Below are 57,671 nucleotides of genomic sequence, written 5' to 3'. Positions count from 1 at the left end.
CAGTAGAATGAAATAAGAAACACCCTCAAGATTTCACTCTTGAGGGTGTTTCTATGCTTTCTTAAGCAACAAATACATAAAGTAAGGAGCACCAATTAAAGCAACGACAATACCTGCTGGGATGCCATTAGGTTCAACGATGTTTCGTCCAATAGTGTCTGCTAATAGCAATAGCCATCCGCCGATTAAAACGGCGATAGGCATGAAGATTTGATGTCTTGGGCCTACTAAAGATTTCGCGATGTGAGGAGCCATTAGCCCGATAAAGCTAATTCCTCCTGTTACAGAAACAGCTGCAGCAGCAAGCGCAACTGCTGCAATTAATAAGTATCGGCGTTCTTTTTCAATTTCAATTCCAACGCCGATTGCGACTGGCTCGTTTAATGCTAGAATGTTTAATCGATTTGCTTTATAGAAAACGAACGGAATGAATACGATTAACCACGGGAGCATTGCGAAAACGAAGACCCAGTCATCTCCCCAAATGTTTCCGGCGATCCATTTGGCGATAAAGTCCACTTTCATACGATCAGCGGATGAAATAAGGACAATCATCATTCCAGATAGTGCAAATGAAAAACCAATACCAGTTAATGTTAAGCGGATTGGCTGAAGTCCAGTTGATTTGCTATATGAAAATACGTAAATTAGAACAGCTGTCAGAAATGCTCCGATAAATCCAACGACAGGTAGTAAGTAAAGAAATGAACCTACATCTATTGGAAAGTATAAAAAGAAAATAGCAACAGCAACACCGGCCCCAGAGTTGATTCCGAGAATACCAGGTTCAGCTAAATCGTTTCGTGTAATTCCTTGCAGAATAGCCCCTGATAAAGCGAGAGCCATACCAGCTAATAATGTAATGACAATTCTAGGTAGTCTTAAAGAGTATAAAACAAACTCCTCTTTAAAAGTCCCTTGTCCCATTAATGTTGGGAGTAGTCGATCATAAGATAAAGATGCTGAACCGAGTCCCATTCCAACTACAATGGTTGTGATGGTTAGTATAAGTAAAGCGAGTATAATAAGACGTTGTTTTCTTAGGATAGATTGCATCATGAGAATGTTTTTCCTCCTTTACGTACAATGAATAGGAAGAATGGTAACCCTACAATTGCGACAATAGCGGCAACTGGTGTTTCGTACGGAGCGTTAATCGTACGTCCGATTGTATCTGCAAGTAGCATAAAGGAAGCTCCAGCAATTGCTGACATCGGTATAACAAATCTATAATCTGGACCGACAATTGGGCGTACCATGTGAGGCACCATTAAGCCGATAAATGCCATATTTCCGACGAGCGCTACAGAAGCACCTGCAAGTAAGATAATAATGATAAATAGAATGGTTTTAATAACAATAATTTTTTGACCTAGTCCAATAGCCACCTCTTCACTGAAACTAAGAACTGTCAATTTTTTTGCTAGTAAGATAGCGATAAAGATACTAATTGAAATGACTGGAATAATAATTTTTAATTGGCCCCAAGTTGTTCCAATTACACCCCCAGCAGTCCAAAGTGATACCTCTTGTGAAATTTTAAAGTAAATGCCAACGCCTTCTGAAATTGCAAGCAGAAATGCTGAAACGGCAGCACCAGCTAATACAATTCTAAGAGGAGAGAGCCCACCCTTTTTCACCATGCCAATGCCAAATACCATAATTGCGCCAATTGCAGCACCGATAAAGCAAGCAAATGTTAAGTAAAGATAGCTGATGGAAGGGTTGAAGGCTATCGTTAACGCAAGTGCAGCATTTGCTCCACCAGATAATCCTAATAATCCAGGATCTGCAAGTGGATTTCGTGTTAACCCTTGCATAATTGCTCCAGACACAGCAAGTCCAGCTCCTACAAAAATAGCAGCTACTTCACGTGGTAAACGAATTTCGCGAATAATAGATAGTTTGTCCCCTTTAGCGGAGGAAGTGAGTGCTAACCATACATCTTTTATTGAAGTATCTGCAGCCCCTAATACCATTGCCACCATAAAAATAAGAAAGAATGCAATTATGCTCAAAATGAGTTTGTACGTAAAAGCTATAGAACGTGGATTATTGTGATCTTTTGTCATTCGTTTCACATCTTTTCTGTTCATAGAATAAAGGAAGAGGAATTCTTAAATTAAGAATTCCTCATGTTTGTATTATTTACCAAGAAAGCTCTTCTTGAAGAAGTCTAGTTGGAAATCTAATGTAAGTGGGTCATTGAAATAGAATTCCATCATGTTTGCTTCGTATACGCGATTATTTTTTACCGCTGGGATGTTTTTATATGATTCTGTCTCTTGGAATGAGTTATCAGTATCTTTGTTTTTACTTACGATTAAGTAATCACCAGCAAACTCAGGTAATACCTCAGTAGATAATGCGTAGTAACCTTCTTTCAATGCTTTTTCTTTTACTTTTTCAGGCATTTTTAATTTCATTTCTTGGTACAGAATTTCTGTTCCACGGCCCCAGTTTTCGCCGTATACATAAAGCTGTTTGTTGAAGTTTTCTACAACAGAAACTGTTGCATCTTCACCGATTTTTGCTTTAATTTCTTTACCAGCGTCTTGTGCACGTTTCTTGAAGTCATCAACCCAAGTTTTTGCTTCTTTTTCTTTGTTTAATAACTTACCGATTTCTAAATGCTGTGTTAAGTAATCAACTTTTCCGTAAGTGTATGTTACAGTAGGAGCGATTTTCTTTAACTTATCAACATTTTTAATATTTGATAAACCAATGATTAAATCTGGATTTAGTTCAGTGATTTTTTCAACATTTTCATCTGATACTTCAGCAACATCTTTCAGTTTGCTATCAAAACGTGGGTTTTGTTTAGACCATGAATCTACCCCAACAAGATTTACATCTAACGACATTACGTTACCAGCAAATGATGATAAAACAACAACGCGTTTTGGATTTGCAGGCACTTCTACTTTACCATTTTCAGATTGGTATGTAATTGTTTCTGATTTACTACCTTTTGCATCGTTCTTTTTGTCTGTAGAGCCATTGCTACAAGCACTCATAACAAGAACGAAAAGAACTGTTAGTGAAATAAATAACTTTTTCATCGTTTTTCTCCTTTAACATAGATGATATGTGTATACAATAATTTGTTTAACTGCAATCTTTTTGAAAGAGTAGTGGTAATGCAAAATATTTATTAAAAATCTTGAATGTGAGATTCTACAATATAGTATTAACCATATTAATAAAAGAAGATGTAATCTCAAATTTGCTAATTATTAACAAATTGATAATGATTATCACTATTGATTCATTAAATAATATAATTTTATATAGGTGTATTGTCAATAGTAATTTTGATTGTAAATTTTGCGGAAACAGGTTATATTTTATTGAGAATGATAATCAATGATTAGTAGCTGAGGAGTGAAGGTGGATGAATAGAGAAGAATTGTTTGATGTAACCGTGATAGGCGGGGGACCTGCAGGGCTTTATTCAGCTTTTTATAGTGGACTCAGAGAAATGAAAACGAAAATAATAGAATTTCAACCACAGTTAGGTGGAAAAATACATGTTTATCCGGAGAAAATGATTTGGGATATTGGCGGATTATTACCGGTTACTGGTGAAAAGTTAATTGAGCAACTTGTACAACAAGGGTTAACATTTCAGCCAGAAGTTGTATTGAATACAAAAATAGAATCAATTATTCGTAATAAAGATGGTATTTTTACGTTAAAAACAAGCAATGGAGAAGAACACTTTTCAAAAACAGTGATCGTTGCAACTGGAAGTGGTATATTGAATCCACAAAAATTATCAATTGAAGGTGCGGAGCGATTTGAAGTATCGAACTTAAATTATACAGTTAAATCGTTAAAACGTTTCAAAGATAAAACGGTCATTATTTCAGGCGGAGGTAACTCTGCAATTGATTGGGCAAACGAGTTAGAACCAATTGCGAAACAAGTTTATTTAACATATAGAAAAGAAGAATTATCTGGGCATGAGGCACAAGTTAAACAACTTATGAACAGTTCTGCAGAATGTTTCTTTAATACATCGATTACAACCTTAATTGCTGGCGATAACCATGAAGCGATTGAATATGTAGAATTAACAAATCACGAAACAGGAGAGGTTTCTCAGTTAGCTATCGATGAAGTTATTATTAATCATGGATATGAACGTGACATTACATTATTAGAAAATAGTGAGTTAGATGTTGCAATTATAGATAATTATTATATTGCTGGGAATGCCAATAGTGAGTCTTCAGTAGATGGATTATATGCTGCGGGAGATATTTTAAAGCATGATGGGAAATTACACTTAATTGCGGGAGCATTCCAAGATGCTGGGAATGCTGTAAATAAAGCGAAACAATTCATTCAACCAGATGCAAGTGAGTACGGAATGGTTTCTTCGCATAATGAAGTATTTAAGAAGAGAAATCGTGAATTGATCAAGCAGATGATGAAATAATAAAAAAACAAGTATACCCCCATTTACTTCTCTATTCGAATGACGAGAGAGGTAAATGGGGGTTTTCCTGTTTACTATATTATCAATCATTATAATGACACCGGTTTCATCAGTTCATGTGAAATGAACGTTTTATTTGTAAATCTTCCTATAAAACAATGAATCTATGTTTTGCTGACGCAGAACAGTCTTACATTACGCTGTTCCTTTAGCTCGTTCGTTAGGAAATGGCATATTTAATATAGAAGCAATGTACTGCTTTCCATGCATTCGAGCTAATGATTCTAATATTTGACGGACACGTTTTGTAAGATGTCCTTGTGCTTTTATAGCTTCACAATATGCGTCATAGAAAGCGTATTTAGCCCAAAGGAAATCATCTTGTTGGAATAAAAAATGATTTTTGTACCATTCCCCAATTGTATGGTAACAATTGTTTTCATGTATTGCTGCGCTTTGAGAAAGAATACGATCAGATAAAGATGTAGTTAAATGCGAAATTGTGTTTTCTGTTTCAACCTGTAATGTTTTTTCTAACATTGTAATGATGTGACGAGTAGCCATATGTTAACTCTCCTTTGTGTAAATGGGTAAGACCATTCTATATTTAAAAAATCCTTACTATATTATTATACAATATATGGAATGCATCCACCTTCTTTTTAAATTGCATTTACAAAATCTTTTTTATTTGTTTACAAAAATAAAGTAAGATACAGTATATAGGAAAAAATAATAAAGGAATGAACGCGTTGTATATAACAGTAGAAGAAGCTGCGGAGTATTTGAATTTACCAAAGTCGTATATTGAAGAGCTAATTCAGCAAAAGAAAGTTCGCGCACTATTTGATGGAGAGCAATATTTATTAAATAAAGAACAATTTAATACACATTTAGAACAAATGGAGAAATATAAGCAATTAGTGGAAGAAATATTAAACGAACCAATTCCAGAAGATATGGATGTTAAAGACGAAGATTAAACGATGGGAAATCCCGTATGAAGATATGCAGAAATGTATCTTCATACGGGATTTTTTTGTGAGAAGATGCCGAATTTAAAAGACATTGAGTATTCTGTGTGATTTTAATAGGTAGTAGTCTACCATGTTAAAAGCATATTTTTTTCTAGCTAGGACAAACATAGAGAACGTAACCTGTACAGATACATATACTATCAGTGCAAAAGCTTATAAATTAATGGAAGGGGTTTTCTCGTGAGTATATTTCATTGTGATTTTTTGAAAGACTTAATTGGATCTTTTGTGAGAGTAAACAGGGGTGGTCCAGAATCTCAAAAAGGAACAATAATATCAGTATGTCCGGACTACTTCGTATTGCAGAATGAAAAAGGTGAACTTTATTACTATCAACTTAATCATCTAAAAAGTATTACAAAAAATGCGAAAGACTGCGGATCAAGTAAGTGCGAGTGGGAAGATTGCGCATGTGCAGAAGACTTTGAAGCGCTACTTCAAAGCTTCAAATATTGCTGGGTGAAAATTAATCGCGGTGGTCCAGAGAAAGTGGAAGGCATTTTACAAGATGTTTCTTGTGACTTTGTGACATTAATTGCAAAAGAAGAAGTTATATTAATTGCAATAAAGCATATTAAAAGCGTTAACTATAATGCATTAGCATGCGGAGAGAGCGATGAGAGCGACGATAGCAGTAAGGAAAGCAGTAGCAATAATTCAGGTCGAGCTCGTGCACAAAGACAATCAAGTAGAGGAAGATAATAAGAAAGGGGGATACGAAATTGGAGAACGTATTATGCTGCGACCAAATTAAATGTTTAGTTGGTGAGACTGTAAAGGTAAACCTTCGTGGACCAGAAAGTCGAGTGGGTGAGCTCGTATCGTTAGGCAAAGATTATTTAACGTTACAATTACCTCATGGTGAATTAGTGTATTATCAGTTGAAACATGTGAAGAGTCTAGTGAAGAAAGTGAAAGAAAGTAAATGTGGCGATTGCTATAGTTCATGTTTCTGCTCTGATGAGGATACTTTTTTAGATATATTAAAAGACTTGAAGTATAAATGGGTAAAAATTAATCGTGGCGGTCCAGAATGTGTGGAAGGTTTATTAAGTGAGGTACATCATGGATGTATTACACTAGTAAACGGCGATGAAGTTATTTATGTAATTAAGTCTCACATTAAGAGTGTGAGTCAAGTAGTTAAATGCAAAAAGAATGAAGATGAATAATGTTTAATAAATAAGAGGGGCATTATGAGGGAAAGAGAAGAACAATTTCTTATTTCGATAGTATGAAAAGGAATTACTTACTATTAAGACAGAACTTTGCCCTGATTATTTTTTTAGAAATGGAAGACAGGAAAGAAGAAATTCATAGGAAGGAGGATATAGATGAATGAGTTAAACAAAAGTATTGGAGAAAATATATATGTTAAATTAATCGGCGAAAAAAGATTTAAAGGTGTATTAATAGACGTAGGAAATGATATCGTTGTTCTTTACAATGGACAAGACTACGTATATATATCGTTATACCATGTACAATATTATAAATTTTTAAGACCATTTGATGAAGAAATCTCAAAACCAGATGTAGATTCTGTAATTAAGAGAGAATCCCCTTCAATTTCTTTGAGGAAAGTATTAAGTACTTCTAAAGGGATTTTCACAGAAATTTATGTAGCTGGAAATGCTCCAATACATGGATATGTTACAAGTATAATGAACGATTATATTGTTTTTTATAGCCCAGTTTATAAAACAGTATATATATCTTTAAAACACTTGAAGTGGTTAATTCCGTATAAAGAAAACCAAGTGCCTTATGCCCTCAATAAAAACGAACTCCCCGTAAATCCATTAAATATTACGTTAGCTCGAACGTTTGAGGAACAACTTATTAAAATGGCTGGAAAGATCATGGTGTTCGATTTAGGTGAGGAATCTAATAAAATCGGAAAGATGGCGAAGATTGATGAAGGGCATATTGAAATATTAAAAGCGCGTGATGCGAAAATGTATGTAAATATTCAACATGTAAAATCTGTCCATTGTCCGTAAGCTAGTTGAAAGGGCTGGCTTTTTCTTTTATATGCAGAAGAAAAGGTCGAGCCTATTTGTTTAGCACGATTTGAATATGAGGGGAAAAATGAATTGAATATAAATAAGTTAGTGTGACCGTTGAAGAGGAGGTCTTGTGCAAAATTATAAAAAACATGTAAGAGCCATCTTTTCATATATTCAATTTATTTTTTTGAGGGAGAACTGCTTAACTAATATATTAAAGGGGTTTTGTTGGTGGAGCAGTTTCCGAATTCGTTATCGATTACATTACTTGGTAGTGCTGGTGGAGCAGCAAAAGCAGTTTTAGCAATTTTAAATCAGGCGATAGTAAATGAAAAAGATCCGATTTATGAAGCAATAAAGAACGTTACATTTCATTTAGTTGATATAAAACAAAAAGATAGGGCTTATTATGATGAGTTGTTTCCAAATTTGAAAGAGCAATTGTTTTTATCCGAAATAGACCTCCAAGATGTAGTGACATTTAAACAGCACTTAAAAGAAAGTGGTACGAGCGTTGTTATTGATGTTTCGGGAGCAGATACAATTAGAGTAGTAAGCTATTGTAATGAACTTGGAATTTGTTATATTAATTCAGCCTTGGAAAATGAGGCAGTAGATCAGGACGATAGTTTAATTGGTTTTCAGCTTACGGAAAGATATACGCGGTTTGAGAAGGAGAAAGAGAAATTTACAAATACAAAAGCAATTATAGGTTCAGGTATGAATCCAGGTGTTGTTCAATGGATGGTTGTCGAACTTATGAAGGAACGTCCAAATGAAAAGCCAAAAGCATGCTATATAGTAGAACATGACACGTCATTTTTACATGATGCATCACTTATAAAACCTCATACACTTTATGCTTCATGGGCAGTAGAACGATTTCTAGATGAAGCGATATGGAGTTATCCGATGTATATGAGTCATCATCGTCCCCTTTACTTTTATGAAGATGTATATGCTTCAGAGTATAAAGTGAAGTTAGGGGAGAAAGAGTTCTATGGTTGTTTAATGCCACATGAGGAAGTTTTAATTTTAGGGAAAAACTTTAACATGGAAGTTGGGTTTCTTTACCGAATTAACGAGTATACAACAAATATAATTAGACAGAATTTAGATAAGGTAGAAGATTTATGGACCTGGAATCGTAAAGTATTTAATCCAGCTGAGGAAGAGATTGCGGGCGAGGATCTAGTCGGTGTATTACTCGTTTATGAAAATAGCGAGACATATATGTATAACGTGATGAATAGTAGTCAAGTTTTTCATAAATATAAAACAAATGCGACTTACTTCCAAGTAGGGTGCGGAATTTATGCTGGCTTGTGTAGTTTACTGTTCGATAACTTTAAACAAGGTGCTTATTATGTAGAGGAATTATTATTAAATACAGAAAGTAAGTATGGTGAATATTTAAATCTATATATGAAGGATTTTGTAGTGGGCGAAAATGAATTTTCGGATGGATTGCTGCATGATCGGGTAAGGTGGATATAAGTTATAGTGAAAAGGAAGGGGGAAATCTCCTTCCTTTTCGTATGATAAGGTTACATATTGCCCTGAAAGCAATTTCATACTTATAATTTAATGAGATAGTATGTAGAGTTGCTGTATTGATCATGAGGAGATTTATATGAACAAATTTAAAAGCTTGATTTATGAGGAAAGAGAAGCTTTAAAGGTATTTGTATTATTATTCTATATTATATTTTTCTTATATGACGTTATTCATCATTTTGTGTATCCTGTTATGAATATTAATGAGGCAAGGATAGGATGGCCTGAAGGTGGAATGGGGATAGGTGTGTATATATTAGTAATAGCTTTATTTCCTATCTCGATATACTTTCAAAAACAAGGTTATGTATATTTCGTGAAATATTTGTTTTTAATTGGGTATATGCTTATTGATCTTATTAATAACTTAATGATTTATTTAAATAGTGATCGTGTTTTTGAAAGTGGGAATATGGTTGAAATATTATTAATTTTATTTTCACCGATATTTGTGAATAGAAAATATTTTTATTTAGTTTCTTTGAGCGTAATTGGAAAGTATGTATTTTTCTCGTTACTATTACAAGATATAAAAGTTGTGATCCCGCTTGTTTTATGTGTATTCTTTTTTATTATTTCACATTCTTTGTTAAAACGATTTCAGTCGTATGTAAGAACAGTAGTTGAGATGATGAGTAATATGAAGGAGACAGAAAATCTTGCTGTAATTGGGACTATGTCTACAACAATCGCACATGAAATTCGGAATCCATTAACAGCTTTAAAAGGATTTACGCAAATGCAAAAAGAAAGAAATCCCGCAAATACGATGAGCTACGATATTATGTTACAAGAAATTGAAAGAATTAATGGGTTTGTTAGTGAATTGATGTTATTAGGAAAACCGAAATCAACGAATTATGAACGGTGTAATATACAAGGAATCCTTTTATATGTTGTACAGCTAATGGAAAGTTATGCAGCGCAATATAGAGTGAGATTTCATTTGCAAGTAGATGGGAATCTGCCTGTTATAAATGGTGATGATAAACAATTAAAACAAGTGTTATTAAATATAATAAAAAACGGAGTAGAATCAATGCTAGAAGGTGGAGATATTCATATCCGTGCATATGAAAAAACGGAAGGGCATTTATGTATTTCTATTGAAGATCAAGGCTTTGGTATAGAGAAGGAGCAGTTAGAGAAGATTGGAAAGGCTTTTTACACAACAAAGGAGAATGGTACGGGACTGGGATTAATGATTACATATAAAATCATTGAGGAACATCAAGGAAGTATCATGATTCAAAGTAGCATGGGAATAGGAACGAAGGTGGAGATTTTTTTACCGACAGTATGATGTGCTAGAAGAAAATATTTTTCAGAAAAGTGTTCTTGTTGTGTAAATATAAACATTTTATAAAATGTTTCAAGAAGGGTTTTTTTTATAAAATACTTCGTTTATAATGGAGGAAAATATCGACATGAGATTTGTTATTCATGTAACGGTTCGGTAGTGTTAGAAAAAGAAGGGGTGCACGCGCATCCTTTTTTCTATGCAGATATTATGAAAGAGGTGGTATGATGGAATTAACATTAAATTCGACTGTATGCTTACACACGATTCAATTTCGAAAAGAGCAAAAGAATTATATTGTAAAAGATACAATTACAGGAGAGAAATATGAAATGCCGCCACTTTGGATTGATGCATTGGCAATGATGCGTGACGGTTTTTTATTGGGGGAAATTGAGGAGAAATTAAAAGAAGAGTATCCAGACGAAAAAATAAATATGTTAGCCTTTACGAGGCAACTGTTAGAGCTAGAGCTTGTCGGAATGGTAGATGGGGAAGAGATAGCTTGTACAAAGAAGAAAGAGAAAGATTATTTAGCTTGGTTACGTCCTCGGGTTGAACAATTCTTTCTTAATTTAAATAAAAAAAATAGAAGCAAAGGTCAATGATGATCTTTGCTTTTTTGTATAGTTTGTTTAAAAAATTACAGCAAATGCTCTTGCAAAAGCACCGTCGCTATCTTTAATTTTTAAAGGTGCCGCTGAGAAGAAGAAACGTTTCGTGTGAATGGCATCTAAGTTTGTTAAGTTTTCGATTAAATAAATATTATTCCCAAGTAGTATGTGATGAATTGGTGATGTTTCTGTCGTTACCTTATCAGGAGAAATAAAATCTAAACCGACAGATTTTACTTTTAATTGTACTAGTTCCTCGGCTAATTCTTCAGAAAGATAAAAAGCTTCTTTCTCATACGCCTCTGTATTCCATTTAGTAGATAGATTGGAATGGAAAATAACAATATCTCCTTCTTTTATATCAGCATTGTGCAGTACTTCTTTAGGTAGTTTTCGTTCTTGTACATGAGTTACATCAATAAGAACCGCTTCGCCTACAAATTGATCTAGGGGTAATTGATCAATAGTCGTTGCGCCTGAAATGAAATGAGCAGGAGCATCACAATGCGTGCCAACATGAACGACAGAATGAAAATCTGTAACTTGATAGCCTGTCTCTTCAACGCTTGTAATGGCTCCTAAATTGATTTTTGGTGTTCCAGGGAATTGGGACATATTGTTTTCAAATGTTTGTGATAGGTCAATTACTTTCACTTTAAATACCTCCAATATAAGTTTTGAAATATAAAAAACTCACCTTTTATAATCAAGAAAGATGAGTTTTGCACACAATAGTTACATTTTATCTTTCAAAATGCATTGCATTTTGCAGGAATTAGCACCTATTCAGTTTATATAAACTGAGGTTGCTGGGCTTCAAAGGGCCGGTCCCTCTGCCTCTCTTGATAAAGATATATTTAATTTTAATTCTGAATATTCATTTCATTTAAATTGTAATTCATTTCCTTTTTTCGTGCAATATAAAATAGGTATTCACCCAAATAAAGCTGCTTGCATATTGTAGCTTATGTAAATAGAATGCTGCGAAGGAGTGAGTGCAGTGACAGGGAATGTATTGAATTATTATGCGGGTGGAAATACAGCTAGAGGATTTCATAATTTATACGATGAGAATTTAAAAGGGTTAGACAGATTATTTATTTTAAAGGGTGGCCCTGGAACGGGGAAGTCTTCTTTAATTAAGGTAATAGGTCGTGAATGGGTTGAAAAAGGATATGATATTGAACTTTTACATTGTTCTTCTGATAACAAATCGGTTGATGGTGTCATTATCCCGAAGTTAAAGGTAGGAATTGTTGATGGAACATCACCGCATGTTATTGAGCCGAAAATGCCAGGAGTTGTTGAGGAGTATATCAATTTAGGAGTTGCTTGGGACTCAGATAAATTAAGAAAGCAGAAGGTAGAAATTGAACGATTTGTTTCAGAAGCAAGCAAAGCTTTTCAAGCTGCTTACGCCCGTTTCCATGAGGCACTGATTATACATGATGAGTGGGAGAAAATATATATTAATAATATTGATTTTAATAAAGCAAATGAACTAACAGATCAGCTGATTCAGAAGCTATTTACAGATAAAGGCGGGAAACAATCGCTTGTGAAACATCGCTTTTTAGGAGCAGCTACACCGAAAGGAGCAGTTGATTTTGTTCCTAATTTAACAGAAGGGTTACCACATCGTTATTTTATAAAAGGGCGCCCAGGCTCTGGGAAATCAACAATGCTCAAAAAATTAGCTAAGGCAGCAGAAGAAAAAGGCTTTGCGGTTGAAGTATATCACTGTGGATTTGATCCGAATAGTCTTGATATGGTTATCGTAAGAGAGTTAGGGTTTGCAATTTTTGATAGTACCGCACCACATGAATATTTTCCAAGCCGTGAAGGTGATGAAGTTATAGATATGTATGCCCTAATCGTGACACCAGGGACAGATGAGAAGTATGCGACAGAAATTCGCGACGTGTCGATTCAATATAAAGCAAAAATGAATGAGGCGATGTCTTTCTTAGCGAAAGCAAAATCAGTTCGTGATAAATTAGAACGAATTTATATTGCTGCTATGGATTTTTCAAAAGTAGACGCATATAAAGAGGAGATTCAAAAAGAGTTTGAACGAATTGCGGTTAGTGTAACAGAAAAAAACAAGTAAAAAATAAGGAACTTTGGCAGGCTGTCAGTAATTTTCTGACAGCTATTTTAGTATGTAGTAAACTTAGTAATATATTTGTCGAATTTCCAAGGAAATAATCAAAAAATGGAGAGGGTATGAAATGAGAGAGAAAATTAGGTCGGAGTTAGAAAGAATTGAACAAGAGAATGATGTGAAAATTTTATTTGCGGTAGAATCAGGGAGTCGTGCGTGGGGATTTCCATCGAAAGATAGCGATTATGATGTTAGGTTTGTTTATATGCATCCGGTAGAGTGGTATTTATCAATTCATGATAAACGAGATGTAATTGAGTATCCGATTAGTGATGATTTAGATATAAGCGGATGGGATATTAAAAAGGCGTTACAACTATTCGCAAAGTCAAACCCAGCTTTACTTGAATGGATTCGATCACCAATTTTTTATTCAAAAAACTCTCATTTTCCAGAGCAACTTCAGCAAATGAGTGAAAAGGATTTTGATCCAAAAGCAACGATATATCATTATCTACATATGGCTTCAAAAAATTATCGTGAATTTTTGCAAGGTGAGAATATAAAGTTGAAAAAGTACTTCTATGTATTACGTCCTATTTTAGCTTGTAAATGGTTAGAGGAGAAAGAGACTTTACCACCTGTAGAATTTGATCGGTTAATTACAGAATTACCATTAGAACGTAGCGTATTAGATGAAATTGAACAGTTGTTAATAAAGAAAAAGGCAGGTACTGAATTAGATATTGGATTAAAAATTGAGGTGTTGAATCAATTTTTAGAAGAACAAATTTATTACTATGAGCAATATGTAAAAGGAATTGAAAAGGGATCAGGGATCGATATTGAGAGTTTAAATACGTTGTTTCGAGATATGTTGTTTGCAGTAAATGAAAAAGAGCACAAGTAAGTTTGTGCTCTTTTTCATTTTGTAGGAATAAAGAAAACAGATATAGCTGCAAGAAGACCTGCAAATGAGAATAAGTAAAAATTCCATGTTAATTCGTATTGCATTGTCATAATAATACCGATAAGAATAGGACCAGCAATTGCACCAACTCGACCAAGTCCAAGTCCCCAGCCTAAGGAGGTAGCTCGAATGTGGGATGGAAAGTATTGTGTTACATATGCATTTAATATTTGAGTAATGCCGACTGATCCAATTCCAGCAAGACCAATTAAAAGATAGATGATTGTAACAGATGGCTTAATTGTTAATAGTCCAATACATATAGCTGCCATAAGATAAGAAATGCTAATAACAATTTTAGCTCCTATACGATCCGCGATTGCTCCAGCAAATAATGCACCGATAGCGGCAGTAATATTTAGCATAAGTAGAAATGATAAACTAGATCCAAGAGGGTATCCTGCTTGGCGCATCATCTGCGGTAACCAAGTATTTAAACCGTATATTAAAAACATTCCCATTATATAAGTGATCCAAAAAAGCAGCGTCGCTTTTCTGTATTCTTTTGAGAATAAAGTAAGGAATCCATTTTTCTTTCGTATATTAGGTGGTTTTTGATGAATTTCATCTATTTTATGGAATTCAATTTGAAAACGATGAAGGATTTTGTCTACTTCTTCTTGGCGATTACGTGATAATAAAAATTGAATGGATTCAGGTAAATAACGGATAATGAAAGGAATGAGGAGCAGTGGGATCATTCCGATGCCAAACATAGTTCTCCATCCGAAATCTTCTAACATAAACATAGACAAAATAGCGCCTAATACGATTCCTAAAGGATAGCCAGTAAACATAAGAGCATAAATAAAAGATTGTCGTTTTTTTGGTGAATATTCAACGGTAAGTGCTGAAGCTGTTGGAATAACACCGCCTAATCCGATTCCTCCAATAAATCGAGATAAACCAAATAATTCAGGAGAAGGAGCAAGTGCAGCTAGACCCATTGTGATAGAAAAAAGTGCTAAACAACATATAAGTGTCCATTTTCGCCCAATTAGATCTGTAATGGTTCCAACTAGAATAGCGCCAATAAACATACCAAATAAAGCGTAGCTAGCAATTGTACCAGCGTGTGCCGGTGAAAGTGCCCAGTTTTTGTCTTCTAGGAGCTTTGGCAGAACGGCACCGTAAATCCCTAAATCATATCCATCAGCTAGAATGGCTAGCCAACAAATAAAAACAACAAGTTTTGTAATAGAGCTCGAAAAGATAATTTCTGTAGATTCTAGATGAGGTGGAGCTGAAGGTTGCATAATATTCACCCCTTTTAATTTGTAGATGAATATATTATTTTATTTTGTGTTAATTGTTTCCTTCTTGTACCGTGATTTATCCCACTTTATCTGAAAAGGTTTTATAGTAAATAAAGAAGTTCAACAGAAAACCTGTTGAACTTCTTTCAGCTGTTTACTCATTATCAACTCGTTTTAACGGTTGATCTGCCGGACCTTCAATAACATTTCCCTCAATTGAAAAGCGTGAGCCGTGGCAAGGACAGTCCCAAGTACAATCACCATTATTCCATTCAACTTCGCAGCCGAGATGTGTACAAGTTGTATCAACAAGATGTAATTTTCCATCTTTGTCCTTATAAGCACCTGCTCGTTTCCCGTTAACATGTACGACAGATCCTTCGCCAACTTCGAGATCTTCTGGCTTACGTAATGCAGTTTCAATCTTTCCTTCAATTAAATGTTTCGCAACATCAATGTTTTGGGAGAAGAACGTTTTTATATCTGGATTTGCATGGAAGCGTGATGGTGCATACAATTCTTTATATGGACTGTGTACTTTTAGAATGGAATCTTTCAGTAAATGAGCAGCAGCAGTTCCAGTTGTCATTCCCCATTTACGATATCCAGTTGCAACAAATATATTTGGATTTCTTTCGTTAATATGTCCGATATAAGGTAGCTTATCTAGCGTGATTAAATCTTGTGCTGACCATCTATAAGGAACTTCATCTACTCCGAACGTCGCTTCCGCAAAAGAATACAGCGCTTCATAATGAAGCATCGTATTTATTCCTTGTCCTGTTTTATGACTTTCTCCGCCAATTAAAATTAACTTTTCACCATTGTTTGTTGTATATCGTAAAGAGCGTTTTGGATCATCAATACTTAAATACATGCCACCTGGATAATCTGTTTTTGCTTTAATGGCAAGAGCATAAGAGCGTTCTGCGTACATTCGTGTAAAGAAAAAGCTATTCGCATCATAAAAAGGAAAATGTGAACAAGAGACAACATATTCACAAGTGATGCGATGTCCGCCCTTTGTAATGACTTGTGGATAATCACCCTTTTCTACATCAATAGCTGTAGTTTGTTCATAAACTTTTCCGCCCATCTCCACAAACTTTTCTAAAAGTGTTTTCAAATAAAGAAGGGGATGGAATTGTGCTTGATTTTTCATGACAAGTGCAGATTGTACTGGAATTGGAATCGATAGAGATTGAACATAGTCACAATGTATATTTAATTTTTGATAGGCTTCATATTCTTTCGATAAATTTCTTAATCCATTATCAGTAGTTGTATATAAATATGAATCTTCATTTGAGAAATTACAGTCGATTTTATATGTTTGCACAGTTTCATTAATAAATTGTAGAGCATGATTATTTGCTTCATAGTAAAGCCTAGCCTTTTCCAAACCGAAATGATTTATTAATTCATCATAAATTAGATCATGTTGAGCTGTTACCTTTGCTGTTGTATGCCCAGTTGTTCCGTTTAAAATAAGACCAGAATCAATTAAAACAACATCGATGCCTTCTTTCGCAAGTAAATAGGCAGTAGTAATACCTGTAATACCAGCACCGATAACAGCAACTTTCGTTTTTACATTTTCGGATAAAGGGGGAAAAGTAGGGATTTGAGTAGATTCAATCCAATAAGATAATGGGAATTGTGGAAATGTATCGCTTGTCATTATAGAAACCTCCCGATTTTAGAACAATTTTCCTTTTAATATTTCCATAAGATATGAAATTCATGTGTGCTGTTTTAGAGAGAGCCTATTTTTATTAAAAGAAAGATGAAATTATTTTAATATAATTATTTGATGTTGTGGGTATGAAGAGATAGGCGTTGTGTAAAGATAGATTCAGGTAAGTTTATTTGTTGTTTATACAGAGAATTCTTGAATAAGTTAGAGTCTATAGTATATGAGTATATGTATATAGATAATGGATGAAACCTTATAAAATCTATGTTTTTTCTTTAGTGAAATAAAGTATAATTATAAAAATATAACCAACTTTTATTACTAGGTCATAAAAGTTGTTGACAATATGGAAATTCTATTGATATGATTTATCATGTGGAAAGGTTGATAGAGAGTAAAAAGAGAAATGTTTTTCATTGATAATAAAAGCGAAAAATAAGTGACGATAGAGTGAGTATATTTTCCTTATACATAGATGCTTTTTAATCAGCTAGTAAAATCAATCTGGAAGCAAGAATTGATATATGTAAGTTGCGCAAGACGCGGCATAAGAAAGGGGCAAAAGGATGAAGGAGCTTCATACGTTTGGGTGGTATGCAGCACGTGTATCACCACATTTGCCGAAAAAAGCATTCAAACCAGTTCCTACTCGTTTATTTGGTGGACTGGCTTATTTGCTTGTGGCATTGGCGGGATTAATATCGATTGGTGTATTTGAATTGAATGTGTGGGCGAATCTAGGAATTGCGATTGTTCTTGGGTTATGTTTTGCTTCACTTGGGTTTTTAGGACATGAAATTTTACATGGAACTGTTGTAAGAAAGGCATGGCTTCGAGATTTCTTAGGAGCAATTGCGTTTATGCCATTATCAACAGGACCTAAACTTTGGAGAAAGTGGCACAATGCAACGCATCACGTTCATACACAACATGAAGAGAATGATCCAGATGCATGGCCTACACTTGAGAAGCTTAAAAAGAGTAAGTTTTTGAGCTGGGTATATCGTATGCCTCTGCATGTACGTTCATTCTTTAGTTTTCTGTCATTAACCATTCAATTTACATTGCATTCGACTCGAATGTTCTTTCATTTTATAAAAGAATTTAAGTCATCCAATCAAAAATCTGTATGGCTTCAACTTCTTTTGCCTTGGACAGTTTGGATTAGTTTATTGTTTATTATGGGACCTGGGAAATGGTTATTTGCATATGTGATACCGTTGTTAATTGCTAACTTTATTGTAATGGCATATATCGCGACAAATCACCGCTTAAATCCAATTGTTCCAGTAAATGATCCGTTAGCAAACTGTTTGTCAGTAACAGTGCCGCGTTGGGTAGACGTTTTACATTTCAATTTCTCATATCATACAGAACACCATCTGTTCCCTGCTATGAGCTCTAAATACTATCCGTTAGTAAAAGAGAAAATTAAAGAAATGTGGCCGGAACGCTATCATGAGATGCCAATGACAAAGGCTTTGGCAGCGCTATGGAATACACCACGTGTGTATTATCAAGGAAGTGAATTAGTAGATCCGCATAGAGAGCATTTCTATGGTTCTTTAGGAAATGGACTAGATCCTCATAATATTTCATATCGTGAGGAACATATAGAGGAAGAAGAGAGTATTAAAAAAATAAATCAGTAAAAATTAATACATGTTGCAGTGAAAAAGCAAGCCATTTCAGGCTTGCTTTTTTTTATAAAGAAACTTCCTTTTTTTTCTTTGCACTAACTTGAATTGAATTTGTTTCTTTTCTTTGTAGTCGCTTTTCTAAAAGATTAACAAAATAAGTAAATAGAAGAACAAGCACGAGATAATATAAACCAACGATTATGTATGTTTCTAATTGTTGGAAGTTACCTGCAGCAATTGATAAACCTGATCCCCATAATTCGGATAACCCTACATATGCAACGAGGGAAGAGTCCTTTAATCCAATAATAAATTGATTTCCTAAAGGAGGAATCGATTGACGAAATGCTTGCGGTAATACGATACGGCGCATTGCTAAAGGATACGGCATACCTAGGGAGCGAGCAGCTTCCAATTGTCCACGGTCGATAGATTGGATGGATCCGCGGAAAATTTCAGTAATGTATGCACCGTTATGGATTGCTAAAGCAATTGCTCCTGCCCAAAAGGGAGTAAAAACGACAACGGATGTAATCCCAAAATAGAGAATGGCAATTTGAACAATTAAAGGTGTACCACGAATAATGGCGATGTATACATGAGCAATACTATTTAAAACTTTATTGTTAGAGATGCGAAAAAAAGCGAATAGTAATCCAATTAGTGAACCCAGTAATAGGGATGTTAGTGTTAGTTGTAATGTGATAATAGTAGCCTTTAAGAGTGTGGGATAAGTAGACATAAAAATTTCAAACATATGTGTCACCTCATATTGTATGGATTTTGGTAGGGAATGAAATGCCCCACTGATTATTCTCTCGGACTACTTGGGAGTTTTACTGCCCAGAAATAGCGAGATAAAAAGTGGGGCATAATTTATGAAACATTTGAATAGCTAATTTACTTTGTTTTTTCCTCTTCACCAAGAATGTTACGTCCAAACCATTTTTTACTGATTTTTTCATACGTACCATCTTTAATAATTTCATCTAAAGCTTTATTTACTTTTTCAGCCATTTCTTTATCATCTTTACGAATAGCAATTCCCATTTCATCAAGGTTTAATGGTTTTCCAGCTTCTTTTATATTTGATTTACCTTCTTTGATCATACGTAAACCAACCATTTGATCTGTGATTACTGCGTCAATACGTCCAGGCTCTAAGTCCATAAGTGCAGTAATATCGCTATCGTATTCTGTAATTTGATCTGTATGTTTTGCAACAAGGTCTTTAAAGGTACTAGCTTTTACAACACCAATTTTTTTACCTTTCAAGTCTTCTGGAGAAGAGATAGATGTATTCTTTTTAGCAACAAAAATTTGGGCGCCAGAACGATAATAAGGATTGGAGAAATTAACAGCTTTTAATCGTTCTTCTGTAATTGCCATACTGCCGAGTATTGCATCATACTTTTTTGCTTTGAGACCTTGAATTAGTGTTTCCCACGGATTTGTAATAGGAGTAGGTTTCATATTCATTTTTTTCGCAAGTGCCTCACCTATTTCTACATCAAAACCGGCAAGTTTTCCGTCGTTTTCTTTATAGTTAAAAGGTTTATATAAGCCACTCATCGCATAACGAAATTCTTTTTCCCCATTTGAAGAAGTAGTAGAGCTTTCCTTACTACATGCTCCTAGTATGAAAGATGTACATAATGTAATACTCGTAACAATGGTTAATAGTTTTCTCTTCATAAAACCCCTCCTATATATTGATCATACGGATGGCTTTAAGTATGTTATTGAAATATTGTATTTAGATGATTAGTTGTGCACCGTATGAATGTATCTCTTTTCGTTTGAAACAGAAGTTACACTATAAAACGTTGCGTAAAAATTGTTTTGCTCGTTCGTGTGATGGAGCTGAAAAGAATTGCGCTGGCGGAGCGTCTTCTACAATTTTTCCATCATCCATAAAAATGACGCGATCAGCTACATCTCTTGCGAAATTCATTTCATGAGTAACAATAACCATGGTCATTCCTTCTTCAGCAAGTTCTTTCATAACTTGCAATACCTCTCCAACAAGCTCAGGGTCTAAGGCTGAGGTAGGTTCATCAAATAGCATAATTTTAGGATTCATGGCAAGAGCTCGTGCAATGGCAATGCGCTGTTTTTGACCACCTGACAGGAGGTGGGGCGTTACATCTGCTTTATCTTGCAAGCCGACTTTTTGCAGAAGTTGATTTCCGATCTCCTTTGCATTGGCTGCTGCTAGTTTTTTTACATGAATAGGTGCTTCTATGATGTTTTCTAGTGAGGTCATATGGGGAAAGAGGTTAAAGTGCTGAAAAACCATACCGACATTTTCACGGACTTTGTTTAAATTTGAGTGCTTTGGATCAATTTGTTCGCCTTGTAAGTGAATTTCCCCTTCATCGTACATTTCTAAAAAGTTAAGACAGCGAAGTAATGTACTTTTACCGGAACCACTGGCACCAATTAAAACAACAACTTCTTTTTCTTGTACTTCTAAATCAATTCCTTTTAAAACATCAAGTGAGCCAAATGATTTTACTAGATTTCGAACCTGAATCATACAAAACCCCCAGTCAAAAATATATTTTACAAATGTTGCCCCTTATTTCTGTTATTAGTCACAAATTGTCAGAATCCTTTATTTTTTTTAGTGGATTTGATATTCAAGGAAATAATAATTTTTCAAATCCCTATATCCTTCTATAATGAAAATATGGATAATAATATATAGGTAGTATTTATATTGCTTATAAAAAGGGGGAAAGAAAAAATGGAAAAAGAAAGGAAGAAATTTTCCTTTGGCTTACGTATGCAGCTTATGCTATTTACTACAATTTTAGCTTTTATTACGTATTCGACAAGTTTAATTTTTATTTACGTTATATATGATTATTTTCAAGGTTATGTAAGTCAAACCGTTTATAATATCATTGTTATGCTATTAGGTGTAGTATGGTCTGGAATTTTAGCGTATGGAGCAGCAATCTTTTTAATTAAACCACTTCGAAAGTTGGAGGAGGCTGCGAGGAAAGCAGCCGATGGCGATATTCGTGAAGATGTCCCGTTACCAAAAACAGACGATGAGATTAAATCTTTAAGTGTTGCATTTAATATGATGCTAGGAAACTTAAGAGGTATGGTACAAAATATCGATACTACATTTTCGTATACAAATAATCAAGTTCAGCAAATTAGAAGACAAACAGGGGAAGCGACAAAGCAAGCGCGAGGTGTTTCGGAAACTCTTGCAGAAATTTCTTCTGGAGCTGAGCAATCAGCAGCTTCCATTCAAGCAATTGTTTCTGCTGTTGATACAACAACTTCTATTGCAAGTGAAGTAGAAGAAAAAGCAAAACAGTCTGATGAGTTGTCTTTAGAAATGGTTCAAGCTTTAGGGCAAAGTACACGTGTCTTTACTTCTTTAATTCAAGGTATTCAAACGTTGGCAAAAGAAAATGAAAATTCGATGCAAAATGTACAAAAGTTAGAAGACCGAATGAAACAAGTAGAACATATTGTTTCTGTTGTGAGTGAGATTGCGAGTCAAACGAATTTATTAGCACTGAACGCTTCTATTGAGGCAGCTCGTGCCGGAGAGCATGGAAGAGGCTTTGCGGTTGTTGCGGAAGAAGTACGGAAACTTGCTGATGAAAGTGATCATTCTGCAAGAAACATATCGCAGTTACTACGGAATATGCAAGAAGAAGTGCGACAAGTCGCATTGAAAATGACAGAGCAAGTAAAAACAGCTAAAGAAGAGGCGAAACGTGGGGAAGCTACGGAATTAATTTTAAAAGAAATGTCATCAAGTGTTATGGAAGTAGCCGATGCAACGAAGAAAATTAGTGGCTATATGAACGAACAAGTGAGGCACATTCATCAAACAGGAGCACAAACAAAGGCTGTAGCAGCAATTGCTGAGGAAACATCAGCTGGTTCACAAGAAGTGGCGCGTGTGACGTTGCAACAATCTAAAAATATGGTAGTAATCGATGAATTACTAAAGGATTTAGAGCAGCAAGCGGCGGACTTGAAACAAACAATTGAACGATTTTCAATGTAAAAAGGAAGAACAGTATTTTGTTCTTCCTTTTTTTTACGTATGAAAGGGTGGGATACTTTGTTGAAAACGAAAAACATTGCACGGATCATATATGGTTTTTACTTTACGCAATCTTTGAAAGTTAGGGCCATAATAACTAGATTGCCAATTTTTAATGTCGATATCGGGCCAATTGACATAGTCACCTAGTGTATAAGGATCTAAGCTTTCTCGTAAATCTTTAACCCAGCGTATATTTCGGTTTTCTTCATCATCGCATCTCCACGAGGTAATGTATTCTTGCGCAATAATTGCTTTACGATGGAAATAAGCTGTTTCAGTAGGCATAATATTTTCAACAGCACCTACGAGTGATTGGTGCCAAATACTCGCATCTTTATTTGGTGCATGAGAAAGAAAATATTGCATGATTTGAATTCCTTTAAGAGGAATAGGTTTATATACGTAGGAACCGGAGCGCTTGAATTTTTCAGGGATGTTACCACTGTTAAAAAATTCAACAGCCTGTATATAAGGAACTTCATCTATAAAAAGGGAGGGAGTACCAGTTTCAAGAAGCGGAGATAATAAGGAATGGAGTTCAGAGGGAGAGCCAACAAACTCACCTTGTACTTCAATTTTGTTTTGTTGCTTTGCGAATAATTCAATAGATGAGGTGAGCCGTTCGTCTACATAAGGCGCCCAGCTTTGCCATGCTTGAAATGCAGCGATAAAATCTTCCCATTCCCATGTAATGGAGAAGATTGATACATTTTTTATAGGATGTACTCGAAACGTTAAAGAAGTAACAATGCCAAAGTTTCCACCACCACCACCGCGGCACGCCCAAAATAAATCATGGTTTTCATATTCGTTTGCGCGAATGATTTTTGCTCCAAATTTACCGCACGCTTGTACCATTTCAACTTCTACTAATTGATCACATGTTAATCCAAATAAGCGTGAAAGCATACCGATGCCACCGCCAAGTGTTAATCCAACAATTCCGACGCTTGCACTTGTACCAGCTGGTATTGTTACACCATAATTCCAAAGCTCTTTATAAACCGTGCCAAGATTTGCACCAGCTTCAATTGTTGCTGTTAATTTATCTGTATTAACAGTGATACGATGCATTTCACTTACATCAATAATAAGGCCTCTATTTAAAAGGGAAAAATTTTCATAGCTATGACGTCCGCTTCTTAAGCGAAATGGTATATGGCGTTCGCGAGCCCATTTTAAGGCATTATAAACATCATTTTTATTTTGGCAAAAAACAATAATACAAGGGAGTTTTGGAATACTTAAATTTAAATTCATTCGGGCTACGTCATAGCCAGGATCTGAGGGAACGACGATACGACCTGTTAATTTTGTTTGTTTCAATGTATCACTCCTTTCTAAAATAAGCAGTACTTGTTATTAAGATATGAAAAGCATGTGTAACGTGCGTGGACAAGAGAAGATAAGGAATGAGATTTTATTTTGTGAGAAATAAATAAAGCATAAGAATAAGGAATCTACATAGAGTTCAATGAAAACAGTTGCAAACTATTCATATTTTGTTATGATAGTGTTACGAAAACGTTTGCATAAAAAATTCCGATGGGATGCAAAAGGAGAGAATGACTATGAATAAGACATGGTGGAAAGAAGCGGTTGCTTATCAAATTTACCCACGTAGCTTTATGGATTCAAATGGTGATGGTATTGGAGATTTACAAGGTATTATTGCGAAACTGGATTATTTAAAAGATTTAGGTATAGATGTAATTTGGATTTGTCCGATGTATAAGTCACCTAATGATGATAATGGTTATGACATTAGTGATTATCAAGATATTATGGATGAGTTTGGTACGATGGAAGACTTTGATGCTTTACTAGATGAAGTTCATAAGCGTGATATGAAGCTTATTATTGATTTAGTTATTAATCATACAAGTGATGAACATCCATGGTTTATTGAGTCTCGTTCATCTAAAGACAATCCGAAGCGTGATTGGTATATTTGGCATGATGGTAAAGATGGTGCGGAACCAAACAACTGGGAAAGTATTTTTAATGGTTCGGCATGGGAATATGATGAAGTAACAGGACAATATTATTTACACTTATTCTCGCGTAAACAACCAGATTTAAACTGGGAGAATAAAGAAGTTCGCGAAGTGTTATACGATACAGTTAATTGGTGGCTTGATAAAGGAATTGATGGTTTCCGAGTAGATGCAATCAGCCATATTAAAAAAGAAGATGGCTTTAAAGATATGCCAAATCCAAAAGAACTAAAGTATGTTCCATCTTTTGATAAACATATGAATGTGGATGGAATTCAACCTTTATTAGAAGAGTTAAAAGAAAATACGTTTTCTAAGTACGATATTATGACTGTTGGTGAAGCGAATGGCGTTAAGATTGAAGATGCTGAGCTTTGGGTTGGAGAAGAGCAAGGTAAGTTCAATATGGTATTCCAATTCGAACATTTAAGTTTATGGGATGCAGAAAAGAAGAAAGATCTTGATGTTGTAGGGCTGAAAAAGGTATTAACGAAATGGCAAAAAGGGTTAGAAAATAAAGGATGGAATGCTTTATATATTGAGAATCATGATAAGCCGCGTATCGTTTCAACTTGGGGAGATGATAAACAATATTGGCGTGAAAGTGCGACAGCTTTAGGAGCAATGTATTTCTTTATGCACGGTACACCGTTTATTTATCAAGGACAAGAAATTGGGATGACAAATGTTCAATTCCCAAACATTGAAGATTACGATGATGTAGCAATTAAAAATTTATATCGTGAGAAAATTGCAGAGGGCGTATCACATCAAGATATGATGGAAATTATATGGGCTTCTTGCCGCGATAATTCACGTACGCCTATGCATTGGAACGATGAGACGAACGCTGGTTTCACAACAGGTGCACCTTGGTTTGGTATGAATCCAAACTACAAAGAAATCAATATTGAAAAGCAAAAGAATGAAGAAAACTCTATTTTTAATTTCTATAAGAAAATGATTGCCCTGAAAAAAGAGCACGATGTACTGAATTACGGTACGTACGATTTGCTTTTAGAAGATGATCCGCAAATTTATGCATATACTCGTACATTAAACGATGAAAAAATCGTTGTAATGAGTAATATTTCGAAAGAAGAAGCTGTATATAATGAGGGTTCATTTGCACTAGAACGCAAACGTTTGCTTTTAAATAACTATGAAGTTGCGGAACATGAACAAGTAACTACAATCACGTTAAAGCCTTATGAAACAAGGGTTTATCGCATTTCATAATAAAAAAGGATGCTCTTAGAGCATCTTTTTTTATGAAAAAAAATAAATTTCTATTGCAAAGTGAAAACGCTTTTATTAAAATAGATTTATGAAAACGGTTGCGTAAAGGATAAAAATAAAGTAACACAAGGAATCGTTTTCATAATAGAAACAGAAATTATAATTTAAATCATTATGTTGTTATAAATAAAGGGGAGGAAGAACAGATGAAAATTACGTCTTTTGATTTTTGGCAAAAGTTCGGGAAAGCATTATTAGTTGTTGTAGCTGTAATGCCAGCAGCTGGTTTAATGATTTCTATCGGTAAGTTAATTGGGATGTCTGCTGGGGATATTAACGCAGTTCATACAATCGCTCGCGTAATGGAAGACATCGGTTGGGCAATTATTACAAATCTACACATCTTATTCGCAGTAGCAATTGGGGGATCTTGGGCGAAAGATCGCGCAGGTGGTGCATTTGCAGCGCTATTAGCATTCGTCTTAACGAACAGAATTACAGGAGCTATATTTGGCGTAAACGCTGAAATGTTAACGGATTCAAAAGCGAAAGTTTCTTCAGTATTAGCAGGAGATTTAATTGTAAAAGATTACTTTACTTCTGTACTTGGTGCACCAGCATTAAACATGGGAGTTTTCGTAGGGATTATCACTGGTTTCTTAGGAGCTACTTTATATAACAAATACTATAACTATAACAAACTGCCACAGGCATTAGCATTCTTCAACGGAAAACGATTCGTACCATTCGTTGTAATTGTTTGGTCTACAGTCACTGCAATTGTATTATCACTTTTATGGCCATTCATCCAAAGTGGATTAAATGAATTTGGTCGCTGGATTGCAGCTTCAAAGGATAGTGCACCAGTTGTAGCACCATTTGTATATGGAACATTAGAGCGTTTACTATTACCATTCGGTTTACACCATATGTTAACGATTCCGATGAACTATACAGAGCTAGGTGGAACATATACGATGTTAACTGGCTCGAAAATTGGACAAGTTGTAGCAGGACAAGATCCTTTATGGCTTGCATGGATTACAGATTTAAATAACTTATTAGCAAATGGAGATACAAAAGCATATAACGATCTATTAAATAATGTTGTACCAGCTCGTTTCAAGGCTGGACAAGTTATCGGTTCAACAGCAGCATTAATGGGTATTGCTTTCGCGATGTTCCGTAATGTTGATAAAGAAAAGCGTGCAAAATATAAACCAATGTTCTTATCAGCAGCATTAGCAGTATTTTTAACAGGTGTAACAGAACCAATTGAATTCATGTTCATGTTTATTGCTCCAGTATTATATGTTGTATATGCAATTACAACAGGACTTGCATTCGCATTAGCAGATTTAATTAACTTGCGTGTTCACGCATTTGGATTTATTGAGTTAATTACTCGTACGCCGATGATGGTGAATGCAGGACTAACTAGAGATTTAATAAATTTCGTTATCGTTTCATTAGTATTCTTCGGTCTGAACTTTACATTATTCAATTTCTTAATTAAAAAGTTCAACTTACCAACACCAGGACGTGCAGGTAACTATATTGATAACGAAGATGAGGCATCAGAAGGAACAGGAAATGTACAAGATGGTTCATTAGCAACAAAAGTTATTGATTTATTAGGTGGAAAAGAAAATATTGCTGACGTAGATGCTTGTATGACACGTTTACGTGTAACAGTAAAAGACTTAAATGTTGTTGCACCAGAAGCACAGTGGAAACAAAATGGTGCTTTAGGACTGATCGTAAAAGATAAAGGTGTACAAGCAGTATATGGTCCGAAAGCTGACGTATTAAAGTCGGACATTCAAGATATGTTAGGTGCGTAATAATATGAAATTGCTAACTTTAAACTGTCACTCTTGGCAAGAAGAAAATCAAATAAAAAAGATAAAATATCTTGCTAAAGTCATTCAAGAAGAAGAGTATGATGTCATCGCATTGCAAGAAGTAAGTCAATCGATACAAGCTGAAAATGTATGCGGTAACAAGAAAAAAGATAATTTTGGACTTTTACTATTAGAAGAGTTAAAAGCGTTACATGTAAAAGATTACAATATTACTTGGGATTTCTCTCATATTGGTTATGATGTGTATGAAGAAGGATTAGCGATTGTAACGAAACATAATGTTGTAAAAGAAGATACGTTCTTTATTTCAGAAAATAAGGATACAACGTATTGGAAAACGCGCAAAATTGTAAGTGCAACAATTGCTTATAATGGTAAGAACATCACGTGTTACTCTTGCCACCTCGGTTGGTGGAATGATGAAGAAGAATCATTCAAAGGTCAAGTTAATCGTTTGATGGAGCGTGTAGATGGCAATGAACTTTCCTTCTTAATGGGTGACTTTAATAACAATGCTCGTTTGCAAGGTGAGGGTTATGAATATATGATGCAAAAAGGTTTATATGACACATATGAACTAGCAATAGAGAAGGATGAAGGAACAACAGTCCAAGGTGAGATTGCTGGTTGGAATGAAAATAAACATAATTTACGCATCGATCTAATATTGTGTAACCAAAGTGAAAAAGTTCGTTCTTCAAAAGTTATTTTTAACGGTACAAACCGAAAGGTAATTTCAGATCATTTCGGTGTAGAAGTACAAGTAGATATATAATAGAAGAAATCCTCACAGATGATGAAAAGCTGTGAGGATTTTTTTGAGGAATACAAGTATTTCCAAGAGAAAATACTTGTATTTTTTATGACATTTCCTATATATTTGTTATTATTGAATGTAAAACCGATTTGGTCATTTTGTATTCATACTTTGACTAACTTCGTTATATAATGGAGTAAGTCAAAGTTAATGGGAAAAATAGTCCGTTTTTGGTTAATCCACGATGTAGAAAGTGATATAATTGCAAAATGTATGTATCATTTTCTAAAGAAGGAAAAATATATAATTAGGTGATAACTTCTATGAAACAAATTTGGCGTATTTATAAGACAGATTTACGGAATGTAGCTAAACATTGGGCTGCAATTGTTATTGTTTTAGGGTTAATGATTTTACCATCGTTATATGCATGGTTTAACATTAAAGCTTCCTGGGATCCGTACGGAAATACAAAAGAGGTTCCCATTGCAGTTTCTAACCAAGATGCAGGATCTAATTTAAGAGGGAAAGATATTAATATCGGTGAAGAGATTGTAGATTCTCTTAAGAAAAACAAAAATCTTGGTTGGAAATTTGTAGATGAAAAACAGGCAATTCACGGAGTTGAGCGCGGAGATTACTATGCAAGTATTACAATTCCAAAAGATTTCTCTGAAAAGATTGCAACTGTTCTGGATGAAAATCCGCAGAAACCAGAACTTGATTACTATGTAAATGAAAAGGTAAATGCGATTGCACCGAAAATTACAGCAAAAGGTGCATCAGGTATTACAGAAGAAATTAGTAAAAACTTTGTTAAAACAGCAAACGGTGAGATTTTTAAAGTTTTTAATGATCTTGGAATCGATTTAGAAACAAACTTACCAAGTATCGAGAAAGTAAAAGATCTTGTATTTAAGTTAGAAGCGCAGTTCCCAGAAATGAATACACTGATGGATAAGGCGTTAGATGATGCGACTCGAGCAGAGGATATTGTGAAAGTAGCACAGAAAGATTTACCTGTTGTAGAGAGTGTCATAAATGATGGACAGGAAGCGTTAGCGAATTTAGATAAGTTCTTTGCAAGACAAGATCAAACATTAAAAAATGCTCCAGGGACGATAAGAAACGATTTAGTAGCAGCAAAAGGCGTTATGGATAGTGCGGCTGCATTTACTGACTTTTTAATGAATCCAGGTGTAGAGTTAAATATTCCTGACTTGTCTGGAATGAATGGATTACCTGAATTCCCAGCAAGACCGGATCTTTCTAAGTTGAATAGTGATGGTTATAAGAGTATAGCGCAAAGTATTAATCAAACAGTAAATAATGTTTTAAGTTCATCGCGTGCAGGAACAGCTTATGGGAAAAGTGTTTTAAATGGCTTACAAAATGGCCAATTTGACCCTGAACAAGCAAAGAAAGATTTAAATGCGGTATCAGATCGATTACAAACTGGTACAGATGGTATTTCATATCTTATTAATTTCTTTACTGAACTTCAAAATTCAGCGACGAATGATTTTGGTCAAAGATTTTTCAAAGGGCGAGTGGATCACTTAACTAGCCTTAAAGGTAAGATGGAAAATGCAAACAACGGTATTAAAGATATTGTAAATGTTATTGGTACAGGACAAGAAGTAAAGAAAGATGTAACAGATGTAGCAAATCAAAAATTAGATGCAGCAAATGCATTAATCGATCAAGCGGAAAAAGATTACAATGAAACATTTGTAGCAGATTATAAAAAAGCAGTTAGCACAGTAGATCAAGCTAAAGTTGATGCAAATGCAGCATATGATAACGCAAAAGCAGATTACGATAAAGCAAAAAATGGCCTTGAAGGTGCAAAAGCAGATTTACAAAAGGCGAAAGAAGATGTACAAAATAGAGGTATTAACGGTTTAGATTCAACGAAAGTAGCTTTAAATAGTTTAAATGGTCAATTCCAATCTGGAATCGGTTTAATTGATGATATGATTCCTGTTCTAGAAAGTACAAATAAGGTTTTAGCAGATGTAAATAGTGATAAAAACCTTAATAATGGAATTGCGAAATTAAATAAAGCGAAAAGTAGTCTGCAAAAAGGTGTAGAGGCAACGAATAAGGGAATTACACTTCTTAACAATGGCCAGAAACCTACAAAAGATGTAATTGAAAGTATTAACAACGCTGCGAAGGGCGGGTCAGCTCAATTAACAGATGTATTATCGACGTATGATTCAGAAATTGTACCTAATTTCAATACAGCAATTGCTCGTACAAAAGAGATGTCGAAAAATACAACTCAAATTTTAAACGATGCAGACAAAAAGCTTCCAGATGTTAAAAAGTTACTAGAAGATTCATCAAAAGGCTTAGTAGACGGTAGAAAGAAATTAGCAGATATTAAAGCTGAAATGCCGGAAACTGAGAAAAAGATTAAAGAATTAGCAGATAAAATTCGTGATTTTGAATCTGAAGAGGATTTAAAAGACATCATACGCTTATTGAAAAATGATGTCGAAAAGCAGAGTGACTATTTCGCAAATCCAGTAAATTTAAAAGAGAATAAATTATTTGCGATGCCGAACTACGGTTCAGCAATGTCGCCGTTCTATACAGTGCTTGCATTATGGGTAGGCGCACTATTAATGGTTTCGTTATTAACAGTAGAAGTACATGAAGAGGACGCGAATTATAAGAGCCATGAAATTTACTTCGGACGTTTATTAACATTCTTAACGATAGGTCTTTCGCAAGCGTTTATCGTATCAATGGGAGATATATTCTTACTCGGTACGTACGTAGTCGATAAGTTCTGGTTTGTATTATTTAGTTTATTTATTGGTGGGGTCTTCGTTTGTATCGTATACTCACTCGTTTCTATTTTCGGAAACGTTGGGAAATCGATGGCGATTATTTTACTTGTACTGCAAGTAGCAGGATCGGGCGGAACATTCCCAATTCAAATGACACCAGCGTTCTTCCAAGCGATTTATCCGTTCTTACCGTTCACATATGCAATTAGTGCAATTCGTGAAACAGTAGGCGGAATGCTTTGGGATATCGTAACGCGAGATTTACTTGTGTTAAGTGCTTTCGTAGTAGTGATGATTATTGCTGCGTTATTACTGAAAACACCAATTAACAAGTCGAGTGAAAAATTCGTTGAGAACGCAAAAGGAAGTAAAATCATTCACTAAAATAAAAGGTTCCTACCGATAGAGGTAGGAACCTTTTTGTTTAATCAAATTTTAATTTTTTTAACGCTTCTGCGAATGGGTTGTTTAATGGTTCTTCTTCTTTGTTCTGTTGTTTCATATATTTTTGAACGTCACGCTTATCAGCTTTATTTCCAGATTCTTTTTTACGTCTTTCTTGGAATGTGGAAAGTTTTTCACGATAGCCACATTTACATGCAAAGATTTGTCCCGCACCTTCACCACGTAATTCTAACTTCTTCTTACATTGCGGACAGCGAGCGTTTGTTGTACGAGATACATTTTTACGATGGCCACATTCACGATCTTGGCAAACGAGCATCTTTCCTTTTTTGCCGTTTACTTCTAGCATTGGTTTACCGCAGTCTGGACAAGACTTTGTTGAAATGTTGTCATGTTTATATTTTTTATCACTCGATTTAATTTCAGATACAATTTCTTTCGTATAGTTCTTCATTTCTGAAATGAAAACTTCTTTTTTCAGTTTACCTTTTGCGATCGCCTCTAGCTTTTGTTCCCACTCGCCAGTTAGTGTAGGTGATTTTAACTCTTCTGGTACTAAATCAAGTAACTGACGGCCTTTTGAAGTAATGTGAATATCTTTACCACGTTTTTCAATTAAGAATGAATTGAATAGCTTGTCGATAATATCAGCACGCGTTGCTACAGTACCTAATCCACCAGTTGATTTTAACGTATCAGCAAGTTGTTTATTTTGCGTATCCATATATTTTGTAGGATTCTCCATTGCTGAAAGTAAAGTCGCCTCGTTAAAACGTGCAGGTGCTTTCGTTTGGCCCGATGTTTGCATAATTAACTTTACAGTTAATGTATCGCCTTTTTCGATGCGAGGTAAAAGTTGCTCTTTTACGTCATCCATTACATCATCGTCTTCAAAGCGGTTTTCATATACTTCTTTCCAGCCGGCATGTAAAATTGTTTTTCCGCGTGCGATGAACGTTTCATTGCCAACTTTTGTACGTAATGTTAGTTGTTCGTATTCGAATGCTGGGAATAAAACAGCTAAGAAACGTTTTACAACTAAATCATAAATTTTACGTTCTTTATCTGTGAAGGCTGAGAAGTTAACGTATCCTTCTGTCGGAATAATTGCGTGATGATCACTTACTTTACTATCATCAACAAATGATTTATTAGCCTTGATAGGCTTTTGTAATACTTTATGTGCTAAAGGACGGTATTCTCCAACCCCGCACGCCTTTAGACGTTCTGGAAGTGTTCCAACAATGTCAGATGAAATATAGCGTGAATCTGTACGAGGGTATGTTAGCACTTTATGTTGCTCATACAATTTCTGCATAATATTTAATGTTTCTTTCGCAGAGTAACCAAACTTTTTATTTGCATCACGTTGTAATTCAGTTAAATCGTAAAGACCAGGAGAGAAGGACTTCTTCTGTTTTTTATCAATTTCCACAACAGTAGCATTATGCTTATCTAAACCTTTTACAATGCCATCAATTTTTTCTTTATTAAAACTGCGGCTATTACCGTTAGCATCTTGCCAAGTTAGTTTTAACCTATCGGCTGTTTGAGCTTCGATGCCGTAGTAAGTTTGAGCTTTGAAGTTCTTTATTTCATCTTCACGATTAGCGATCATAGCGACAGTAGGTGTCTGTACACGGCCACAATTCAGCTGGGCATTAAAGCGAGTCGTTAAAGCGCGAGTTGCGTTAAGACCGATATACCAGTCAGCTTCTGAACGTGCAACTGCTGAAGCGTATAAATTGTCATATGCTTTACCTGGTTTTAAATTAGCGAAACCATCTTTAATCGCTTTATCAGTAACAGATGAAATCCATAGACGTTTGATCGGTTTGTTAACTCGAACCTTATCAATAATCCAGCGAGCGACTAATTCTCCTTCACGTCCAGCATCTGTCGCTACAATAATGTCATTTACATCTTTTCTAAGTAGCTGACTCTTCACAGCGTTAAATTGCTTCCCTGTTTGTTTAATAACCGTTAGTTTCAAACGCTCAGGTAGCATAGGTAAATCTTCTAAATTCCACTTTTTATATTTCACATCATAGCTTTCTGGATCTGCTAATGTAACAAGGTGACCTAAAGCCCAAGTTACAATATATTTACTACCTTCAAGGTAGCCGTTTCCTTTTTTATCGCACTTAAGTACACGCGCAATATCTCGTGCAACGGAAGGTTTTTCAGCGATTACAACGCTTTTTGCCATATTAAAAACATCCTTTCAAATTTCCATACGTTAACTATAGCATACATCTTCTTGAGATTCAGTTTCGCTCCAGATTTGAACGTTTTTTAGTGGGATAACATCCGTTTGAAAGAGAATGATGGCGACAGAACATAATATGCACCATGATGAGACTGTGAGAAATAGATAGTTATTATGCTTATTGTTTTATTAGTTGCTTCTATTTAAATAGAAAAGTAAAGAACTTGTTATTTTACTAGAATAAGAGTAGACTTTGAAGTAGAAGAATAATAAGCACATGGGAGTTTGTGGATGCAAACTGAGAGTATGACTAATCCGTCATTGACCATTTGAACCTGTTGGATAATGCCAGCGTAGGGAGAGTGTAAAAGCACATGTTCAGGCACTTTGCGTACGCGCAAAGTGCCTTTTTGTGTATCTCCCATTACTATAGTTAGGGGATGAGAAGGATGAATATAAAAGAAATTAGTAGAGTAGTGGATTTGGTGAGAGAGTCTAATCCGCTCGTTCATAATATTACAAATGTTGTTGTAACAAATTTTACAGCTAACGGCTTGTTAGCGTTAGGAGCATCACCTGTAATGGCGTATGCGAAAGAAGAAGTAGCAGAAATGGCTAGCATTGCTGGAGCGTTAGTATTAAATATGGGGACACTTCGTCCTGAAGAAGTAGAAGCGATGTTACTTGCGGGTAAATCAGCAAATGTGAATAATGTACCAGTACTGTTTGATCCAGTTGGTGCAGGAGCAACATCGTATCGAACAGAAGTTGCGAGACATATTCCAGCCGAAATCGAGTTAGCAATTATTCGCGGAAATGCAGCTGAAATAGCGAACGTTATTAATGAGAGATGGGAAATTAAAGGAGTAGACGCCGGTGCTGGAAATGGTAATGTCGTAAGCATTGCAAGGCAGGCAGCCGATGAATTAAATACAGTTGCGGTGATTACTGGAAAAGACGATGTTGTTACAAATGGAGAGCGAACAATTCTTATTCAAAATGGTCACCCTATTTTAACGAAAGTTACAGGAACTGGTTGTTTACTAACTTCTGTAATAGGAGCATTTGTAGCAGTAGAAAAGGATTATGTAAAGGCAGCGGTAGCGGCATTAACGTTTTATGGTGTAGCTGCGGAACTGGCAGCTGCTAAGACAGTGGAGTATGGACCTGGTAGTTTCCAAATTGAATTTTTAAATCAGTTAGCGAATACAACTTCAGATGATATTGAGAAGTACGGGAAGATTGAGCTTATATAGTAAGGGGGAGAACTAGATGCCGCGTATTACAAAGGATGAAATGTCTAGGTTGTTATCAGTATACTTTATTATGGGAAGTAACAATTGTACGAAGGAGCCACTACAAGTATTGAGAGATGCACTTGAAGGCGGTATAACAATTTTTCAATTTCGTGAAAAGGGAGAAGGTGCTTTAACAGGAGAGGAACGTATTTGTTTCGCAAAAGAACTGCAAGCAATTTGTAAGGAGTACGGTGTACCTTTCATTGTAAATGATGATGTGGAACTAGCTCTTGAGTTAGATGCAGATGGTGTGCATGTTGGACAAGATGATGAAGGAATTACTTCTGTTCGTGAGAAAATGGGAGATAAAATTGTTGGTGTATCTACACATACAATTGAAGAAGCACACTGGGCAATTGAAAACGGAGCTGATTATTTAGGTGTTGGCCCTATTTTCCCAACGAGTACGAAAAAAGATACGAAAGCTGTGCAAGGAACGAAAGGTTTAGCTCATTTTAGAGAGCAAGAAATTACAATACCGATCGTCGGGATTGGTGGTATTACAATTGAAAATACAGCTTCAGTTATAGAAGCGGGTGCGGACGGTGTTTCTATTATTTCTGCGATTAGTTTAGCGGAATCTGCGTATGAAAGTACGAAGAAGTTAGTGGAGGAAGTAAGTAAGAGTTTGTAGAAAAAGAAACTTCAGTAAAGAACATAATGGACAGTTAAAAATATTTAAACAAACGTTTGATTAAAAAAGCACAAACCCTTTAAAAATGTAGGTTTGTGCTTTTTCTTTAAAACATAATTGATATTAAGAGCATTCCAATTCCGATAGAAGTGAATGTTGCGATAAGGCCTGGAATCATAAAGCTATGATTTAAAACATATTTACCAATGCCAGTTGTACCAGTGCGATCAAAGTTGATGGCAGCAACGATTGTTCCATAGTTTGGAATGAAGAAGTATCCATTTACTGCAGGGAACATTGCGATTAGTAGTGCTGGTGGAATACCGAGTGATAATCCAAGAGGCATTAAAGCACGTACTGTTGCGGCTTGGCTATATAGTAAAATAGATAGAATGAATAATGCGATGGCAAATAGCCATGGTGCACTTGTTACTAGGTGTTGAATTGATCCTTGAATCATATTTAAGTTTCCATTAAAGAAAGTATCTCCCATCCAAGCGATACCGAAAATAGCAACAACTGCTGTTGCTCCCGCTTTAAAGACGTTACCTGACACGATGCTTTCTACATTTGGTTTACAGAAAATAATAATAAGGGCTGCGATCGTTAACATAACCATTTCAATTGTGTTTGGCATGGAAAGACGAGTTAACTTCCCGTCGACCATCCATCCTGGACGAAGTGCTTCAAATGAACCGAGAAGTACAACAAGGAAAGTTCCTACTAAGAAAAGGATAACGGATAGTTTAGCGCCTTTTAAGCCAACAAATTCTTTCTTCTCTTCAATTTTAGGAATCATTCCTTCTTTTAAACGTTTCAAGTATTCAGGGTCTTCATTTAGTTCTTTCCCCATTTTGCTAGCAACAAATGCAGCTACCATACAAGCGATGAAAGTAGAAGGGATACTTACTTTTAAAATATCTAATAAAGTGATTTTATAGTCAGCTAACATTGCTAAAAGTGCAACTGTTGCAGCTGATATAGGACTAGCTGTAATTGCTTGTTGGGAAGCGATTACGGCAATTGACATCGGTCGTTCCGGTCTAATCCCAGATTCGCGAGAGACTTCTGCGATAACAGGAAGTACAGAATAAGCAACGTGACCAGTTCCTGCGCAGAGTGTAAATAAATAAGTAACAATTGGAGCAAAGAATGTAATACGCTTTGGATTTTTTCGTAATGCTTTTTCAGCCAGATGAACAAGGTAGTCCATTCCTCCAGCGGCTTGAAGTGCACCGGCAGCTGTAATTACTGCTAAAATCATAAGCATTACATCAATAGGAGGAGCTGTAGGTTGTAAATGGAAGACGAAAACAAGTATTGCCATACCGACGCCACCCATTACTCCTAAACCAACTCCACCTAGGCGTGCGCCAATAAAAATGCAGAGTAGTAACGTAAGAAATTGTAGCCAAAACATGATAAACTACCTCCGAAATTCGTTAGTTAAGATATATTTGAATAATTTAATTTGAACGAAAATTAAAATAAATACTCAAAATAATCCTTGTGTTTCATACATTTTTTATTATATAACACAAGAAATGTAACATTCACGAACTTTGTTAAATTATTTCGAAAAAATAATACATTGAAACTTTACATTTACATCTATAAATAGGTAGACATTTTAATTTTTATGTTGTAATCTTTGATAGAGAATAATTTAATTCTCATAGAACTCCCATATCGTTCAACTCGTTCAGCGAGAAAGGCAAACTGATGGAAACATTAGGACGCAAAACTACAGGAGCTAAGGCCGAAAGGCTATGCTAGCCAGTTACCGGACGGATAGGGTTGGTCTTGACCAATGCTCTTTTCATTGGTCTTTTTTTTATTTGTAAACAAATGAGAACCTTTATCAATTGTTAATGAGGTTTATATTTTAATAGTCTTAATTTATCCGACTTTAATGGGCAGTAAGACCCCCACCTCAAAATGCAGCGAAAGCAAAGAATTTAGGTGGGGGATCAACTCCTCATAAAAGTCCGATTGGTTCAACTAATAATCAGTGGGGGATGAAGAAAATCCCCACTGATTAAAGTTTCACTTTATATTACGTTAATTAAGAAAGGTGATGTTAATGGAAAAATATTGGCACAAGCTATCATTTCTTCAAAAAAATGTATTGTTAACTGTGCTAGTTATTTTGACGCTTGTTGGTACTATGGGAGCGTTAAGTTTTAACATGTTTCAAAATAGCATGATGTCTATATTTGAAAGGCATTCTTTTGAAACAGGAGATACGGTATTACATAAATTAGACGCGGAAATATTAAGAGATGTTGCAAAAGACCCAACGGCAGAAGGAGAAAAGAGAGAGAAGTTAACAGAGAAATTAGATGAATCAACGGAAGAATTGAACAGTGTTGGACAAACATATATTGTTGGAGCGAAAAAAAATGAAAAAGGTGAGCTACAAATCATTGATTTGTCTACAGGTTTAGCAAATGTTGTTGAAGTAAGGCCAGGAGAATATTATAAACAACCAGATCTTTGGATGGAAGCATATGATAAAGTAATGAGCACAAAAAAAGCAAACATGACAGTAGTATATGAAGATGCATTAGGAACATGGGTAACGATATTAGAGCCAATTACAGATGGAGAAGGTAACATTGTGGCACTTGTTGCAGCTGATGTAGATGCCTCTATTGTTCCTAGTACAAAGGAAAAGTTCATTATACAAGGTTTAATGTTTATTTGTATTTCTGTTCTAATTGCAACGGTTATTCAATTCCTAATCGTACGTAACGCACTTGCTCCATTGCGGGATTTACGTGAAGGATTGCGCAAAGTCGGAGAAGGTGACTTAAGTATTAAATTAGAGGAAAGACCAGATGATATTGGTATTATTAATGCGTATTTTAATAATACCATCGAGAAGTTTAAAGGAATTATAGATAAAGTAAAGCAGACAGCAGAACAGGTTTCCTCATCTTCACAAGAATTGTCAGTGAGTACGAAAGAGAATAGCATGGCAGTCCAAGGAATCGTAAGTTCTATAGTTGAGTTAAGAGCTGGCGTTCAATTACAAGAAACTGCAGTACCAAAGTATTTAGATATTATATATGAAATGGAAGATAGGATGGAAGAGATAACGAATACTGCAAAACAAATGGCGAAAGAGTCTGAAGGTACAAACCATCATTCAGTAAAAGGAAATGGTATTATTGAACAGACGATTAATCAAATGAACATCATACAAAATGCAGTACAAAATTTATCTTCTATTATTTATACTTTGGAAAAAAGATCAAAAGAAATTAGTGACATTGTAACAGTAATTACCGGTATTTCAAATCAAACGAATTCGCTAGCTCTAGATGCTACTACTATTGAAATTTCATGTGCTGAGGAAACTGGTGAGAGATTTGTCGTTGTTGCGGATGAAGTACGTAAATTAGCAGAGCAGACGGAAGCATCAGCAAAAGATATAGCAAAATTAATAGGGGAAATACGAGCTGGTACGGAAGAAGCTGTTGTTTCAATTCAAAATACTTTAAAAGAAGTAGAATCTGGAATGAAACTTGTTGAAAGTAGTGGTGCTTTCTTTGGTGAAATTTCAAAATCAGCACAATCTGTTACAAATCAAGTTAGAGTTGTTTCTGACAATTCAAGTGATATATTGCAAAATAGCCAAAATATTGTTCGGGTTGTAAATGAACTATCACTTATCGCAAATACGTATGCAAATAGTAGTAATAATATTGAAGAAAGTATGAAAGAACAGGAAATGTCTGTACAGGATATTGCTGAATTAGCCAGTTCTTTAAGCTGGCTTTCACAGGAGTTACAAGAGTTAATTGGTGAATTCAAAAGTTAAATGAAATGATTATACGTACTTTTGTTTGTTCAATAAAATAAATCATGCTACAATGAAAACGAATTAAGGACCGGGGAGCCAATTGGCTGAGAGGATGTAAACAAACATCGACCCTCAACCTGATCTGGATAATGCCAGCGTAGGGAGTTACTTAAAGTGATGTAGCATATGTTATTCTATAATAACTTGCATACAAGGCTTTCCTACGCAGTAGGAAAGCCTTTTCTTGTTTTAATATTTCATATTATAAGGGGGATTTTACTATGTCACAACAAGTTACAATTTCATTTTCAGTAGTACCACAAGCGAAGAACAAAGATGTGTATTCTGTTGTTGATAAAGCAATTGAGGTTGTACAACAATCGGGAGTTCGTTATGAAGTAGGGGCAATGGAAACAACGCTGGAAGGAGAATTAGATGTACTTCTTGATGTCATTAAACGTGCACAACAAGCGTGTGTGGATGCTGGAGCAGAAGAAGTAATTACTTCTATTAAAATCCACTATCGTCCAAGCACTGGTGTAACGATAGATGAAAAAGTTTGGAAGTACCGTGATGAATATGCAAAACCAGAAGCAATCTAAAATAATTACAACAATTTGGCTTATCCTTCTCATTGCGATATGGGAAGGATCTGTTTCATTATTTAAAATTGAACCTTGGATTTTACCGAAGCCTTCTGCCATTGTTCAAGAGTTAATAGGAATGAAAGATTTACTATTACCGAATACGATGCAAACGTTGCAAGAGGTTATAATTGGACTGTTCTTTGCTATTTTAATTGGGACAAGTATTGCAATTATTATGGACGTTATTCCTTTATTTCGTATTTTAATAAATCCATTGCTTGTTATTTCTCAAACGATTCCAATCGTTGTACTTGCACCGTTATTTATTATTTGGTTTGGGTATGGAATGTTACCGAAAGTAATGGTAGTCATACTCGTTTGTTTCTTCCCGATTGCGCTTAGCATTTTAGAAGGTTTTCAAACAGTAGATAAAAATATGTTGAAGTTGTTGCAAACCATGAAGGCAACGAAATGGCAAATTTACCAGAAAGTAAAGTTTCCAGCAGTACTTCCATACTTTTTCTCAGGTTTAAAAATTGCAGTTACATATAGCGTAATGGGAGCGATTATTGGAGAATGGCTCGGTGCCAGTGAAGGATTAGGAGTTATGCTTACGAGGGCTACGAAATCCTTTTTAACAGCCCGAGTATTTGGTGTTGCAGCAATTATTGTTATGGTGACATTATGCCTGTATTTTATCGTAGAGTTTATGGCAAGAATAACAGCACCATGGATATATAGAAAGGACGGCAGAAAATGAAAAAAGGTTTAAAAGTTATGTTGGCTGCCTTATTAGCAGTAGGTGTGGTTGGGTGTAACCCAGCGAAGAAAGAAGAAAGTGCGAGTAAATATCAAAAAGTAAAAGTAGTATTAGATTGGTTTCCGAATACGAATCATACTGGCTTATATGTAGCGCAAGCGAAAGATTATTATAAAAAGCAAGGCTTAGATGTGGAAATTATTCAGCCTGGTGATAATGTGACAGCGGAGCAAATGATAGCTTCAGGAAAAGCTGACTTCGCAATAAGCGCACAAGAAAATGTAACGTTGGCTCGTGTGGAAGGGATTCCCGTTGTATCTGTCGGAGCGATTATTCAGCATAACACTTCAGCTTTTGCATCGCTTAAGAAAGATAACATGACTTCACCGAAAGATTTTGAAGGCAAACGCTACGGAGGCTGGGGAGGACCAGCAGAAGAAGCTACATTAAAGACAATTATGGAGAAACATCAAGTTGATTTTAATAAAGTTGAAAAAATCATCTTAGGACAAACCGATTTCTTTAAATCAATCGGCCGTGATGCAGACTTTGAATGGATTTATTACGGATGGGATGGAATTGAAGCGAAGCGCCAAGGAAAAGAGTTAAATACGATTATGGTGAAAGATTTAGACCCAGCGCTTGATTTCTATAGTCCTGTTATGATTACGAGTGAAAAACATACGAAACAAGATAAAGACTTTGTGAAAAAGTTTATGAGTGCAACGACAGATGGTTATAATTTTGCAATTAAAGAACCGAAAGAAGCTGCTGATATTTTAATTAAAGCTGTTCCAGACGTGAATAAAGACTTAGTACAAGAAAGTCAAAAGTGGTTAAGTACGAAGTATCAAGATGATGCAAAAGCATGGGGAGTACAGAAGGAAGAAGTTTGGACGAATTACATGAATTTCTTATATGATAACAAAGTTATTAAGAAGAAAATTGATGTAAAAGATGCCTTTACAAATGAGTTCCTTCCTAGCGAAAAATGAGTGGATTACAAATAAAAGATATTGTGAAATCTTTCGATGGAAAGAATGTATTAGCAAATATTAGTGCTTCTATACAAGAGGGAGAGTTTGTTTCTTTTGTAGGACCGAGTGGTTGCGGGAAAAGCACATTATTAAATATGATTGCAAATGTTGAAAATCCAACAAGCGGGAATGTAACCTATAAGGATACGCACGTACGAGAGCAAGATGTCGTAAGCTATATGCCACAACAAGATTTATTACTACCGTGGCGATCGGCATTGCAAAATATAGTGCTGCCATTGGAAATCGAAGGTAAACCGAAAAAACAAAGGCTGACAGAGGGAATGGAAGCATTAAAGCAGTTTGAACTAGATGAATATGCAGACCATTATCCAGATGAATTGTCAGGTGGTATGCGTCAAAGGATTAGTTTTCTGCGCACATATTTATGTGAAAAGCCAATTATGCTACTTGATGAACCTTTTGGTAAATTAGACGCTTTTACAAAAATGGAAGTACATAGCTGGCTTTTAAACTCTTGGCACCAAGAGAAGCAAACAATCGTTATGGTTACACATGACTTGGATGAGGCTATCTTACTTTCGGATCGCGTATTTATTTTATCTCAAAGGCCAGCATCAATAGTTGGCGAGGTACAAGTGAAATTACCTAGGCCGAGAACGATGGATATGTTAACATCACTTGAGTTAAAGCAGGATAAGGAAGAAATTTTGAGAGTATTAGCTCCTTATATGAAAAAATAGAAAAAGCCTTTTAACAGTTTTTGGTATAATCGCTGTTAAGAGGCTTTTTTGTATAGGGGGAGAAAGATGAAATCTATAGAGCAAATAGTTGATTCGTTAACAGCTGATAATCTTGAAGAAGGAAAGTCCTTATTAAAAAATCATATGTTATTAATGAAGTATGGTATGGGATATCACGAATTAAAAGAAGAAGAAATGACAGAAATTTTAAAGTGGGTTCAAGGCCGAAATCAATTGAGAGAAGAAGTTCCGGAATTATGTGATTTACATTTAATTAAAAAGTTTCAATCGCTATTAGATGAATTTATTCATTCTATAATTTCAAATGGTTATGTAGAAGACGCGGTAGAAATTTTAGAGAGTGTATTAAAAAGTATGGGAGCAGTCGCTCATATTGTAAAAATTATGTTTGTTGGCAAAAGAAAAGTTAATAGAAATTCTTTAGAAATGGTAGAAGAGTTAAAACGAGAGTGCTACAACTTAATGGAACAGCGTGCAGCTATCGGGTTACATGCTCAAATCTTTCACGTTTTAGGATTTGTTCATTCGATTCAGTTTGATTTAGAAGAAAGGTCACAGGAACATGGGCGAAGTGTAATAGGATTTTTAACAGATTTTAAAACGAATGAATTGAAGTCTGTGCAACAATTCCAAACTGAAGATCCTATCCCAGAAGTGAAAAATATAGTGAGTAAAGAGTATGGGATAGAATTACAAAGAAGAATTTATATGTGGAAATCGTTAACAATTATCTTTACAAGTCCATATGCATTAGAAAAGATGTATAAAGAAATTTATGCAGAAAACGATAAAATGGAGAAGGAACAAAAGAAAAAATAGAGAATAGAATATAAAAGAGTAGTTTATACTCTTAATATAACAAATGTTAAAGGAGTGAAAGGATAAAATGACTTTATCAACTGTTCTTCAAATGGTTTTAGCTTGATACGGGAGAAGTCTGCCCATTTTTAATGATTAAGCTAAATTGAAGACAGCAGGTAAAGAACCTTAATCCTTTTTTACGATAATATGTAATGGGTAAGGTGTATTCACCTTACCCATTTTTTGTATGTACAATTAAATAAGGATTTATACTGTTGCGCTCTCTATTTAGCTTATGAACTATAAGTAAAGGAGAGAAAAAATGAGTATATTAACAGTAGAAAATTTAAGTCATTCGTATGGTGAGAAAACCATTTTATATAATGCGTGTTTTCGACTATTAAAGGGCGAGCATGTTGGATTAGTAGGGGGAAATGGAATTGGAAAATCAACATTGTTAAAGATTTTAACAGGAGAGCTTATACATGATGATGGGAACATTGAATGGTTTCCACATGTGAAGGTAGGTTTTTTACAGCAGCATATGGATTTACAAGAGGGAATCACAATTGAAGGATATCTACAAAGTGCATTTTCGGATTTGTATGAGATTGAACGCAAAATGTTAAAAATTGCAGAAGAAATGGTTGGAGCAGAAGAAATAGAAAAACTGTTAGTAAGATATGGAGAATTACAAACTATATTGGAAAGCTCTAATTTCTATCACATTCATACAGAAATTGAAGAAATAGCAGTCGGTTTAGGGTTATTTGAAATAGGGCTTAAAAAGGACGTTTCAAAGTTAAGTGGAGGACAGCGAACAAAGTTATTACTTGGGAAGCTCCTTTTAGAAAAAGCTGATGTTTTATTGCTAGATGAGCCAACAAATTATTTAGATACAGCTCATATAGAATGGTTGCAATCGTATTTGAGACTGTATGAAAAAGCTTATGTGATCATTTCGCATGATGAACTATTTTTGAACAGTATTACAAATATTATTTATCATCTAGAAGGAGGGAAAGTAAAGCGATACGTAGGAAATTATGAAAAGTTTGTACAAAGTTATCAAGTGCAAAAGAAACAATTACAATCGGCGTATGTGAAACAACAAAAAGAAATTTCTCAGTTAGAAACATTTATTCAAAAAAATAAAATTCGAAAAGCGAAACAGGCTAAAAGTCGAGAGAAAGTATTGGAGAAAATGCAAAGGGTTGAAAAGGTTACTCATGTAACTCGACCCCGTTTTGATTTCAATGTTTATGAGGAGCCAGTAAGTCGTATATTGCAAGCTGAGCAACTAAGGATAGGTTATAGTGATCCGTTATGTCCAGAGTTGAATTTACAAGTAAAAAAAGGCGAAAAGATAGCGGTTATTGGTCATAATGGAATTGGAAAAACGACGATGTTAAAAACGTTATTAGGTCAAATAAAGCCGCTAAGTGGTTCAATTTCTGTTGGCGATCGAGTAAATCCTGCCTATTTTGCACAGGAAGAGTTTGCTTCAGAAACAACACCATTAGAGAAAGTTTGGGCAGAACGACCAGATATGACAAGGAAAGAAGTACGCCAAGCATTAGCAAAGTGTGGATTGAAAGAAGAACACGTATTAAAACCTATCCGTTTATTAAGCGGTGGGGAACAAACGAAAGTACGTTTATGCGAACTTATCGTAATGAGAAGCAATGTTTTAATTTTAGATGAACCAACTAATCATTTAGATATAGAAACAAAGAAGGCATTGCAGGAAGCGTTACAACAATATACAGGAACAGTTTTACTTGTCTCACATGAGCCTTCTTTCTATGAAGCATGGATAACAAAAGTATGGAATATAGAAGAATGGAACGCTGAACAATAGGGATAAAGAAAAGGCATTAGCTTGTATAAGCTAATGCCTTTTCTTTGTGATTAACATGATTTTCGAGAACTCTTACATGAGAATTGTATGAAGAAGCACTCTTATGGTGCGCTTATAAGCGTGCTTTTTCTTTTGTTATATTTATAATCATACTAGATGCCTTTCCCTAATAGGCGACTATCTTTCTTTATATATAGATAGTTTGAAATGGAATGAAAACTAATTCCTATATGTAAAGGATAATGTGATTGGTATAGGAAGACAATAGAAATTAAAGGGAATTCATGTAAAATTCAGATGAACTTCACACTAACTTCATATTGGAAACTAAATATAATTATAATAGGTTATTATGATGTTTGTTTGTGATTTTTCATAAAATTAAAAGTTTGAATTTAGGATAGAGCACTCAAACCTAAATTCAAACTTTAGTGAAATAATTAATGGAGATTACGTTTAGTTTTCGCTAATGGATGCATTTACAAGTTCAGCAGGGTTGCCTGTTCCTGCCCCTCCGATTGTAACCGATCCTCCAGGAGGAATTTCACCATTCCATCCTGCATTCGTAATTACGTAATGATTATTTATTTTACTACTAATTTTAGAATCCCAAACTTGTGTTAAATTGCCGTTGTAATCAAATTCTAATTTCCAGTTTTTAATAGGGGTCGTTCCACTATTTTTAATTACAATCGAGAAGTTGTAACCACTTCCCCAGTTTGAAGTGACTGAAAAAGTAGCATTCCCATTTCCATCAGGAGGTGTTGTGTTAGCATCGTCTGTTTTTACAATAATAGAAGTAGGCTGTGATCTATTTCCAGAAGCATCTTTTGCTATTATTGAAAATGTGTATTCTGTATTAGATTTTAAGTTTTTAATTGTAATGCTATTTGTAGTTGTACTCCATTTCTCCTCTCCGGCAGTAATTTCATATTCCGTAACTCCTACGTTATCAGTAGATGCAGTCCAGTTTAATTGAACAGAGTTTGAGTTTTTATTTGTAACAGCGATGTTTTTTACGTTTGTTGGTGATTCAGTATCTTTTTGAGTAATAGGTCCACCAAGTAACTCTTTTACTAGCGTATCAAGTAATTTAGGTCCATTACAATTATATTTTGGACTTGTACGGCAATCCCCGCTTAGTTCCCAAAACATTGCGCCACTTAAACCTTTTGTTTTTATATAGTCTGTTTTATATTTCATAGATTCGCTGTCATCATAGCTAATAAACGTGCCTGTAGTCGCATTATATAAATAAGGTACTTTCGCTACATCGTTCCAATAGCGAACAAAACCATTTTTATTAACATAATTAGCTGCTAAATCACCATAATCGTACACACCTGTGTCACCGGTAGAATAATCATCCCAAGTTCCTTTAGAAGCGAGTTTTCCATCACTACCTGGCTTACAAGGTTGGTATTGGCCGTTATTTTCTTTTCCGCAACTTTTCCATCCACGTCCGTAAAAAGGTACACCTAATACGAGTTTATCAGCTGGAACCCCTTCATTTGTATAAATATCTATCGCACCATCTACATAAAATTTCGTATCCGCTGCTGGGTCATTTGGGTCTTTGTATAGAGCTGCATTATGGTTAGAAGTAGCTTCCCATCCACCATGGAAATCATATGTCATAATATTAATCCAATCCAGTATTTGAGAAATTTTCTTTAGCTCTGTATGATCCGCATAACGTTGGCTTGCACCTGACGCGATTGTTAGTAAATATTGTTTCCCATCTTCTGCACCAGCTTTCGTTAATGCATTTCGAACATCTTGAAGGAGTAGGGTGAAGTTTTGCTTATCTTCAGGACGATAACTACCACCAGGAATTGTTTGAACGCCTGGGTATTCCCAATCTAAATCAACACCGTCAAATCCATATTCGCGAAGAAAAGCTACTGTAGATTCAGCGAATACTTTTCTTGTTTTTTCATCGGCGGCCATGTCAGAAAAGCGGTTAGACCAAGTCCAGCCACCAACGGAAATAATTGTTTTTAAGTGAGGATACTTAGCTTTTAATCGTTTCAGTTCTCCGAAATTTCCGCAACGGGCGTATTTATCACAATCTTCCCAAGTTGTACCTGATCCCGGATAAGATTTTGTGACATCAGCCCATGGTTCGCCGAGTACGAGAGTACCATTAGGAACCTCTTTATTTTGCAGTGGTACACCAGATTCTTTACAGTTCCACGTTTGTTTATTTGGATTATCGGGGTGAGTAGAAGGGTTTCCGTGTTTTCCATTCCAGCAAATATCAGCGAAAGCATAGTTTAAATGAGTTAGCTTTGATGCATCAATGTCTGCAACTTGATAATTACGTCCGTAAATGCCCCAAGAAGGAAAATACCCAACAATTTTTTGACCTTGCTTTGGTGAATCTGCTAATGCGAAATTTGGAGTAATAAAGTTTGTGAGAAAAAGAGGTAAGAAGAGTAGTAGGGATAGTAATAGCAGCGTGAATTTTTTTGATTTCATAGTCATTTCTCCTTTCAAAATAAAAGATATATTTAAAGGCATGCGCCAATAAACCAAAATGAAACGTCTAGATAAAAATGATCAGACATCACGAAGTCTATACAAGGGAGCTGGGGTGATTAAATCGTAGCAAATGTAAGATTTGGTGTAAACGCTTTATTGGATTCGAAAAGACTTTCTCAATATGAAATGGCTCTAATACAGATTACACATGAAAATAAAATATTGATTAGGGAGGAAAGGGCTTCTTGGAATTAAATTTGAGAAAAAATTGTATGAAGTCAATTTGTAATAGCGTAGCAAGATGAGAAAATATCATGTAAAATAATAGTAAAAATATGTAAAGGAGCGAATGGTGTGGATGTCTTTTTGAACATTGCTGAAGAAAAAATTAGACAAGCAATACGGAATGGAGACCTTGATTATATTCCGGGAAAAGGAAAACCACTACAATTAGAAGACCTTTCAATGGTACCTCCAGAACTTAGAATGAGTTATAAAATTTTAAAAAATGCGGGTATGATTCCACCAGAAATGGAACTACAAAAAGATATATTAAAAATAGAAGACTTAATTGCGTGCTGTTATGATGAAGCAGAGAGAAAAAAATTACAAGAAGAGTTAACAGCAAAAACGCTGCGTTTTCAGCAGGTAATGGAAAAGAGGAAAATGAAAGATAGTTCAGTTTTTCGTATGTACCAAGGTAAAGTATTTCGTAAATTACGCTAAGAGGGATAAGATGAATACATTTGAAACGATAGAAGAATTATCGACATATATTGAAGAACAACAATTAGTACTTCTGTTTATTAAAACAGAAAATTGTAGTGTTTGTGATGTTATGTTAAGAAAAGTAAATGGTGTATTAGAGAATTATGATTACGTAGAAAAAGTAGAAATATTACTACAAGACATGCAAGAAATTGCAGGGCGATATGCAGTATTTACAGGGCCAACAGTTTTATTATTTTATAATGGAAAAGAGATCCTTCGTGAATCTCGCTTTATTTCACTTGAAAATCTAGAGAGAACTATTCAATTATTCGAAGATTAAGGGAGGTTTTTATATGGAATTTATTATTTTCATACTATTATTTGTTGTAGTTGGAATAATTGTAACAGCAGTTAGATCAAACAAAAAGAAGGTAAATCTTACGAAACAAAATAACATTCATAATTCATCTAACAGTTCATCACCATTATTTTTCTTTGCTGGGTCTGATAATGATAGCTCGCATGATTGCGGAGGATCTTTTGGCGGAGATAGCGGAGGCAGCTGCGATGGTGGTGGAGGTGGCGGTGATTGATGAGAATACGCCATATAGGGCGTATTTCTTTTTAAACAAACGTTTGTTTAGTTGACTTACATACGCATAAAAACAGTTAAACAAACGTTTGATTACATATTTTTAACGTACTAAGGGGAATGGAAATGAAAAGGGAACCGAAAGTGAAAAACAAGGGGAAAGTAATGTTATTTTTATTAGCTGCGGGAGGCGTATTTCTTGTTAAACTAGGATTTAAAATTGGAATCATACATATGATTCGAACGTGGTTTGAAAGTACGTTTTCTTAAATAAGGAATATAGCCTCTTGCGATAGAGGTTTTTTATTTGTTATTATTAGACTGAACGGTCGGTTTAAAGAGGTGTAAATATGAGAAGAAGCGCAGAAGAGATAAAGAAAGAAATTGCATATAAAGCAGAAAGTCTGTTTTCACAGAAGGGCTATGCAGCTACATCTATGGAAGAGATTTGTGAAATTACAGAGCGAAGTAAAGGAAGCATTTATTATCACTTTAAAAGTAAAGAAGAATTATTTTTATTTGTAGTAAAACAGCATACGTATGATTGGCTTGAAAAATGGAATGAAAAGGAGAAGTTGTATAGTACGAATACTGAAAAACTATATGGTCTCGCGGAATATCATGTAGAGGACATACAGCAACCAATTTCAAATGCAATAGAGGAATTCTCTATGAGCCAAGTCGTAAGTAAAGAGATTTTGGATGAACTATTAGCTTTAACTAGAGAATCATATGTTATGTTTGAGAAACTAATTGAAGCTGGTATACAGTCTGGAGAGTTTCGTGAAGATAATACGCGCGATCTTATGTATATTGTGAATGGATTATTATCAGGGCTTGGAGTACTTTATTACGAGTTAGATTATAAAGAGCTGAAACGTATTTATAAAAAGGCAATAGATGTATTGTTAAAAGGAATGGCAGCTGAATAATAGGTCAGTTGCTTTTCTTACAAAACAAATTAGACCGAACGGTCGGTTTATGAAAGGGGAATGAAAATGAACGCTTTATTTAAAAATCGAGCATTTATGCTCGTTATGGCATCTGATATTTTACAACAATTTGCAATTTGGATTAGAAATATGGCTCTTTTGTATTTCATAATGGAGCGAACGAATAATGATCCAGTTTCCGTTTCATTGTTATCGGTTATGGAATATGCACCTATTTTTATTTTCTCGTTTATCGGTGGTGCGCTAGCGGATCGCTGGAATCCGAAAAGAACAATGGTCGCTGGAGATGTATTAAGCGTACTGTCTATTATAGGAATTGTCTTGTTGTTAAAGCTGGATTATTGGCAGGCTATATTTTTTGCAACACTCATTTCCGCGATTGTAGGTCAATTTTCTCAGCCATCATCTTCGCGTATATTTAAGCGCTACGTAAAAGAAGAACAGATAGCAAATGCGATTGCATTTAACCAAACATTACAGTCATTATTTATGATTTTCGGACCAGTGGTAGGATCGCTTGTGTATACACAACTTGGTTTATTTACGTCACTATATAGCTTAATCATTTTATTTTTGTTATCTGCTATCGCTCTTTCGTTTTTACCAAAATGGGTGGAACAAGAGCAAGTGGCGAGAGATTCATTGAAAAATGATATAAAAGAAGGTTGGAAGTACGTTCTTCATACGAAAAATTTACGTATGATTACGATCACTTTCACCATTATGGGCTTAGCTGTTGGACTAACGAATCCGTTAGAGGTGTTTCTTGTAATAGAGCGTCTTGGAATGGAAAAGGAAGCAGTGCAATATTTAGCAGCAGCTGATGGCATAGGTATGTTAATTGGTGGTATTGTTGCTGCAGTTTTCGCTTCAAAAGTGAATCCGAAAAAGATGTTTGTATTCGGTATGAGTATATTAGCGATGTCATTTTTAGTGGAAGGGCTATCTACATCATTTTGGGTTACTAGTTTTATGAGATTTGGAACAGGTATTTGTTTAGCTTGTGTTAATATCGTTGTCGGTGCGCTTATGATTCAACTTGTACCAGAAAATATGGTTGGAAGAGTAAATGGGACGATTTTACCGTTGTTTATGGGGGCAATGTTAATTGGGACTTCACTAGCTGGCGGATTAAAGGAAATGACCTCACTAGTTACCGTATTTTGTATAGCAATGTCACTTATTTTATTAGCAATAGGTCCGGTTTTACGTATGCAAATAAAGAAAGAAGATGTTGTTAATCAAGAGGAAATGACGAATTCATTGGTTTCGAAATAGCTATTGTAAGGGGGCTGAATTGCTCCCTTTTCTCATGACGATCTTTTGACAAGGAAATGTACCGACTATATACTAATGTTGTAAAAACGATTTTACATGTTAGGAGAAAAGATGTGAAAAATCAAATTTATGAATTACGCACTGAAAATAATATTTCACAAGGTGCATTAGCTGATAAGTGTAAAGTTTCAAGACAGACGATAAATGCAATTGAGAATAATAAATATGATCCAAGCTTAGCGTTAGCTTTTCGTTTAGCGGAAGTATTAGGAACAACTGTTGATAAACTATTTTTGTATAAGATGTAGCGTCTTTCGTTGTGGGGCGTTATCAATAAAAGAGCCTCTTCTTATTTGAAGAGGCTCTTTTTCTTATAGCGTTTTCGTTGTGGGGCTCGGTGGTGTAACGGATGTATTATTTTCGGGAACTCTAGTTAATAAGAATCCACCGATAATGAACAGTACAATAATACTAAGGACACCAGCGTTTGTTTTTCCTGTTAATTGCGTTGTAACACCGACTAATACTGGACCCATAATCGCGGCAAACTTGCCAAATATATTATAAAATCCGAAGAATTCATTCGCAGATTCTTTAGGTACTAGTTTTGCAAAATAGGAACGACTAAGTGCTTGAATCCCGCCTTGAGAAGTGGCAACTAACATTGCTAAAATCCAGAAATCGAGTGTCGTTTTTAAGAAATAGGCATATGTGCAGATAATGATATAAATAATAATACCGACATATAGCATCTTTTTACCTGTAAATGTTTCTGATAATTTTCCGTATAATAAAGCGAATGGACAAGCTACAATTTGTGTGACGAATAAGATGATTAATAGATTCGTTGCACTAATACCAAGATCTGTTCCGTAAGCGGTGGACATAGTAATAATTGTATCGACCCCGTCAATGTAGAAGAAGTAAGCGATTAGGAACATGAATACTGTTTTATATTCTTTAATATTTTTAAAAGTGGCAGCAAGGCGTTTGAAGCTCATTGTAATTGGTCTAGGGTGACGCTCGATATAGTGTGTTTGCTCTACGTTTTTTAGCATTGGAATTGTAAATAACCCCCACCAAAGAGCCGTTATCGCGAATGAAATTTGACTAGCGATGCCAACGGATAAAGGAATAGTTCCTTTTTGAGCAAGAATAATAAGAGCGATACAACCGATAAAAGGAATAGTACTCCCAATATAACCTAACGCAAAGCCTCTCGTAGAAATTCGGTCCATTCTATCTTCAGAAGTGACATCTACTAAAAATGCATCATAAAAGATATTTGCCCCAGCAAAACCGACTAATGCTAGCATATAGCACCCTAGTAATAAGTACCACTGAGATGTTGGGACGACTGCTAGCATACTTGTAAATACGATACCGAGTCCAAAGAAGAATGTGAAAAATCGTTTTTTAAATCCTTTATAATCAGCGACTGTGCCGAGAATAGGAGCAAGTATAGAAATTAAAAGTGTTGCGAACGAGTTTGCATATCCCCAATATGCTGTTGAAGTTGCCCCAGATAGTCCAGCTTCTTTTGCAGCTGCTTTAAAGTAAATTGGAAATAATGCAGTTGTAATGACGAGCGAATATACGGAGTTCGCCCAATCGTATAATATCCAGCTTTTTTCTTGTCTGGACATTTTTTTCATATAATGTTCCCCCTTAAATTTGTTCTACTAACAGTGTACAAAAATAAAAATTATAAAAAGAGAAACAGTGATGATTTTTACATAACTTTTACATATATACACAGTTCTTTACAATTGGAGTAAATCCTCTACAATTGATCCGTCTGTTTCACCTAAGTGTAAACCGAGTAGTCTAGCGATAGTTGGGCCCTCATCAATAAGTCTCATATATGGTATGGTAATGCCGCTTTTTATCCCTTTCCCGGCAGCTATGAAAATTGTTTCATAGTTAGGTTTTGTTGGAGAGTATCCATGCGTACCAAATGTATATTTTTTATTAGGCGTAACATCTTTTTCAGTAATTTCTTTTATAAAATCTCCTGTATAGTTTTCAGTGAAATAATACCCTTCTCGTGCTTCTAACATGAATAAACAATTGCCATCTGCACCGCATTCCTTCGCGTCCTCATCATGAAGTATAAATTCAATACCGTTTTGTTTATTTTGAAGTAGTTCTTCAAGTAGTAGTTGTACATCTCGAATTGTATCGGTATCGTTCTTGTCTTTCACATATACATAGGCAGATCCGTCACAACTTTGGCAATAGACCTTCCAGTCTATTAATTTTCCTTTTGAATTTATAGATATAAGCCCTTTTTGATGAAATAGTACATTTAATTGAATGGCTCTGTTTTCACTTAAAGCGCTATGATCACCAAGAGCGATAATTGTACTTTCTTCGTATAGGTCACTGTCTTTTAAAGCTTGAATAATTTTCCCTAGCCGTTCGTCATGTCTATGAATTGCAGCTATTGTTTCTTTTGATTCAAAGCCGTGATAGTGTCTTTGGGTGTCTAAATCGGTGAAATGTACGAACATGACATTCGGCTTCTTCGTCTGGATTGTATGCACAGCAGAAGCAAGTACGAAATCATCGAGTTCGGGTTGTGACAGTCCATTTCGTATATGGCCGAAACGACGATTTAAATCTAATTGATATAGCGGGCTACCGCTAAATAATGAAACTAAAACTTGATTTTGCCACGGCCTATTTGGAAAGATTTCTGGTAAATTGTAATCAATATTTGCTCTGCCGGTAACAGGCCATAGCAGGGCAGCTGTCGTTAAATTTGCTTTACGTGCTTCATCGTATAATGTTGTTCCTTTAATAGATTTTCGGTACCAATGCCAATCTGGTGACTGGCGCCCAGGTTGAAGTAATGTATTGCTAACTACGCCATGTTTATTAGGATAGTTTCCAGTAACGATTGTTGAGTGACTTGGGTATGTTACAGAAGGATAAATTGGTTCTACTTTTTCGACAACCGTGCCCTTTTTTATTAGAGATTGGAAGTGAGGTAATTTTTGTAGTATAGGAAAATCTAAAGCTGATAAACAGTCGAATGATAAAATGATGACACGATTCGTTAATGCTTTATCCATAAAGTAATCCTCCTAATTATATGAAACCTATTACTATATATTACTATTAATACCTAGTAATAAAAATATGTTTTTGAATAAAATTTATTATTTATTTTCAGAAAAGTTAAACATATAATTAAGTATAAGGGAATGAATGAAAGGAGGGAATACTGTGGATCTGCTAGATGGATTTGGTATCTTCTACATCATTGGTGGAATTACAATTATTCTTGTATTCGCTATTTCGTATTTACTAAAGAAACGGTTTCCAGACAAGCAGTTTGATATTATATTTGCACTTAGTTTAATACTTCTTTGCTTAGCGTCCTTTCCCGTTACAATGATGGTTATTGGTGGATGGGAAGGAATGGGATATGGATTTATTGGTTTCTTCGTCCTACTGGGCACACTTATTGGTATGATTGCACATCAACTTTTAAAAATCTCGCGAAAAAGCTACGTATAAAACTGTAAAAAATGAAAAGAATATAAAAATAAGAAAATTCACTCTTGTTTTAGGGTGAAATTTATATTATGATATTCAACAAATTTATTTCGTTATAACGATGAAAAAGGACTAGTACATGTTCAACCTTTTTAGCAGAGAGAGAATCCGTCAGGCTGAAAGATTCTTAAAAAGGCGATATGGAACCTACCTTTGCGTTCTGCATATGCAGCGGGAATTTCCCGTTATCAAAAAGAGAGCATGCGCAATTTTTGTGCATGAATCAGGGTGGTAACGCCGGCAAAGCTCGGTCCCTATTTAGGGACACGGGCTTTTTTGTATTTTCTAGAAGGAGGAAGACTGACTATGGCAAAAGAACAAGTACAAGCAATTACGAAGATGGAAGAGGACTTTGCACAGTGGTACACAGATATTGTAAAAAAAGCAGAACTTGTTGATTATTCAAGTGTAAAAGGGTGTATGATTCTACGCCCGTACGGTTATGCCTTATGGGAAAATATGCAAAAGGTTATGGATGAGAAGTTAAAAGCAACTGGTCATGAAAATGTGTATATGCCAATGTTTATTCCAGAGAGTTTATTGCAAAAAGAGAAGGATCATGTAGAAGGGTTTGCTCCTGAAGTAGCATGGGTGACACATGGCGGGGATGAAAAATTAGCGGAAAGACTTTGTATACGCCCTACATCTGAAACTTTATTCTGTGAGCACTTTTCAAAAATTGTGCAATCCTATAATGATTTGCCAAAGTTATATAATCAGTGGTGTTCAGTAGTTCGTTGGGAAAAGACAACGAGGCCATTCCTTCGTACAACGGAGTTCTTATGGCAAGAGGGACATACAATTCATGAAACAGCAGAAGAATCTCAAGCTGAAACGTTAAATATTTTAAATCTATATGCTTCTTTCTGTGAAGACTACTTAGCGATACCAGTAATTAAAGGACAAAAAACAGAAAAAGAAAAATTTGCGGGCGCAAAGGCAACTTATACAATTGAAAGTTTAATGCATGATGGGAAAGCACTTCAAACAGGAACATCCCATAACTTTGGAACGAACTTCTCAGAAGCATTTGATATTAAGTTTTTAGATCGTAACGGTAAGTGGCAATATGTACACCAAACATCTTGGGGAGTATCAACAAGGATGATAGGTGGACTTATTATGGTTCATAGTGATAATAATGGGCTTGTAATGCCTCCTAAAGTCGCACCAGTGCAAGTTGTTATCGTACCGATTGCTCAGCATAAAGAAGGAGTTTTAGCGAAAGCAACAGAGTTACAAGGGCATATTCAAAAGGTTGCACGCGTGAAAATAGATGCTAGTAATAAAACACCGGGCTGGAAATTTAATGAGTATGAAATGAAGGGCATTCCAATTCGATTAGAAGTTGGGCCTAAAGATATTGAAAAGAATCAAGTTGTACTTGTAAGAAGAGATACGAAAGAAAAAGAATTTATATCAATGGATCAATTAGAAAAACGTATTCCAGCATTACTTGAGGAAATTCATGACTCTTTATTTAATAAGGCAAAAGTATTTCGTGATGAGAATACGTATAGTGCAACGAATTTTGAAGAGATGAAAAAAGTAGCTGATGAAAAGCAAGGATTTATTAAGGCAATGTGGTGCGGAGAATTAGCTTGTGAAGAGAAACTAAAAGAAGAAGTTGGAGTATCTTCTCGCTGTATGCCTTTTGAGCAAGAGCGTTTAGCTGACGAATGTATTTGTTGTGGTAAAGAAGCTAAACAAATGGTGTATTGGGGAAAAGCGTATTAATAATCTTTCTGATAAGTGATAAAAAGGACTTTGGGCTGCATAATAAAATGCAACCTAAAGTCCTTTTAGTTTTTACAATTTATCCCGCTTTAATGGGCAGTAAGACCCCACCTCAAAATGCAGCGAAAGCAAAGAAGTTAGGTGGGGGATCAACTGCCCATTAAAGTTTCACTTTATTTCATGTATTTTTTAGATGGAAGGATTTGTTTTATTTTGCGTTTTTACGGCGGATAAATAGTAACATACCAATTAGGAATGTTGAAAGTCCCATTAAAATAGATGCCGGATAATGTGTTGCGGTATTCGGTAACTTATCGCCTTGTTTTTTCGCGTTATCTTTTACGTTACCCCCTTGAGAATCATCACTACCTTGAGAGCTGCTATCGTCTTTAACACTGCCGCCAGAGCCGTTACCACCAGAACCACTGCCACCAGAGCCACTGCCACCAGAGCCATTGCCACCGGAACCGTTGCCACCAGAGCCATTGCCACCGGAACCGTTGCCACCAGAGCCATTGCCACCGGAACCGTTGTCGCCGGAACCACTGCCACCAGAGCCACTGCCGTCAGAGCCATTGCCGCCGGAACCGTTACCGCCGGAACCGTTGCCACCAGAACCGTTGTCACCCGAACCATTGCCACCAGAGCCACTGCCGTCAGAGCCGTTGCCGCCGGAACCATTGCCACCAGAGCCACTGCCACCAGAGCCATTACCACCGGAACCGTTGCCGCCAGAACCATTGCCACCAGAGCCACTGCCGCCAGAGCCGTTGCCACCGGAACCGTTGTCACCCGAACCATTGCCACCAGAGCCACTGCCGTCAGAGCCGTTGCCGCCGGAACCATTGCCACCAGAG

At 35.4% G+C, this 57,671-nt stretch carries 52 protein-coding genes, 4 riboswitches and 1 other annotated feature (1 of these 57 only partly in view); of the genes, 35 read left to right on the top strand and 17 right to left on the bottom strand.

Features of this window, described 5'->3' with window-relative positions; genetic code table 11:
* Positions 1-6, top strand: partial view of an L-fuculose-phosphate aldolase gene (locus AC3WTI_RS24925; protein ID WP_000926562.1) — the end only. It extends 636 nt beyond the left edge of the window; only the last 6 of its 642 coding nucleotides appear in the window; its start codon lies off the left edge, out of view; the stop codon is at positions 4-6.
* 45 nt (positions 7-51) lie between these two features.
* Here the strand turns inward: AC3WTI_RS24925 and AC3WTI_RS24920 are convergent, their stop codons facing one another.
* The 3 genes from AC3WTI_RS24920 to AC3WTI_RS24910 are packed head-to-tail and all read right to left on the bottom strand — an operon-like array spanning position 52 to position 3,062.
* Positions 52-1,059, bottom strand: a complete 1,008-nt coding sequence (locus AC3WTI_RS24920; protein ID WP_097840582.1) for a FecCD family ABC transporter permease — start codon at positions 1,057-1,059, stop codon at positions 52-54.
* Positions 1,056-2,096: a FecCD family ABC transporter permease gene (locus AC3WTI_RS24915; RefSeq protein ID WP_142286585.1), complete on the bottom strand. Its 1,041-nt coding sequence runs from the start codon at positions 2,094-2,096 to the stop codon at positions 1,056-1,058. The genes AC3WTI_RS24920 and AC3WTI_RS24915 overlap by 4 nt, the downstream gene beginning before the upstream one ends.
* Before the next feature lie 48 nt (positions 2,097-2,144).
* Positions 2,145-3,062, bottom strand: coding sequence for an iron-hydroxamate ABC transporter substrate-binding protein (locus tag AC3WTI_RS24910; protein ID WP_253621467.1), 918 nt, complete (start codon positions 3,060-3,062; stop codon positions 2,145-2,147).
* Between the two features lie 332 nt (positions 3,063-3,394).
* Between AC3WTI_RS24910 and AC3WTI_RS24905 the strand changes: the two genes are divergently transcribed.
* Positions 3,395-4,444: an NAD(P)/FAD-dependent oxidoreductase gene (locus AC3WTI_RS24905; RefSeq protein ID WP_087957350.1), complete on the top strand. Its 1,050-nt coding sequence runs from the start codon at positions 3,395-3,397 to the stop codon at positions 4,442-4,444.
* 195 nt (positions 4,445-4,639) lie between these two features.
* Here the strand turns inward: AC3WTI_RS24905 and AC3WTI_RS24900 are convergent, their stop codons facing one another.
* Entirely contained in the window at positions 4,640-5,008 is a 369-nt protein-coding gene (locus tag AC3WTI_RS24900; RefSeq protein WP_000235479.1) for a hypothetical protein, read from the bottom strand.
* A 179-nt stretch (positions 5,009-5,187) separates the two neighbouring features.
* On the opposite strand from AC3WTI_RS24900, the gene AC3WTI_RS24895 reads away from it, so the two are divergent.
* The 7 genes from AC3WTI_RS24895 (at position 5,188) to AC3WTI_RS24865 (ending at position 10,955) form a co-directional block, all read left to right on the top strand.
* Entirely contained in the window at positions 5,188-5,427 is a 240-nt protein-coding gene (locus AC3WTI_RS24895) for a helix-turn-helix domain-containing protein (protein WP_000993177.1), read from the top strand.
* A 234-nt stretch (positions 5,428-5,661) separates the two neighbouring features.
* Positions 5,662-6,183 (top strand): spore coat protein, encoded by a 522-nt coding sequence (locus AC3WTI_RS24890; protein WP_087957349.1) that lies wholly within the window; start codon positions 5,662-5,664, stop codon positions 6,181-6,183.
* Positions 6,184-6,203: 20 nt separating this feature from the next.
* Positions 6,204-6,653 (top strand): spore coat protein B, encoded by a 450-nt coding sequence (locus AC3WTI_RS24885; RefSeq protein ID WP_000432509.1) that lies wholly within the window; start codon positions 6,204-6,206, stop codon positions 6,651-6,653.
* A gap of 162 nt (positions 6,654-6,815) precedes the next feature.
* Positions 6,816-7,484: an LSm family protein gene (locus AC3WTI_RS24880; RefSeq protein WP_087957347.1), complete on the top strand. Its 669-nt coding sequence runs from the start codon at positions 6,816-6,818 to the stop codon at positions 7,482-7,484.
* Positions 7,485-7,721: 237 nt separating this feature from the next.
* Positions 7,722-8,987 carry an S-adenosylmethionine decarboxylase related protein gene (locus AC3WTI_RS24875; RefSeq protein WP_098903164.1) on the top strand — a complete coding sequence of 422 codons (1,266 nt, stop codon included), beginning with the start codon at positions 7,722-7,724 and terminating at the stop codon, positions 8,985-8,987.
* A gap of 136 nt (positions 8,988-9,123) precedes the next feature.
* Entirely contained in the window at positions 9,124-10,350 is a 1,227-nt protein-coding gene (locus tag AC3WTI_RS24870; RefSeq protein WP_098903165.1) for an ATP-binding protein, read from the top strand.
* 224 nt (positions 10,351-10,574) lie between these two features.
* On the top strand, positions 10,575-10,955 hold the full coding sequence (locus tag AC3WTI_RS24865) for a hypothetical protein (protein WP_097840579.1): 381 nt from the start codon (positions 10,575-10,577) through the stop codon (positions 10,953-10,955).
* A gap of 27 nt (positions 10,956-10,982) precedes the next feature.
* On the opposite strand, the gene AC3WTI_RS24860 is transcribed toward AC3WTI_RS24865, so the two are convergent.
* Complete coding sequence (locus AC3WTI_RS24860; RefSeq protein ID WP_087957344.1) at positions 10,983-11,615, bottom strand: cyclase family protein; 633 nt, start codon at positions 11,613-11,615, stop codon at positions 10,983-10,985.
* An 85-nt stretch (positions 11,616-11,700) separates the two neighbouring features.
* Positions 11,701-11,813, bottom strand: a riboswitch (SAM riboswitch).
* A gap of 148 nt (positions 11,814-11,961) precedes the next feature.
* Here AC3WTI_RS24860 and AC3WTI_RS24855 point away from each other — a divergent pair.
* Together AC3WTI_RS24855 and AC3WTI_RS24850 are read left to right on the top strand one after the other, a co-directional pair.
* Complete coding sequence (locus AC3WTI_RS24855) at positions 11,962-13,071, top strand: PRK06851 family protein (RefSeq protein ID WP_087957343.1); 1,110 nt, start codon at positions 11,962-11,964, stop codon at positions 13,069-13,071.
* A gap of 121 nt (positions 13,072-13,192) precedes the next feature.
* On the top strand, positions 13,193-13,975 hold the full coding sequence (locus tag AC3WTI_RS24850; RefSeq protein ID WP_087957342.1) for a nucleotidyltransferase domain-containing protein: 783 nt from the start codon (positions 13,193-13,195) through the stop codon (positions 13,973-13,975).
* Between the two features lie 14 nt (positions 13,976-13,989).
* Here the strand turns inward: AC3WTI_RS24850 and AC3WTI_RS24845 are convergent, their stop codons facing one another.
* On the bottom strand, positions 13,990-15,291 hold the full coding sequence (locus AC3WTI_RS24845; protein WP_087957341.1) for an MFS transporter: 1,302 nt from the start codon (positions 15,289-15,291) through the stop codon (positions 13,990-13,992).
* Between the two features lie 154 nt (positions 15,292-15,445).
* Positions 15,446-16,972 (bottom strand): FAD-dependent oxidoreductase, encoded by a 1,527-nt coding sequence (locus AC3WTI_RS24840; protein ID WP_097840578.1) that lies wholly within the window; start codon positions 16,970-16,972, stop codon positions 15,446-15,448.
* A 581-nt stretch (positions 16,973-17,553) separates the two neighbouring features.
* Here AC3WTI_RS24840 and desB point away from each other — a divergent pair.
* A complete protein-coding gene (gene desB, locus AC3WTI_RS24835) occupies positions 17,554-18,639 on the top strand; it encodes a Delta(10) desaturase DesB (RefSeq protein WP_000661224.1) in 1,086 nt (361 codons plus the stop codon).
* A 52-nt stretch (positions 18,640-18,691) separates the two neighbouring features.
* Here desB and AC3WTI_RS24830 read toward each other — a convergent pair whose 3' ends face one another.
* From AC3WTI_RS24830 to AC3WTI_RS24820, 3 genes are all read right to left on the bottom strand, one after another.
* Complete coding sequence (locus AC3WTI_RS24830; RefSeq protein ID WP_087957339.1) at positions 18,692-19,384, bottom strand: amino acid ABC transporter permease; 693 nt, start codon at positions 19,382-19,384, stop codon at positions 18,692-18,694.
* 143 nt (positions 19,385-19,527) lie between these two features.
* Positions 19,528-20,322, bottom strand: a complete 795-nt coding sequence (locus tag AC3WTI_RS24825; RefSeq protein ID WP_097840577.1) for an ABC transporter substrate-binding protein — start codon at positions 20,320-20,322, stop codon at positions 19,528-19,530.
* 121 nt (positions 20,323-20,443) lie between these two features.
* The gene (locus AC3WTI_RS24820; protein ID WP_097840576.1) at positions 20,444-21,166 is read right to left on the bottom strand and encodes an amino acid ABC transporter ATP-binding protein; all 723 of its coding nucleotides are present in this window, start codon (positions 21,164-21,166) and stop codon (positions 20,444-20,446) included.
* A 210-nt stretch (positions 21,167-21,376) separates the two neighbouring features.
* Between AC3WTI_RS24820 and AC3WTI_RS24815 the strand changes: the two genes are divergently transcribed.
* Positions 21,377-22,669: a methyl-accepting chemotaxis protein gene (locus AC3WTI_RS24815; RefSeq protein ID WP_087957337.1), complete on the top strand. Its 1,293-nt coding sequence runs from the start codon at positions 21,377-21,379 to the stop codon at positions 22,667-22,669.
* Positions 22,670-22,702: 33 nt separating this feature from the next.
* Here AC3WTI_RS24815 and AC3WTI_RS24810 read toward each other — a convergent pair whose 3' ends face one another.
* Complete coding sequence (locus AC3WTI_RS24810; protein ID WP_087957336.1) at positions 22,703-24,037, bottom strand: FAD-binding oxidoreductase; 1,335 nt, start codon at positions 24,035-24,037, stop codon at positions 22,703-22,705.
* A 245-nt stretch (positions 24,038-24,282) separates the two neighbouring features.
* Here AC3WTI_RS24810 and AC3WTI_RS24805 point away from each other — a divergent pair, with 245 nt between their 5' ends.
* The 4 genes from AC3WTI_RS24805 to AC3WTI_RS24790 all read left to right on the top strand — a co-directional run bounded on the left by AC3WTI_RS24805 (position 24,283) and on the right by AC3WTI_RS24790 (position 31,754).
* Positions 24,283-25,947, top strand: a complete 1,665-nt coding sequence (locus AC3WTI_RS24805; protein ID WP_097840575.1) for a glycoside hydrolase family 13 protein — start codon at positions 24,283-24,285, stop codon at positions 25,945-25,947.
* Between the two features lie 206 nt (positions 25,948-26,153).
* Complete coding sequence (locus AC3WTI_RS24800) at positions 26,154-27,791, top strand: PTS transporter subunit IIBC (protein ID WP_087957334.1); 1,638 nt, start codon at positions 26,154-26,156, stop codon at positions 27,789-27,791.
* 4 nt (positions 27,792-27,795) lie between these two features.
* A complete protein-coding gene (locus AC3WTI_RS24795) occupies positions 27,796-28,587 on the top strand; it encodes an endonuclease/exonuclease/phosphatase family protein (protein WP_087957333.1) in 792 nt (263 codons plus the stop codon).
* A gap of 305 nt (positions 28,588-28,892) precedes the next feature.
* Positions 28,893-31,754: a YhgE/Pip domain-containing protein gene (locus AC3WTI_RS24790; RefSeq protein ID WP_087957332.1), complete on the top strand. Its 2,862-nt coding sequence runs from the start codon at positions 28,893-28,895 to the stop codon at positions 31,752-31,754.
* A gap of 40 nt (positions 31,755-31,794) precedes the next feature.
* On the opposite strand, the gene topB is transcribed toward AC3WTI_RS24790, so the two are convergent.
* Positions 31,795-33,984 carry a DNA topoisomerase III gene (topB, locus tag AC3WTI_RS24785; RefSeq protein ID WP_087957331.1) on the bottom strand — a complete coding sequence of 730 codons (2,190 nt, stop codon included), beginning with the start codon at positions 33,982-33,984 and terminating at the stop codon, positions 31,795-31,797.
* A 267-nt stretch (positions 33,985-34,251) separates the two neighbouring features.
* A riboswitch (TPP riboswitch) is annotated at positions 34,252-34,361 on the top strand.
* 63 nt (positions 34,362-34,424) lie between these two features.
* Here topB and thiM point away from each other — a divergent pair.
* Both thiM and thiE read left to right on the top strand, forming a co-directional pair.
* Positions 34,425-35,240 carry a hydroxyethylthiazole kinase gene (gene thiM, locus AC3WTI_RS24780; RefSeq protein ID WP_368665440.1) on the top strand — a complete coding sequence of 272 codons (816 nt, stop codon included), beginning with the start codon at positions 34,425-34,427 and terminating at the stop codon, positions 35,238-35,240.
* A gap of 16 nt (positions 35,241-35,256) precedes the next feature.
* Complete coding sequence (gene thiE / locus AC3WTI_RS24775) at positions 35,257-35,916, top strand: thiamine phosphate synthase (protein WP_087957329.1); 660 nt, start codon at positions 35,257-35,259, stop codon at positions 35,914-35,916.
* A gap of 106 nt (positions 35,917-36,022) precedes the next feature.
* Here thiE and AC3WTI_RS24770 read toward each other — a convergent pair whose 3' ends face one another.
* Entirely contained in the window at positions 36,023-37,336 is a 1,314-nt protein-coding gene (locus AC3WTI_RS24770; RefSeq protein WP_097840573.1) for an anaerobic C4-dicarboxylate transporter family protein, read from the bottom strand.
* Between the two features lie 283 nt (positions 37,337-37,619).
* Positions 37,620-37,704: riboswitch (cyclic di-GMP riboswitch) on the top strand.
* A gap of 295 nt (positions 37,705-37,999) precedes the next feature.
* On the opposite strand from AC3WTI_RS24770, the gene AC3WTI_RS24765 reads away from it, so the two are divergent.
* From AC3WTI_RS24765 to AC3WTI_RS24735, 7 genes are all read left to right on the top strand, one after another.
* Positions 38,000-39,742: a methyl-accepting chemotaxis protein gene (locus AC3WTI_RS24765; RefSeq protein ID WP_087957327.1), complete on the top strand. Its 1,743-nt coding sequence runs from the start codon at positions 38,000-38,002 to the stop codon at positions 39,740-39,742.
* Between the two features lie 61 nt (positions 39,743-39,803).
* Positions 39,804-39,905, top strand: a riboswitch (TPP riboswitch).
* Between the two features lie 100 nt (positions 39,906-40,005).
* Positions 40,006-40,326, top strand: a complete 321-nt coding sequence (locus tag AC3WTI_RS24760) for an MTH1187 family thiamine-binding protein (protein WP_000082898.1) — start codon at positions 40,006-40,008, stop codon at positions 40,324-40,326.
* Positions 40,298-41,071, top strand: coding sequence for an ABC transporter permease (locus AC3WTI_RS24755; RefSeq protein ID WP_139365555.1), 774 nt, complete (start codon positions 40,298-40,300; stop codon positions 41,069-41,071). The genes AC3WTI_RS24760 and AC3WTI_RS24755 overlap by 29 nt, the downstream gene beginning before the upstream one ends.
* A complete protein-coding gene (locus AC3WTI_RS24750; protein WP_097840572.1) occupies positions 41,068-42,066 on the top strand; it encodes an ABC transporter substrate-binding protein in 999 nt (332 codons plus the stop codon). Before AC3WTI_RS24755 ends, AC3WTI_RS24750 begins: the two co-directional genes overlap by 4 nt.
* Complete coding sequence (locus AC3WTI_RS24745) at positions 42,063-42,812, top strand: ABC transporter ATP-binding protein (RefSeq protein ID WP_087957325.1); 750 nt, start codon at positions 42,063-42,065, stop codon at positions 42,810-42,812. Before AC3WTI_RS24750 ends, AC3WTI_RS24745 begins: the two co-directional genes overlap by 4 nt.
* A gap of 66 nt (positions 42,813-42,878) precedes the next feature.
* Positions 42,879-43,652, top strand: coding sequence for a hypothetical protein (locus AC3WTI_RS24740; protein WP_253621468.1), 774 nt, complete (start codon positions 42,879-42,881; stop codon positions 43,650-43,652).
* Positions 43,653-43,956: 304 nt separating this feature from the next.
* Positions 43,957-45,495: an ABC-F family ATP-binding cassette domain-containing protein gene (locus AC3WTI_RS24735; RefSeq protein WP_097840570.1), complete on the top strand. Its 1,539-nt coding sequence runs from the start codon at positions 43,957-43,959 to the stop codon at positions 45,493-45,495.
* A gap of 456 nt (positions 45,496-45,951) precedes the next feature.
* Here AC3WTI_RS24735 and AC3WTI_RS24730 read toward each other — a convergent pair whose 3' ends face one another.
* A complete protein-coding gene (locus tag AC3WTI_RS24730; protein WP_097840569.1) occupies positions 45,952-47,976 on the bottom strand; it encodes a glycosyl hydrolase family 18 protein in 2,025 nt (674 codons plus the stop codon).
* A 357-nt stretch (positions 47,977-48,333) separates the two neighbouring features.
* On the opposite strand from AC3WTI_RS24730, the gene AC3WTI_RS24725 reads away from it, so the two are divergent.
* The 7 genes from AC3WTI_RS24725 (at position 48,334) to AC3WTI_RS24695 (ending at position 51,821) form a co-directional block, all read left to right on the top strand.
* A complete protein-coding gene (locus tag AC3WTI_RS24725) occupies positions 48,334-48,705 on the top strand; it encodes a DnaJ family domain-containing protein (RefSeq protein WP_087957321.1) in 372 nt (123 codons plus the stop codon).
* Positions 48,706-48,715: 10 nt separating this feature from the next.
* Positions 48,716-49,030 (top strand): thioredoxin family protein, encoded by a 315-nt coding sequence (locus tag AC3WTI_RS24720; RefSeq protein WP_087957320.1) that lies wholly within the window; start codon positions 48,716-48,718, stop codon positions 49,028-49,030.
* Positions 49,031-49,043: 13 nt separating this feature from the next.
* On the top strand, positions 49,044-49,283 hold the full coding sequence (locus tag AC3WTI_RS24715) for a hypothetical protein (RefSeq protein ID WP_087957319.1): 240 nt from the start codon (positions 49,044-49,046) through the stop codon (positions 49,281-49,283).
* Between the two features lie 125 nt (positions 49,284-49,408).
* On the top strand, positions 49,409-49,552 hold the full coding sequence (locus AC3WTI_RS24710; RefSeq protein WP_000817976.1) for a hypothetical protein: 144 nt from the start codon (positions 49,409-49,411) through the stop codon (positions 49,550-49,552).
* An 80-nt stretch (positions 49,553-49,632) separates the two neighbouring features.
* A complete protein-coding gene (locus AC3WTI_RS24705) occupies positions 49,633-50,214 on the top strand; it encodes a TetR/AcrR family transcriptional regulator (RefSeq protein ID WP_001254435.1) in 582 nt (193 codons plus the stop codon).
* A 66-nt stretch (positions 50,215-50,280) separates the two neighbouring features.
* Positions 50,281-51,513 (top strand): MFS transporter, encoded by a 1,233-nt coding sequence (locus AC3WTI_RS24700; RefSeq protein ID WP_087957318.1) that lies wholly within the window; start codon positions 50,281-50,283, stop codon positions 51,511-51,513.
* 56 nt (positions 51,514-51,569) lie between these two features.
* The gene (locus AC3WTI_RS24695) at positions 51,570-51,821 is read left to right on the top strand and encodes a helix-turn-helix transcriptional regulator (RefSeq protein WP_002078892.1); all 252 of its coding nucleotides are present in this window, start codon (positions 51,570-51,572) and stop codon (positions 51,819-51,821) included.
* Between the two features lie 63 nt (positions 51,822-51,884).
* Here AC3WTI_RS24695 and AC3WTI_RS24690 read toward each other — a convergent pair whose 3' ends face one another.
* Positions 51,885-53,168: an MFS transporter gene (locus AC3WTI_RS24690; protein ID WP_087957317.1), complete on the bottom strand. Its 1,284-nt coding sequence runs from the start codon at positions 53,166-53,168 to the stop codon at positions 51,885-51,887.
* A gap of 108 nt (positions 53,169-53,276) precedes the next feature.
* Positions 53,277-54,590, bottom strand: a complete 1,314-nt coding sequence (locus tag AC3WTI_RS24685; protein WP_087957316.1) for an alkaline phosphatase family protein — start codon at positions 54,588-54,590, stop codon at positions 53,277-53,279.
* Between the two features lie 154 nt (positions 54,591-54,744).
* Between AC3WTI_RS24685 and AC3WTI_RS24680 the strand changes: the two genes are divergently transcribed.
* Both AC3WTI_RS24680 and proS read left to right on the top strand, forming a co-directional pair.
* Positions 54,745-55,038, top strand: a complete 294-nt coding sequence (locus tag AC3WTI_RS24680; RefSeq protein WP_033692393.1) for a YesK-like family protein — start codon at positions 54,745-54,747, stop codon at positions 55,036-55,038.
* A 91-nt stretch (positions 55,039-55,129) separates the two neighbouring features.
* Positions 55,130-55,336, top strand: a binding site (T-box leader).
* A 47-nt stretch (positions 55,337-55,383) separates the two neighbouring features.
* Entirely contained in the window at positions 55,384-56,814 is a 1,431-nt protein-coding gene (gene proS, locus AC3WTI_RS24675; RefSeq protein ID WP_087957315.1) for a proline--tRNA ligase, read from the top strand.
* A gap of 208 nt (positions 56,815-57,022) precedes the next feature.
* Here proS and AC3WTI_RS24670 read toward each other — a convergent pair.
* On the bottom strand, positions 57,023-57,671 hold a 649-nt coding region (locus AC3WTI_RS24670; RefSeq protein ID WP_492304471.1), incomplete at its 5' end, for an LPXTG cell wall anchor domain-containing protein.

This window comes from Bacillus sp. EB106-02-03-XG38, from assembly GCF_058792175.1.
The sequence above is the reverse complement of the archived record's forward strand: the minus strand, read 5'-3'. Positions and strand labels throughout refer to the sequence as shown.

Excerpts from the sequence above, each read along its gene's own strand:
- AC3WTI_RS24920 (WP_097840582.1), bottom strand. The coding sequence starts at position 1,059 with ATGATGCAATCTATCCTAAGAAAACAACGTCTTATTATACTCGCTTTA.
- AC3WTI_RS24915 (WP_142286585.1), bottom strand. The coding sequence starts at position 2,096 with ATGAACAGAAAAGATGTGAAACGAATGACAAAAGATCACAATAATCCA.
- AC3WTI_RS24910 (WP_253621467.1), bottom strand. The coding sequence starts at position 3,062 with ATGAAAAAGTTATTTATTTCACTAACAGTTCTTTTCGTTCTTGTTATG.
- AC3WTI_RS24905 (WP_087957350.1), top strand. The coding sequence starts at position 3,395 with ATGAATAGAGAAGAATTGTTTGATGTAACCGTGATAGGCGGGGGACCT.
- AC3WTI_RS24900 (WP_000235479.1), bottom strand. The coding sequence starts at position 5,008 with ATGGCTACTCGTCACATCATTACAATGTTAGAAAAAACATTACAGGTT.
- AC3WTI_RS24895 (WP_000993177.1), top strand. The coding sequence starts at position 5,188 with ATGAACGCGTTGTATATAACAGTAGAAGAAGCTGCGGAGTATTTGAAT.
- AC3WTI_RS24880 (WP_087957347.1), top strand. The coding sequence starts at position 6,816 with ATGAATGAGTTAAACAAAAGTATTGGAGAAAATATATATGTTAAATTA.
- AC3WTI_RS24870 (WP_098903165.1), top strand. The coding sequence starts at position 9,124 with ATGAACAAATTTAAAAGCTTGATTTATGAGGAAAGAGAAGCTTTAAAG.
- AC3WTI_RS24865 (WP_097840579.1), top strand. The coding sequence starts at position 10,575 with ATGGAATTAACATTAAATTCGACTGTATGCTTACACACGATTCAATTT.
- AC3WTI_RS24850 (WP_087957342.1), top strand. The coding sequence starts at position 13,193 with ATGAGAGAGAAAATTAGGTCGGAGTTAGAAAGAATTGAACAAGAGAAT.
- AC3WTI_RS24845 (WP_087957341.1), bottom strand. The coding sequence starts at position 15,291 with ATGCAACCTTCAGCTCCACCTCATCTAGAATCTACAGAAATTATCTTT.
- AC3WTI_RS24840 (WP_097840578.1), bottom strand. The coding sequence starts at position 16,972 with ATGACAAGCGATACATTTCCACAATTCCCATTATCTTATTGGATTGAA.
- desB (WP_000661224.1), top strand. The coding sequence starts at position 17,554 with ATGAAGGAGCTTCATACGTTTGGGTGGTATGCAGCACGTGTATCACCA.
- AC3WTI_RS24830 (WP_087957339.1), bottom strand. The coding sequence starts at position 19,384 with ATGTTTGAAATTTTTATGTCTACTTATCCCACACTCTTAAAGGCTACT.
- AC3WTI_RS24825 (WP_097840577.1), bottom strand. The coding sequence starts at position 20,322 with ATGAAGAGAAAACTATTAACCATTGTTACGAGTATTACATTATGTACA.
- AC3WTI_RS24820 (WP_097840576.1), bottom strand. The coding sequence starts at position 21,166 with ATGATTCAGGTTCGAAATCTAGTAAAATCATTTGGCTCACTTGATGTT.
- AC3WTI_RS24815 (WP_087957337.1), top strand. The coding sequence starts at position 21,377 with ATGGAAAAAGAAAGGAAGAAATTTTCCTTTGGCTTACGTATGCAGCTT.
- AC3WTI_RS24805 (WP_097840575.1), top strand. The coding sequence starts at position 24,283 with ATGAATAAGACATGGTGGAAAGAAGCGGTTGCTTATCAAATTTACCCA.
- AC3WTI_RS24800 (WP_087957334.1), top strand. The coding sequence starts at position 26,154 with ATGAAAATTACGTCTTTTGATTTTTGGCAAAAGTTCGGGAAAGCATTA.
- AC3WTI_RS24795 (WP_087957333.1), top strand. The coding sequence starts at position 27,796 with ATGAAATTGCTAACTTTAAACTGTCACTCTTGGCAAGAAGAAAATCAA.
- AC3WTI_RS24790 (WP_087957332.1), top strand. The coding sequence starts at position 28,893 with ATGAAACAAATTTGGCGTATTTATAAGACAGATTTACGGAATGTAGCT.
- topB (WP_087957331.1), bottom strand. The coding sequence starts at position 33,984 with ATGGCAAAAAGCGTTGTAATCGCTGAAAAACCTTCCGTTGCACGAGAT.
- thiM (WP_368665440.1), top strand. The coding sequence starts at position 34,425 with ATGAGAAGGATGAATATAAAAGAAATTAGTAGAGTAGTGGATTTGGTG.
- thiE (WP_087957329.1), top strand. The coding sequence starts at position 35,257 with ATGCCGCGTATTACAAAGGATGAAATGTCTAGGTTGTTATCAGTATAC.
- AC3WTI_RS24770 (WP_097840573.1), bottom strand. The coding sequence starts at position 37,336 with ATGTTTTGGCTACAATTTCTTACGTTACTACTCTGCATTTTTATTGGC.
- AC3WTI_RS24765 (WP_087957327.1), top strand. The coding sequence starts at position 38,000 with ATGGAAAAATATTGGCACAAGCTATCATTTCTTCAAAAAAATGTATTG.
- AC3WTI_RS24760 (WP_000082898.1), top strand. The coding sequence starts at position 40,006 with ATGTCACAACAAGTTACAATTTCATTTTCAGTAGTACCACAAGCGAAG.
- AC3WTI_RS24755 (WP_139365555.1), top strand. The coding sequence starts at position 40,298 with ATGAATATGCAAAACCAGAAGCAATCTAAAATAATTACAACAATTTGG.
- AC3WTI_RS24750 (WP_097840572.1), top strand. The coding sequence starts at position 41,068 with ATGAAAAAAGGTTTAAAAGTTATGTTGGCTGCCTTATTAGCAGTAGGT.
- AC3WTI_RS24745 (WP_087957325.1), top strand. The coding sequence starts at position 42,063 with ATGAGTGGATTACAAATAAAAGATATTGTGAAATCTTTCGATGGAAAG.
- AC3WTI_RS24740 (WP_253621468.1), top strand. The coding sequence starts at position 42,879 with ATGAAATCTATAGAGCAAATAGTTGATTCGTTAACAGCTGATAATCTT.
- AC3WTI_RS24735 (WP_097840570.1), top strand. The coding sequence starts at position 43,957 with ATGAGTATATTAACAGTAGAAAATTTAAGTCATTCGTATGGTGAGAAA.
- AC3WTI_RS24730 (WP_097840569.1), bottom strand. The coding sequence starts at position 47,976 with ATGAAATCAAAAAAATTCACGCTGCTATTACTATCCCTACTACTCTTC.
- AC3WTI_RS24720 (WP_087957320.1), top strand. The coding sequence starts at position 48,716 with ATGAATACATTTGAAACGATAGAAGAATTATCGACATATATTGAAGAA.
- AC3WTI_RS24715 (WP_087957319.1), top strand. The coding sequence starts at position 49,044 with ATGGAATTTATTATTTTCATACTATTATTTGTTGTAGTTGGAATAATT.
- AC3WTI_RS24710 (WP_000817976.1), top strand. The coding sequence starts at position 49,409 with ATGAAAAGGGAACCGAAAGTGAAAAACAAGGGGAAAGTAATGTTATTT.
- AC3WTI_RS24705 (WP_001254435.1), top strand. The coding sequence starts at position 49,633 with ATGAGAAGAAGCGCAGAAGAGATAAAGAAAGAAATTGCATATAAAGCA.
- AC3WTI_RS24700 (WP_087957318.1), top strand. The coding sequence starts at position 50,281 with ATGAACGCTTTATTTAAAAATCGAGCATTTATGCTCGTTATGGCATCT.
- AC3WTI_RS24695 (WP_002078892.1), top strand. The coding sequence starts at position 51,570 with ATGTACCGACTATATACTAATGTTGTAAAAACGATTTTACATGTTAGG.
- AC3WTI_RS24690 (WP_087957317.1), bottom strand. The coding sequence starts at position 53,168 with ATGAAAAAAATGTCCAGACAAGAAAAAAGCTGGATATTATACGATTGG.
- AC3WTI_RS24685 (WP_087957316.1), bottom strand. The coding sequence starts at position 54,590 with ATGGATAAAGCATTAACGAATCGTGTCATCATTTTATCATTCGACTGT.
- proS (WP_087957315.1), top strand. The coding sequence starts at position 55,384 with ATGGCAAAAGAACAAGTACAAGCAATTACGAAGATGGAAGAGGACTTT.